The organism is Streptomyces sp. NPDC041135, assembly GCF_055592085.1.
Genome location: NZ_JBVIYZ010000005.1, coordinates 386872 through 442227 on the forward strand (window position 1 = coordinate 386872; position 55356 = coordinate 442227).

General features: G+C 74.7%; 53 protein-coding genes (2 of these 53 cut by a window edge). 33 read left to right on the plus strand and 20 right to left on the minus strand.

The window, feature by feature from the left end; all coding sequences use genetic code 11:
* On the minus strand, positions 1–383 hold the 5' end (the start) of the coding sequence (locus tag ACZ6CZ_RS15320; protein WP_469020106.1) for an 8-amino-7-oxononanoate synthase. Its footprint begins 745 nt before the window's first position; 383 of the gene's 1128 nt are visible here — the first part of the coding sequence; its start codon is at positions 381–383; its stop codon lies off the left edge, out of view.
* 147 nt (positions 384–530) lie between these two features.
* Between ACZ6CZ_RS15320 and bioB the strand changes: the two genes are divergently transcribed.
* The 11 genes from bioB to mug all read left to right on the plus strand — a co-directional run bounded on the left by bioB (position 531) and on the right by mug (position 11904).
* Positions 531–1748 (plus strand): biotin synthase BioB, encoded by a 1218-nt coding sequence (gene bioB, locus ACZ6CZ_RS15325; protein WP_469020108.1) that lies wholly within the window; start codon positions 531–533, stop codon positions 1746–1748.
* The gene (locus ACZ6CZ_RS15330) at positions 1741–3021 is read left to right on the plus strand and encodes an adenosylmethionine--8-amino-7-oxononanoate transaminase (protein ID WP_469020113.1); all 1281 of its coding nucleotides are present in this window, start codon (positions 1741–1743) and stop codon (positions 3019–3021) included. Before bioB ends, ACZ6CZ_RS15330 begins: the two co-directional genes overlap by 8 nt.
* A gap of 1 nt (position 3022) precedes the next feature.
* On the plus strand, positions 3023–3739 hold the full coding sequence (bioD, locus tag ACZ6CZ_RS15335; protein WP_469020117.1) for a dethiobiotin synthase: 717 nt from the start codon (positions 3023–3025) through the stop codon (positions 3737–3739).
* 77 nt (positions 3740–3816) lie between these two features.
* Positions 3817–4518: a class I SAM-dependent methyltransferase gene (locus ACZ6CZ_RS15340; protein ID WP_469020123.1), complete on the plus strand. Its 702-nt coding sequence runs from the start codon at positions 3817–3819 to the stop codon at positions 4516–4518.
* A gap of 345 nt (positions 4519–4863) precedes the next feature.
* Positions 4864–5724 (plus strand): ABC transporter ATP-binding protein, encoded by an 861-nt coding sequence (locus ACZ6CZ_RS15345; RefSeq protein ID WP_469020126.1) that lies wholly within the window; start codon positions 4864–4866, stop codon positions 5722–5724.
* Between the two features lie 106 nt (positions 5725–5830).
* Positions 5831–6256: a GNAT family N-acetyltransferase gene (locus tag ACZ6CZ_RS15350; RefSeq protein WP_469020129.1), complete on the plus strand. Its 426-nt coding sequence runs from the start codon at positions 5831–5833 to the stop codon at positions 6254–6256.
* Positions 6257–6445: 189 nt separating this feature from the next.
* Complete coding sequence (locus ACZ6CZ_RS15355; RefSeq protein WP_469020132.1) at positions 6446–7822, plus strand: hemolysin family protein; 1377 nt, start codon at positions 6446–6448, stop codon at positions 7820–7822.
* On the plus strand, positions 7819–8832 hold the full coding sequence (locus ACZ6CZ_RS15360; RefSeq protein ID WP_469020135.1) for a hemolysin family protein: 1014 nt from the start codon (positions 7819–7821) through the stop codon (positions 8830–8832). Before ACZ6CZ_RS15355 ends, ACZ6CZ_RS15360 begins: the two co-directional genes overlap by 4 nt.
* Before the next feature lie 91 nt (positions 8833–8923).
* Positions 8924–9778 (plus strand): SGNH/GDSL hydrolase family protein, encoded by an 855-nt coding sequence (locus ACZ6CZ_RS15365; protein ID WP_469020139.1) that lies wholly within the window; start codon positions 8924–8926, stop codon positions 9776–9778.
* Between the two features lie 96 nt (positions 9779–9874).
* The gene (gene purB / locus ACZ6CZ_RS15370) at positions 9875–11317 is read left to right on the plus strand and encodes an adenylosuccinate lyase (protein WP_469020142.1); all 1443 of its coding nucleotides are present in this window, start codon (positions 9875–9877) and stop codon (positions 11315–11317) included.
* Between the two features lie 38 nt (positions 11318–11355).
* Complete coding sequence (gene mug / locus ACZ6CZ_RS15375; RefSeq protein WP_469020551.1) at positions 11356–11904, plus strand: G/U mismatch-specific DNA glycosylase; 549 nt, start codon at positions 11356–11358, stop codon at positions 11902–11904.
* Here mug and ACZ6CZ_RS15380 read toward each other — a convergent pair.
* A complete protein-coding gene (locus tag ACZ6CZ_RS15380) occupies positions 11882–12319 on the minus strand; it encodes a hypothetical protein (RefSeq protein ID WP_469020145.1) in 438 nt (145 codons plus the stop codon). The two genes, mug and ACZ6CZ_RS15380, sit on opposite strands and share 23 nt — an antisense overlap.
* A 247-nt stretch (positions 12320–12566) precedes the next feature.
* On the opposite strand from ACZ6CZ_RS15380, the gene ACZ6CZ_RS15385 reads away from it, so the two are divergent.
* Entirely contained in the window at positions 12567–13724 is a 1158-nt protein-coding gene (locus ACZ6CZ_RS15385; RefSeq protein ID WP_469020147.1) for an ROK family transcriptional regulator, read from the plus strand.
* Between the two features lie 100 nt (positions 13725–13824).
* Here ACZ6CZ_RS15385 and ACZ6CZ_RS15390 read toward each other — a convergent pair whose 3' ends face one another.
* Entirely contained in the window at positions 13825–14586 is a 762-nt protein-coding gene (locus ACZ6CZ_RS15390) for a GntR family transcriptional regulator (protein WP_469020155.1), read from the minus strand.
* A 294-nt stretch (positions 14587–14880) separates the two neighbouring features.
* On the opposite strand from ACZ6CZ_RS15390, the gene ACZ6CZ_RS15395 reads away from it, so the two are divergent.
* The 3 genes from ACZ6CZ_RS15395 (at position 14881) to ACZ6CZ_RS15405 (ending at position 19132) form a co-directional block, all read left to right on the plus strand.
* On the plus strand, positions 14881–15711 hold the full coding sequence (locus tag ACZ6CZ_RS15395; RefSeq protein ID WP_469020158.1) for an alpha/beta fold hydrolase: 831 nt from the start codon (positions 14881–14883) through the stop codon (positions 15709–15711).
* 102 nt (positions 15712–15813) lie between these two features.
* A complete protein-coding gene (locus tag ACZ6CZ_RS15400; protein ID WP_469020160.1) occupies positions 15814–17400 on the plus strand; it encodes an alkaline phosphatase D family protein in 1587 nt (528 codons plus the stop codon).
* A 295-nt stretch (positions 17401–17695) separates the two neighbouring features.
* Positions 17696–19132, plus strand: coding sequence for a GNAT family N-acetyltransferase (locus ACZ6CZ_RS15405; RefSeq protein ID WP_469020163.1), 1437 nt, complete (start codon positions 17696–17698; stop codon positions 19130–19132).
* Between the two features lie 208 nt (positions 19133–19340).
* Here ACZ6CZ_RS15405 and ACZ6CZ_RS15410 read toward each other — a convergent pair whose 3' ends face one another.
* Positions 19341–20585 carry a trans-sulfuration enzyme family protein gene (locus ACZ6CZ_RS15410; RefSeq protein WP_469020166.1) on the minus strand — a complete coding sequence of 415 codons (1245 nt, stop codon included), beginning with the start codon at positions 20583–20585 and terminating at the stop codon, positions 19341–19343.
* A gap of 59 nt (positions 20586–20644) precedes the next feature.
* On the opposite strand from ACZ6CZ_RS15410, the gene ACZ6CZ_RS15415 reads away from it, so the two are divergent.
* The 6 genes from ACZ6CZ_RS15415 (at position 20645) to ACZ6CZ_RS15440 (ending at position 26971) form a co-directional block, all read left to right on the plus strand.
* The gene (locus tag ACZ6CZ_RS15415; protein WP_469020171.1) at positions 20645–21160 is read left to right on the plus strand and encodes an Lrp/AsnC family transcriptional regulator; all 516 of its coding nucleotides are present in this window, start codon (positions 20645–20647) and stop codon (positions 21158–21160) included.
* Positions 21161–21193: 33 nt separating this feature from the next.
* The gene (locus ACZ6CZ_RS15420) at positions 21194–22885 is read left to right on the plus strand and encodes a DUF885 domain-containing protein (protein WP_469020176.1); all 1692 of its coding nucleotides are present in this window, start codon (positions 21194–21196) and stop codon (positions 22883–22885) included.
* Positions 22886–23124: 239 nt separating this feature from the next.
* Positions 23125–23802, plus strand: a complete 678-nt coding sequence (locus ACZ6CZ_RS15425; RefSeq protein ID WP_469020181.1) for a hypothetical protein — start codon at positions 23125–23127, stop codon at positions 23800–23802.
* 199 nt (positions 23803–24001) lie between these two features.
* The gene (locus tag ACZ6CZ_RS15430) at positions 24002–24247 is read left to right on the plus strand and encodes a ferredoxin (RefSeq protein ID WP_469020185.1); all 246 of its coding nucleotides are present in this window, start codon (positions 24002–24004) and stop codon (positions 24245–24247) included.
* Positions 24237–25628 (plus strand): NAD(P)/FAD-dependent oxidoreductase, encoded by a 1392-nt coding sequence (locus ACZ6CZ_RS15435; RefSeq protein WP_469020187.1) that lies wholly within the window; start codon positions 24237–24239, stop codon positions 25626–25628. Before ACZ6CZ_RS15430 ends, ACZ6CZ_RS15435 begins: the two co-directional genes overlap by 11 nt.
* A gap of 107 nt (positions 25629–25735) precedes the next feature.
* Positions 25736–26971, plus strand: coding sequence for a cytochrome P450 (locus ACZ6CZ_RS15440; RefSeq protein WP_469020191.1), 1236 nt, complete (start codon positions 25736–25738; stop codon positions 26969–26971).
* 87 nt (positions 26972–27058) lie between these two features.
* Here the strand turns inward: ACZ6CZ_RS15440 and ACZ6CZ_RS15445 are convergent, their stop codons facing one another.
* Positions 27059–27574: a rhodanese-like domain-containing protein gene (locus tag ACZ6CZ_RS15445; protein ID WP_469020196.1), complete on the minus strand. Its 516-nt coding sequence runs from the start codon at positions 27572–27574 to the stop codon at positions 27059–27061.
* Between the two features lie 143 nt (positions 27575–27717).
* Between ACZ6CZ_RS15445 and ACZ6CZ_RS15450 the strand changes: the two genes are divergently transcribed.
* Positions 27718–28164: an Lrp/AsnC family transcriptional regulator gene (locus ACZ6CZ_RS15450; protein ID WP_469020201.1), complete on the plus strand. Its 447-nt coding sequence runs from the start codon at positions 27718–27720 to the stop codon at positions 28162–28164.
* Positions 28165–28213: 49 nt separating this feature from the next.
* On the opposite strand, the gene ACZ6CZ_RS15455 is transcribed toward ACZ6CZ_RS15450, so the two are convergent.
* The 5 genes from ACZ6CZ_RS15455 to ACZ6CZ_RS15475 form a co-directional block, all read right to left on the minus strand.
* Positions 28214–31204, minus strand: a complete 2991-nt coding sequence (locus ACZ6CZ_RS15455; protein ID WP_469020206.1) for an AAA family ATPase — start codon at positions 31202–31204, stop codon at positions 28214–28216.
* Positions 31205–31244: 40 nt separating this feature from the next.
* On the minus strand, positions 31245–32408 hold the full coding sequence (locus tag ACZ6CZ_RS15460) for an exonuclease SbcCD subunit D (protein ID WP_469020209.1): 1164 nt from the start codon (positions 32406–32408) through the stop codon (positions 31245–31247).
* Between the two features lie 442 nt (positions 32409–32850).
* Positions 32851–33477, minus strand: coding sequence for a YigZ family protein (locus ACZ6CZ_RS15465; protein WP_469020212.1), 627 nt, complete (start codon positions 33475–33477; stop codon positions 32851–32853).
* A gap of 9 nt (positions 33478–33486) precedes the next feature.
* Positions 33487–34062 (minus strand): SixA phosphatase family protein, encoded by a 576-nt coding sequence (locus tag ACZ6CZ_RS15470; protein WP_469020219.1) that lies wholly within the window; start codon positions 34060–34062, stop codon positions 33487–33489.
* Positions 34059–34892 carry a hypothetical protein gene (locus ACZ6CZ_RS15475; protein ID WP_469020224.1) on the minus strand — a complete coding sequence of 278 codons (834 nt, stop codon included), beginning with the start codon at positions 34890–34892 and terminating at the stop codon, positions 34059–34061. Before ACZ6CZ_RS15475 ends, ACZ6CZ_RS15470 begins: the two co-directional genes overlap by 4 nt.
* Before the next feature lie 143 nt (positions 34893–35035).
* On the opposite strand from ACZ6CZ_RS15475, the gene ACZ6CZ_RS15480 reads away from it, so the two are divergent.
* Together ACZ6CZ_RS15480 and ACZ6CZ_RS15485 are read left to right on the plus strand one after the other, a co-directional pair.
* Complete coding sequence (locus tag ACZ6CZ_RS15480) at positions 35036–35443, plus strand: CoA-binding protein (protein WP_469020229.1); 408 nt, start codon at positions 35036–35038, stop codon at positions 35441–35443.
* Positions 35444–35646: 203 nt separating this feature from the next.
* Complete coding sequence (locus tag ACZ6CZ_RS15485; protein ID WP_469020235.1) at positions 35647–37281, plus strand: APC family permease; 1635 nt, start codon at positions 35647–35649, stop codon at positions 37279–37281.
* 112 nt (positions 37282–37393) lie between these two features.
* Here the strand turns inward: ACZ6CZ_RS15485 and ACZ6CZ_RS15490 are convergent, their stop codons facing one another.
* Positions 37394–37966, minus strand: coding sequence for a helix-turn-helix domain-containing protein (locus ACZ6CZ_RS15490; RefSeq protein WP_469020241.1), 573 nt, complete (start codon positions 37964–37966; stop codon positions 37394–37396).
* A 109-nt stretch (positions 37967–38075) separates the two neighbouring features.
* Here ACZ6CZ_RS15490 and ACZ6CZ_RS15495 point away from each other — a divergent pair, with 109 nt between their 5' ends.
* A complete protein-coding gene (locus tag ACZ6CZ_RS15495; RefSeq protein ID WP_469020246.1) occupies positions 38076–38933 on the plus strand; it encodes an EamA family transporter in 858 nt (285 codons plus the stop codon).
* Between the two features lie 14 nt (positions 38934–38947).
* Here ACZ6CZ_RS15495 and ACZ6CZ_RS15500 read toward each other — a convergent pair whose 3' ends face one another.
* Positions 38948–39712: an acyltransferase gene (locus ACZ6CZ_RS15500; RefSeq protein WP_469020250.1), complete on the minus strand. Its 765-nt coding sequence runs from the start codon at positions 39710–39712 to the stop codon at positions 38948–38950.
* A gap of 117 nt (positions 39713–39829) precedes the next feature.
* On the opposite strand from ACZ6CZ_RS15500, the gene ACZ6CZ_RS15505 reads away from it, so the two are divergent.
* Complete coding sequence (locus tag ACZ6CZ_RS15505; RefSeq protein WP_469020254.1) at positions 39830–40381, plus strand: gamma carbonic anhydrase family protein; 552 nt, start codon at positions 39830–39832, stop codon at positions 40379–40381.
* 81 nt (positions 40382–40462) lie between these two features.
* Here ACZ6CZ_RS15505 and ACZ6CZ_RS15510 read toward each other — a convergent pair whose 3' ends face one another.
* From ACZ6CZ_RS15510 to ACZ6CZ_RS15520, 3 genes are all read right to left on the minus strand, one after another.
* Positions 40463–41134: a DedA family protein gene (locus tag ACZ6CZ_RS15510; RefSeq protein ID WP_469020261.1), complete on the minus strand. Its 672-nt coding sequence runs from the start codon at positions 41132–41134 to the stop codon at positions 40463–40465.
* A gap of 85 nt (positions 41135–41219) precedes the next feature.
* The gene (locus ACZ6CZ_RS15515) at positions 41220–43151 is read right to left on the minus strand and encodes an RICIN domain-containing protein (protein ID WP_469020267.1); all 1932 of its coding nucleotides are present in this window, start codon (positions 43149–43151) and stop codon (positions 41220–41222) included.
* Positions 43152–43711: 560 nt separating this feature from the next.
* Positions 43712–44149, minus strand: a complete 438-nt coding sequence (locus ACZ6CZ_RS15520; RefSeq protein ID WP_469020554.1) for a DUF4442 domain-containing protein — start codon at positions 44147–44149, stop codon at positions 43712–43714.
* Positions 44150–44337: 188 nt separating this feature from the next.
* Here ACZ6CZ_RS15520 and ACZ6CZ_RS15525 point away from each other — a divergent pair, with 188 nt between their 5' ends.
* Positions 44338–45360 carry a DUF8017 domain-containing protein gene (locus ACZ6CZ_RS15525; RefSeq protein WP_469020273.1) on the plus strand — a complete coding sequence of 341 codons (1023 nt, stop codon included), beginning with the start codon at positions 44338–44340 and terminating at the stop codon, positions 45358–45360.
* Between the two features lie 11 nt (positions 45361–45371).
* Here the strand turns inward: ACZ6CZ_RS15525 and ACZ6CZ_RS15530 are convergent, their stop codons facing one another.
* Both ACZ6CZ_RS15530 and tuf read right to left on the minus strand, forming a co-directional pair.
* Positions 45372–46217 (minus strand): spermidine synthase, encoded by an 846-nt coding sequence (locus ACZ6CZ_RS15530; RefSeq protein WP_469020279.1) that lies wholly within the window; start codon positions 46215–46217, stop codon positions 45372–45374.
* Positions 46218–46334: 117 nt separating this feature from the next.
* The gene (gene tuf / locus ACZ6CZ_RS15535; protein WP_469020283.1) at positions 46335–47504 is read right to left on the minus strand and encodes an elongation factor Tu; all 1170 of its coding nucleotides are present in this window, start codon (positions 47502–47504) and stop codon (positions 46335–46337) included.
* Between the two features lie 323 nt (positions 47505–47827).
* Here tuf and ACZ6CZ_RS15540 point away from each other — a divergent pair, with 323 nt between their 5' ends.
* Positions 47828–48622 (plus strand): TVP38/TMEM64 family protein, encoded by a 795-nt coding sequence (locus ACZ6CZ_RS15540; RefSeq protein ID WP_469020287.1) that lies wholly within the window; start codon positions 47828–47830, stop codon positions 48620–48622.
* 7 nt (positions 48623–48629) lie between these two features.
* On the opposite strand, the gene ACZ6CZ_RS15545 is transcribed toward ACZ6CZ_RS15540, so the two are convergent.
* A complete protein-coding gene (locus ACZ6CZ_RS15545; protein ID WP_469020292.1) occupies positions 48630–49799 on the minus strand; it encodes a thiolase family protein in 1170 nt (389 codons plus the stop codon).
* A gap of 106 nt (positions 49800–49905) precedes the next feature.
* Between ACZ6CZ_RS15545 and ACZ6CZ_RS15550 the strand changes: the two genes are divergently transcribed.
* Together ACZ6CZ_RS15550 and ACZ6CZ_RS15555 are read left to right on the plus strand one after the other, a co-directional pair.
* Positions 49906–50376, plus strand: coding sequence for a winged helix-turn-helix transcriptional regulator (locus ACZ6CZ_RS15550; RefSeq protein ID WP_469020295.1), 471 nt, complete (start codon positions 49906–49908; stop codon positions 50374–50376).
* A gap of 424 nt (positions 50377–50800) precedes the next feature.
* Positions 50801–50980 carry a hypothetical protein gene (locus ACZ6CZ_RS15555; RefSeq protein ID WP_469020300.1) on the plus strand — a complete coding sequence of 60 codons (180 nt, stop codon included), beginning with the start codon at positions 50801–50803 and terminating at the stop codon, positions 50978–50980.
* Between the two features lie 44 nt (positions 50981–51024).
* On the opposite strand, the gene ACZ6CZ_RS15560 is transcribed toward ACZ6CZ_RS15555, so the two are convergent.
* Positions 51025–51645 carry a DUF4291 domain-containing protein gene (locus tag ACZ6CZ_RS15560; protein WP_469020304.1) on the minus strand — a complete coding sequence of 207 codons (621 nt, stop codon included), beginning with the start codon at positions 51643–51645 and terminating at the stop codon, positions 51025–51027.
* Between the two features lie 146 nt (positions 51646–51791).
* Here ACZ6CZ_RS15560 and ACZ6CZ_RS15565 point away from each other — a divergent pair, with 146 nt between their 5' ends.
* Positions 51792–52283, plus strand: coding sequence for a nuclear transport factor 2 family protein (locus tag ACZ6CZ_RS15565; RefSeq protein ID WP_469020308.1), 492 nt, complete (start codon positions 51792–51794; stop codon positions 52281–52283).
* A 65-nt stretch (positions 52284–52348) separates the two neighbouring features.
* Positions 52349–53938: an apolipoprotein N-acyltransferase gene (gene lnt, locus ACZ6CZ_RS15570; RefSeq protein WP_469020313.1), complete on the plus strand. Its 1590-nt coding sequence runs from the start codon at positions 52349–52351 to the stop codon at positions 53936–53938.
* Here the strand turns inward: lnt and ACZ6CZ_RS15575 are convergent.
* Entirely contained in the window at positions 53856–54767 is a 912-nt protein-coding gene (locus tag ACZ6CZ_RS15575) for a Gfo/Idh/MocA family protein (RefSeq protein ID WP_469020319.1), read from the minus strand. The two genes, lnt and ACZ6CZ_RS15575, sit on opposite strands and share 83 nt — an antisense overlap.
* A gap of 197 nt (positions 54768–54964) precedes the next feature.
* Here ACZ6CZ_RS15575 and ACZ6CZ_RS15580 point away from each other — a divergent pair, with 197 nt between their 5' ends.
* Positions 54965–55356 carry the 5' portion of a DinB family protein gene (locus ACZ6CZ_RS15580; RefSeq protein ID WP_469020322.1) on the plus strand. 124 nt of this gene lie beyond the right edge of the window, so only the first 392 of its 516 coding nucleotides appear in the window; its start codon is at positions 54965–54967; its stop codon lies beyond the right edge, outside the window.

The window sequence follows — 55356 nt, forward strand, 5'->3', positions numbered from 1 at the left end:
TCGATGAGGGAGGCGTGGTTGCCCGCGTCGGAGACGATGAGCGAGCCGTGCGGGCCCAGCGCGGTGACCGCGGCGAGGTTCGCGGCGTACCCGGAGGAGAACACCAGGGCCGCTTCGAAGCCGCAGAAGCCGGCCAGCTCGCGTTCCAGTTCGGTGTGCAGTTCGGTGGTGCCGGTGACCAGCCGGGAGCCGGTCGAGCCGCCGCCCCAGGTCCGGGCTGCCGCGGCGGCGCCCTCGGTGACCTCGGGGTGGTGGGCGAGGCCCAGGTAGTCGTTGCTCGCCAGGTCCAGCAGCGCCGAGACGGCCGGGCGGGGGCGCAGCGTCCGCAGGAGTCCGGCCCGGCGGCGCAGCTCCGCCTGCTCGTCGATCCAGCCGAACGCCATGGCTCCTCCGGGACTTTTGTAGGCAGTGGACAGACACTAGCGGGACGACCAGCCGCCCAGGGTGTGGCAATACCCACACGACGAACCGCGTCCGTTGTGCGAACTCTCCTTGGCCCGGGGCGGTCCCGTAGGACAGGATCGGACCTCATGGACCTGCTGAACACGCTGGTGGACAAGGGGCTTCGGCGCGAGCTGCCGACCCGCGAGGAAGCTCTCGCCGTACTCGCCACCTCAGACGACGACGTGCTCGACGTGGTGGCCGCGGCCGGCAAGGTGCGCCGGCACTGGTTCGGCCGTCGCGTGAAACTGAATTACCTGGTGAACCTCAAGTCCGGCTTGTGCCCGGAGGACTGCTCCTACTGCTCCCAGCGGCTGGGCTCCACGGCCGGCATCCTGAAGTACACCTGGCTCAAGCCGGACGAGGCCTCCCAGGCAGCCGCCGCGGGGCTGGCCGGCGGGGCCAAGCGGGTGTGCCTGGTGGCCAGCGGGCGCGGTCCGACGGACCGGGACGTGGACCGGGTCTCCGAGACCATCAAGACGATCAAGGAGCAGAACGAGGGCGTCGAGGTGTGCGCCTGCCTCGGCCTGCTCTCCGACGGCCAGGCCGAGCGGCTGCGCCAGGCGGGCGCGGACGCCTACAACCACAACCTGAACACCTCCGAGGGTACGTACGGGGACATCACGACCACCCACACGTACGCCGATCGGGTGGAAACGGTGCAGAAGGCGCACGCGGCGGGGCTGTCGGCGTGCTCGGGCCTGATCGCGGGCATGGGCGAGAGCGACGAGGACCTGGTCGACGTCGTCTACGCGCTGCGCGAACTGGACCCGGACTCGGTGCCGGTGAACTTCCTGATCCCGTTCGAGGGCACGCCGCTGGCCAAGGAGTGGAACCTCACCCCGCAGCGCTGCCTGCGCATCCTGGCGATGGTGCGGTTCGTCTGCCCGGACGTGGAGGTCCGCATCGCGGGCGGCCGCGAGGTGCACCTGCGCACGCTGCAGCCCCTCGCCCTGCACCTGGCCAACTCCATCTTCCTCGGCGACTACCTGACCAGTGAGGGCCAGGCGGGCAAGGCCGACCTGGACATGATCGCGGACGCGGGGTTCGAGGTGGAGGGCGCCGACCGGATCACCCTCCCCGAGCACCGGACATCCGGCGGCGGCTGCGGTTCCCACGGCGCCGCGGGCTGCGGCTCGCACGGTGACGCCGAGGCCGGCTGCGGTTCGCACGAGGGCGGCGGCGTCTGCGGTACGGCGCCCGCGGCGGCAGCGACAGCGGCCGTACCGGCGGCCGGTGAGGCGCGGACCGACCTGGTCGCCGTGCGCCGCCGGGGGGCGGGAACGGACCTCGCGCCCAATGCCTGACCTGAGCGTGCCCGAACTGCTGGAGCTGGACCGGCGGCACGTGTGGCATCCGTACGGCCCGATGCCCGGCCGCGCCGAACCGCTCGTCGTGGAGTCGGCGAGCGGGGTCCGGCTGCGGCCGGCGGACGGTTCGGGCGACCTGGTCGACGGGATGGCGTCGTGGTGGTCGGCGATCCACGGCTACAACCACCCGGTGCTCAACGAGGCGGCGCGGGAGCAGCTCGGGCGGATGAGCCACGTCATGTTCGGCGGGCTCACCCACGAGCCCGCCGTCCGGCTCGCCAAGCTCCTTGTCGACATGTCGCCTGACGGTCTGGAGCACGTCTTCCTCGCCGACTCCGGCTCGGTGTCGGTGGAGGTGGCGGTGAAGATGTGCCTGCAGTACTGGCGCTCGCTCGGCCGCCCGGAGAAGCACCGGCTGCTGACCTGGCGGGGCGGCTACCACGGGGACACCTGGCAGCCGATGTCGGTGTGCGACCCCGAGGGCGGGATGCACGGGCTGTGGTCCGGCGTGCTGCCGCGCCAGATCTTCGCGGACGCGCCGCCCGCCGGGTACGAGGAGTCGTACGCCGCATCCCTGCGCGAGCTGATCGAGCGGCACGCGCACGAGCTGGCCGCGGTGATCGTGGAGCCGGTGGTGCAGGGCGCGGGCGGGATGCGGTTCCACTCCCCGGCGTACCTGCGGGTGCTGCGCGAGGCGTGCGACGCGCACGGCGTGCTGCTGGTGTTCGACGAGATCGCGACCGGCTTCGGCCGCACCGGCGCGCTGTTCGCGGCCGGCCACGCCGCGGTCACGCCGGACGTGATGTGCGTCGGCAAGGCGCTGACCGGCGGCTATCTGACGATGGCGGCCACGCTGTGCACCCCGCGGGTAGCCGACGGCATCTCGCGGGGCGAGGTGCCGGTGCTCGCGCACGGGCCGACGTTCATGGGCAACCCGCTGGCGGCGGCGGTCGCCTGCGCCTCGATCGAGCTGCTGCTCGGGCAGGACTGGCTCGCCGAGGTGAAGCGGATCGAGTCCGGCCTGCGCGACGGGCTCGCCCCGGCCGGCGAGCTGCCGGGCGTGCGGGACGTACGGGTGCTGGGCGCGATCGGGGTCGTCCAGCTGGACCACGACGTGGACATGGCGGCGGCCACCCGGGCGGCCGTACGCGAGGGCGTGTGGCTGCGGCCGTTCCGCGACCTGATCTACACGATGCCGCCCTACGTCACCCCGGACGCGGACGTGGCACGGATCGCCCGCGCCGTGTGCGCGGCAGCACGGGAGGGATGACATGCCGGTACTGGTGATCACGGGAACGGGCACGGAGGTCGGCAAGACGGTCACGACCGCCGCCGTCGCGGCGGCCGCGCTCGCGGCCGGGCAGTCGGTGGCCGTGCTGAAGGCCGCGCAGACGGGCGTACGGCCCGGTGAGCGCGGCGACGCCGACGAGGTGGCGCGGCTCGCGGGTGGCGTGACGGCCACCGAACTGGCCCGCTACCCGGAGCCGCTGGCGCCCGGGACGGCGGCCCGGCGGGCCGGGGCGGCGCCGGTGCACCCGGGGGACGTGGCCGAGGCGGCCGCCAAGCTGGCCACCGAGCACGACCTGGTGCTGGTCGAGGGGGCGGGCGGGCTGCTCGTGCGCTTCGACGCGGCGGGCGGCACGCTGGCCGACGCGGCCCGGCTGCTGGACGCACCGGTGCTGGTCGTCACCCAGGCCGGACTCGGCACCCTCAACACCACCGAGCTGACCGCCCGCGAACTGCGGGCCCGCGAGCTGGAGTTGCTCGGCGTGGTGATCGGCAGCTGGCCCGGTTCCCCCGACCTCGCCGCGCGCTGCAACGTCGCCGACCTGCCGGAGGTGGCCGCAGCCCCGCTGCTGGGCGCCCTGCCCGCCGGTGCCGGTGCCCTGTCCCCCGGGGACTTCCGCGCGGCGGCACCCGGCTGGCTGGCACCGCGCCTGTCGGGGACGTGGGACGCGGAGGTGTTCCGCATCCGGCAGTCGGCGTAGGCATGCGGGCGGGCAGGGGTGCGGCGGCGGCATACGGGGGAGACTGACCGCAGGACCGTCCAGTCCGGGAGGTTGCCATGCGGCTGTCCGCCCACTCCGGCGCGGTGGCGCGGGGTCCCGTCCACCACCCGGTGTTCGCCCGCTGCTACGCCCGGCTCAGCGTGGGCGCCGAGACCCGGCTCGGGATGGCCGGGGTCCGGCGGCGGCTGCTGGAGGGGCTGTCCGGGCGGGTGCTCGAGATCGGCGCGGGCAACGGGCTGAACTTCGCGCACTACCCGGGCACCGTCTCGGAGGTCGTGGCGATCGAACCGGAGCCGCACCTGCGGGCGTTGGCGCTCGACGCGGCCCTGCGCGCCCAGGTGCCGGTGGACGTGGCACCGGGGTCGGCGGAGGCGCTGCCCGTCAAGAGCGAGGCGTTCGACGCGGTGGTGCTCTCGCTCGTGCTGTGCAGTGTGCGGGACGTGCCCCGGGCCCTGTCCGAGGTGCGGCGCGTGCTGCGGCCGGGCGGCGAGGTGCGCCTTTTCGAGCACGGCAGGGGCGGCGGCCGGGCGATGCGCTTCACCCAGCGGGCCCTGGACCGCACCCTGTGGCCGGCCGTCAGCGGCGGCTGCCGGCTGTCCCGCGACCCGGTCGCCGCGCTGCGGACGGCCGGGTTCGAGCTGGGCCCGCAGCAGCGGCTGATGATGCCGGAGAAGGGCCCCGCCCTGCCCACCTCGTACTGCGTCCTGGGCACCGCCCGACGACCGCCCCTGGACGACACCGGATCACCCGGGACCTGAGCACCGGCTCCTGCCGTCGGAGCGGGGGCGTCACCCGTAGTGGCGCATTTCGGGCCACATCTCGCCCCAGGGGCGGCGGGGGCCGGTACAGACGTAGACGTGGCCCCCCATTCGGCGTTGTGCACGCCGTAGGGGTTGGACAGGGTGGCGGCCACGCGGACGTGCCGGAAGTACCGGCGCAGCCGGGCGGTGTACCCGCGGGCGGAGCCTGCCCCCTACACCGGTGTGCGGAGCACGACCTGCGGTGGAGGGTGTCTCGGCCGCTGGGGGGATACCGGGGTGCGGCCGGTCGCCCTACGCTCGGCCGGGACCGGGAGCGCACGTCGAGGTGAGCAGGAGGCGGCCTTGTCCACTACCGCTGCGGAACAGGCGCCGGGCCGGGCGCCGGGCGAGGGGACCGCGGCCCGCGCCCGCGGGCTGACCAAGGCCTACGGCGCGGGCGAGACGGCGGTGGTCGCCCTGGACGCGGTGGACGTGGACATCGTGCGCGGCCGCTTCACCGCCGTGATGGGACCCTCGGGATCGGGCAAGTCCACGCTGATGCACTGCCTGGCCGGGCTGGACTCCGTGTCGGCCGGCCGGGTGTGGCTCGGGGACACCGAGATCACGGGGCTGAAGGACCGGGAGCTGACCCGGCTGCGGCGGGACCGGATCGGGTTCATGTTCCAGTCGTTCAACCTGATCCCGACGCTGACCGCGGCCGAGAACATCACCCTGCCCATGAACATCGCGGGCCGGCGACCCGACGAGAAGTGGCTGGACCAGGTGATCGACACGCTCGGTCTGCGGGACCGGCTCTCGCACCGGCCCGCACAGCTGTCCGGCGGCCAGCAGCAGCGGGTCGCCTGCGCGCGGGCGCTGGCCTCCCGGCCCGAGCTGATCTTCGCCGACGAGCCGACCGGCAACCTCGACTCCCGCGCCGGTCTCGAGGTGCTGGGCTTCCTCCGCGACGCGGTCGACCAGCTCGGGCAGACCGTCGTCATGGTCACCCATGACCCGGGGGCCGCCGCCCACTCCGACCTGGTGCTCTTCCTCGCCGACGGGCGGATCGTGGACCGGATGGAGCGGCCCACGGCGGAGGCGGTGCTGGAGCGGATGAAACGGTTCGACCTGGTCCGCGCCCAGTCCGCCGGCCCGGACGGCGCCCCCGGCGGCCCGGGCGGCCCGGGCGCGGGAACGGCCGGCGGCGGATCCGGGGAGGCCTGAGCCGGGTCCGCGGGTCCGGGCGGGGCCGATGGGGCCGGGTGGGGCCGTGGTGGTCCACATGACGGAATTCCGGGACGCGCCGGGCGGCGGGTGGTGTGCTCACCGCATGACCGACGTGCGTGTACGACCCGCCGACCTCGCCGACCTCGACCCCGTGCTCGCCTTCTGGCGGACGGCCGCCGAGGGCACCAGCATCAGCGACGACCGCGACGGGGTGGAGCGGCTGATCACCCGGGACCCGGAGGCGCTGCTCCTGGCCGAACAGGACGGCGAGCTGGTGGGCACGGTCGTCGCGGGCTTCGACGGCTGGCGCTGCCATCTGTACCGGCTCGCGGTGCACCCCGGCCGGCGGCGGCAGGGCATCGGCTCGGCGCTGCTGGCCGCCGCCGGGGAACGGTTCGTCCGGCTCGGGGGGCGGCGGGCGGACGCGATGGTGCTGGTCCGCAACGAAAGTGCCCAGCATGCCTGGCGGGCGGCCGGGTACGCGCCGCAGGAGCAGTGGCGGCGCTGGGTGAGACCGCTCACCGGCTGACCCCGACGGGCGCCCCGACCGCCGGCGGGCCGCTGCGACCGCGACGGGCCGCCGCGCCCGTCCTCGACCTGGGAGGTCGGTCGTTCTGGCCGTGCGAGATGCCGGGCGGCCGCCCGCGGGCGGGCCCACGGGCCGGCGACACCGCGCGCTCCCGTCCCCCCTGTCGGACCATGGGACAGAGGTGAGCCGATGACCGAAGTGCTCCTGCTGCTGGTGGCGATCCTGCTCTCGTTCGCCTGCGGCGCCTTCGTCGCCGCCGAGTTCTCGCTGACCACGGTCGAGCGCGGCGAACTCGAACGGGCCGTGGAGCGCGGCGAGCGCGGGGCCTCGGGCGCCCTGGACGCCGTACGGAACCTGACCTTCCAGCTGTCCGGCGCGCAGCTGGGCATCACCGTCACCAACCTGGTGGTCGGCATGCTCGCCGAGCCGTCGATCGCCGCGCTGCTCACCGGGCCCTTCGAGGCGATGGGCCTGTCCGGCGGCGCCGCCGGCACGGTCGCGCTGGTGCTGGGTACGGCGCTGTCGACGGTGTTCCTGATGGTCGTGGGCGAGCTGGTGCCCAAGAACTGGGCGATCTCCTCGCCGCTGACCGTGGCCCTGCGGGTGGGCACGGCCCAGCGCTGGTTCAGTGCCGCCTTCCGGCCCTTCATCACCCATCTGAACAACACGGCCAACCGCGTGGTGCGGCGCATCGGCGTCGAGCCCGCCGAGGAACTGGCCTCCGCGCGCGGCCCGCAGGAACTCGCGGCGCTCGCCCGGCACTCCGCGAGACAGGGCGCCCTGGAGCCGGACACCGCCGAGCTGTTCGTGCGCACGCTTAACCTCGCCGACCTGACCGCCGAGAACGTGATGACGCCACGCGTGCAGGTCGTCGCCCTGGACGTCCAGGCGACCTGCGAGGACGTCGCGAACGCCACCCGGGCGACCGGCCTGTCCCGGTTCCCCGTGTACCGCGACACCCTGGACGCGGTCGTCGGGATCGCCCACATCAAGGACGTCCTGGTGCTGCCGGCCGTGCAGCGGCCGCGCCGCCTCGTCGCCGAGGTGATGCGCGAGCCGCTGCTGGTGCCGGAGTCCCTCACCGTCGACCGGCTGCTGGACCGGCTGTCCGGCAAGCGGACCATGGCCGTCGTCATCGACGAGTACGGCGGGACGGCGGGCGTGGTGACGTTGGAGGACATCGTCGAGGAGGTCGTCGGCGAGGTCCGCGACGAGCACGATCCGCACGAGACGCCCGACCTCGCCCCCGCCGGGGCCGACGAGGCGGGCCGGACGCTGTACTCGGCGGACGGCGCCGCCCGCGTCGACCAGCTCGGCCGGGTGGGACTGATCCCGCCGGAGGGACCGTACGAGACGCTGGCCGGGCTGGTCGCCGCCGAGCTGGGGCGCATCCCGCGGACCGGGGACCGCGTCGAGGTCGGCGGGTGGCGGCTGGACGTGGTGGACGCCGCCGGGCGCCGGGCGGCCCGGGTACTGCTGCACGCGCCGCCCGACGGCGGTCCCGGACGGGGTCACGCCGGGAAGGGCGGCGTGGGTGACGAGGCGAGGGAAGAGGGGGCGCGGTGACCGCCGTACAGCTGCTGATCGGTCTGGCGACGCTCGTCGTCAACGCCTTCTTCGTGGGGGCGGAGTTCGCCCTGATCTCCGTGCGCCGCTCGCAGATCGAACCGCACGCCGAGGCGGGCGACCGGCGGGCCCGGAGCGTGCTGTGGGGCCTGGAGCACGTCTCCGCGCTGCTGGCCGCCGCCCAGCTCGGCATCACGCTGTGCACCCTGGTCCTCGGCGTGGTCGCGGAACCGGCGATCGCGCATCTGCTGGAGCCGGTGTTCCACGCCCTCGGCGTGCCCGCGGGCGCGGGCCACGTGGTGTCCTTCGTGATCGCCCTGACGCTGGCCACGTATCTGCACATGCTGCTGGGCGAGATGGTCCCGAAGAACATCGCGCTCGCCGAACCGGTGCGCAGCGCGCTGTTCCTCGGCCCGCCGCTCGTCACGCTGTCCCGGGCGCTGCGCCCGGTGATCTTCTCGGTGAACGCCTTCGCCGACGCGCTGCTGACACTGCTGCGGGTGGAGACCAGGGACGAGGTCGCGGCGACGTTCTCGGACGCGGAACTGGCGGAGATCGTCAAGGACGCCGGTGAGGCGGGTCTGATCGACGAGCGGGCGCGGGAGCGGCTGCACGACGCCCTGGAGCTGGGCAGCCGGCCGGTCCGGGACGTGGTGGTGCCGCTGGAGCGGGTGGTGTACACCCGCGTCGGCGTGACCGCCGAGCAGTTGGAGGGGCTGTCGGCGCAGTCCGGCTACTCGCGGTTCCCGGTGGTCGACGAGGGCCGCCGGATCGTCGGCTATCTGCACGTCAAGGACGCGCTGGACGCCGTGCCCCGGGACCTGCCGTTCCGGCTGCGCGACATCCGCCCCGTCGCCCGCGTGCGGGAGAGCACTCCGCTGGACGACGTGCTGACCGCGATGCGGGGCAGCCGGACGCACCTGGCCGCGGTGGTCGGGGAGGACGGGCGGCTGGCGGGGCTGGTGACCATGGAGGACGTGCTGCGGGAGCTGTTCGGGCAGCACGCCTGAGCGGACGGGACACCGGGAGGTCTGTCAGCGCCGGGGGCGGGTGAGGGCGACCGACCAGCGGGTATGCCGCCGGGTTACGATCGCTGTCGCCATGCAGACGAATTCCCCTTACACCAGCCTGGTCGCGGTCGGCGACTCCTTCACCGAGGGCATGTCGGACCTGCTGCCCGACGGCTCCTACCGGGGCTGGGCCGACCTCCTCGCCGCGCGGATGGCCGCCCGCACGCCCGGGTTCCGGTACGCCAACCTCGCGGTGCGCGGCAAGCTGATCGGACAGATCGTCGACGAGCAGGTGGACGTGGCGGCGGCCATGGGCGCCGATGTGATCACCCTCGTCGGCGGACTCAACGACACCCTGCGGCCCACGTGCGACATGGGCCGGGTGCGCGGGCTGCTGACCGAGGCCGTGGAACGGCTCGCCCCGGCCTGCGAGCAGCTGGTGCTCATGCGCAGCCCCGGCCGCCAGGGCCCGGTCCTGGAGCGGTTCCGGCCGCGCATGGAGGAGCTGTTCGCCCACATCGACGACCTGGCCGGCCGGCACGGCGCGCTGGTGGTCGACCTGTACGGGGCGCCGTCGCTGGCCGACCCGCGGCTGTGGGACGTCGACCGGCTGCACCTGACCCCCGAGGGCCACCGGCGGGTGGCGGAGGCGGTCTGGCAGTCGCTCGGCCACGAGGCCGAGGACCCCGACTGGCACACCCCGATGCCCGCCACCCTGCCGCCCGGTTGGGTGCTGCGGCGCGCCGCGGACCTGCGGTTCGCCCGGCAGCACCTGCTGCCCTGGATAGGACGCCGGCTCACCGGCCGCTCCTCCGGCGACGGCCTCCCGCCCAAGCGGCCCCAGCTGCTGCCGTACGAGGGCCCGGCGTGGACGGCAGGCGAGGAGCCGGCGCGGCGGGCTGGCGGGGACCCGGTGGCGCTGCCGCACGAGGACTCGGTGGGCTGACCCCGGCGCGGCCCGCGGCGTCCCCCGGGTCTCGTAGGTTCCGACGAAGGACCCGGTGGCGGCGGCCTGCACGAACCGCCAGTAGAATCCGTACACGTGACTTCAGCGCCCGCCAAGCCCCGCATCCCGAACGTCCTCGCCGGACGCTACGCCTCCGCCGAGCTCGCCACGCTCTGGTCGCCCGAGCAGAAGGTGAAGCTCGAGCGGCAGCTCTGGCTCGCCGTGCTGCGGGCGCAGAAGGACCTCGGGATCGAGGTGCCGGACGAGGCGATCGCCGCCTACGAGCGCGTCCTCGACACCGTCGACCTCGCCTCCGTCGCCGAGCGCGAGAAGGTCACCCGGCACGACGTCAAGGCGCGGATCGAGGAGTTCAACGCCCTCGCCGGGCACGAGCACGTGCACAAGGGCATGACCTCCCGGGACCTGACGGAGAACGTGGAGCAGCTGCAGATCCGGCTCTCCCTCGAGCTGATGCGCGACCGCACGGTCGCCGTCCTCGCGCGCCTGGGCAAGCTGGCCGGCGAGTACGCCGAGCTGGTCATGGCCGGCCGCTCGCACAACGTCGCCGCGCAGGCCACCACCCTCGGCAAGCGCTTCGCGACCGTCGCCGACGAGCTGCTCGTCGCCCTCGGCCGCGTCGAGGAGCTGCTCGGCCGCTACCCGCTGCGCGGGATCAAGGGCCCGGTCGGCACGGCCCAGGACATGCTGGACCTGCTGGGCGGGGACGCCGCGAAACTCGCCGAGCTGGAGCAGCGCATCGCCGGGCACCTCGGCTTCGGGCAGGCGTTCACCTCCGTCGGCCAGGTCTACCCGCGCTCGCTGGACTACGAGGTCGTCACCGCGCTGGTGCAGCTGGCGGCGGCGCCGTCCTCACTGGCCAAGACGATCCGGCTGATGGCCGGCCACGAGTTGGTCACCGAGGGCTTCAAGCCCGGCCAGGTCGGCTCGTCGGCGATGCCGCACAAGATGAACACCCGCTCCTGCGAGCGCGTCAACGGCCTCATGGTCATCCTGCGCGGTTACGCCTCGATGACCGGTGAGCTGGCCGGTGACCAGTGGAACGAGGGGGACGTGTCCTGCTCGGTGGTACGCCGGGTGGCGCTGCCCGACGCGTTCTTCGCCCTGGACGGGCTGCTGGAGACCTTCCTGACCGTCCTCGACGAGTTCGGGGCCTTCCCCGCCGTCGTCGCCCGCGAGCTGGACCGCTACCTGCCGTTCCTGGCCACCACCAAGGTGCTGATGGGCGCCGTGCGCGCCGGGGTCGGCCGGGAGGTGGCGCACGAGGCCATCAAGGAGAACGCGGTCGCGACCGCGCTGGCCATGCGCGAGCAGGGCGCCGAGCGCAACGACCTGCTCGACAAGCTGGCCGCCGACGAGCGGCTGCCGCTGGACCGGGCGCGGCTCGAGGCGCTGATGGCCGACAAGCTGTCCTTCACCGGCGCCGCGGCCGACCAGGTCGGTGTCGTCGTCGGCCGGATCGAGGAGATCGTCAAGCAGCACCCGGCGGCCGCGGGCTACACCCCCGGAGCGATCCTCTGACCGGCACGCCCCGCTCGCCCCGCTTCAGCCGGGCGGACCTGGAGGCCGCCCGCGACCGGCTCGTCCCGGACGTGGTCGCGGACGGCCTCCATGTGCTGTTCTGCGGTATCAACCCCGGGCTCATGACCGCCGCGACGGGCCACCACTTCGCCCGCCCCGGCAACCGGTTCTGGCCGGTGCTGCACCTGTCCGGGTTCACCCCGCGGCTGCTGGCGCCCGCCGAGCAGCGGGAGCTGCTGTCGTACGGGCTCGGGATCACCAACGTGGTGGCGCGGGCGACGGCCCGCGCCGACGAGCTGACGGCCGCGGAGTACGCCGAGGGCGGACGGCTGCTCACCGAGAAGGTGACGCGGCTGCGCCCGAGGTGGCTCGCGGTGGTCGGGGTGACCGCGTACCGGGCCGCGTTCGCCGACCCCAAGGCGCGGGTCGGGCCGCAGGAGCGGCTGATCGGCGGCACTCGCGTGTGGGTGCTGCCCAATCCCAGCGGGCTGAACGCGCACTGGACGACGGCGACCATGGCCGAGGAGTTCGCGCGGCTGCGGGCAGCGGCGTGGGCCGGGCCGGTCACGGAGGATCGGTCTCCGTGACCACCGCCAGCAGCTGACAGGGCAGCTCCGCGCCCCACTGGGACACGCCCAGGGCGACCCAGCGGCCGGCCGGTGACCTCCACAGCTGCATGTCGGGCACGCAGGCCCCGAGCGACCCCCACGGTTCCCCGAACTCCTCCCCCTGCACGCTCCGGTGCAGGACGCTGAACAGGCTGAACCTGTGCGGCGGCCCCCAGCGCTCGGCGAGCCGCTCCCCCAGCGCGTCGCGGTCGGCGTCGTACTGCTCCCTCGTCTCCTCCCGCGCGGCGTGGTCCTCGTGGAAGTCATCGCTGGTCTGTAACTCGGCTATGAGGTAACCGGGTCCGCCCGTGCCGACGTCCGTCCTGCCGTGCTCCGCGGGGAAGTCCCGGGTGCACAGCCGGTCGATCACGGCGAGGTACTTCGCGATGTCCATGGAAGCCAGTAAAGCGGCGGCCACTGACAATTGGCGTGGCGTCAGCCGAGCGGTGGTGGGCCGCGCCCTGCGGCGCACGGGCCCGATGATGGCGACTTGTCGCCATGTCGTCCCGGCCGGGCGCCCGCGTGCCGTCCCCGGAGGGCCGGGCCGCCGTCGGCGGGCGGTCGGGGTGCCCGGCACTCGCCGGGGCGACTCCCGCCGAGTACGATCCGCCCAACACGCGCACGAGCTGGGAGGACGGACGTTGGGGCAGCTGACCGGCGGCGATCCCTCGCTGCTGCGCAGGATCAACTCCGCGGTGGTGCTGCACGCGCTGCGGGCCACGGACTGCGCGACGCTCACCGAGATCACCCGGGTCACCGGGCTGTCCCGGCCGACCGTCGAGGGCGTCGTCGAGGGGCTCATCGAGGCCGGGCTGGTGGTGGAGACGGCGGCCGAGGAGGGCACCGCACGGCGGCAGGGGCGGCCCGCGCGCCGGTTCCGGTTCCGGGCCGAGGCGGGACACCTGCTGGGCCTGGAGATCGGCGCGCACCGCGTGGCCGCCCTGCTGTCCGACCTCGACGGGCGGGTCCTGGGCGCCCAGGCCAAGGAGGTCGGTGAGACGGCCGACCCGGACGAGCGGCTTGAACGCCTGCGCGGCGCGGTCGCCGAGCTGCTGCGGCGGGCCGGGGTCGCCCGCGGCTCGCTGCGCGCGGTCGGCGTCGGCACGCCGGGGATCGTCGAGGCCGACGGCACGGTGCGGCTGGGCACCGCGCTGCCCCAGTGGACGGGGCTGCGGCTCGGCGAACGGCTCGGCCGCTCCTTCAAGTGCCCGGTGCTGGTGGAGAACGACGCCAACGCGGCCGCCGTCGCCGAGCACTGGAAGGGCGCCGCGACCGAGACGGACGACGTGGTGTTCGTGCTGGCCGGGCTGAGTCCGGGCGCCGGTGCGCTGATCGGCGGGCGCCTGCACCGGGGGTACGGCGGCGCGGCCGGCGAGATCGGCGCGCTGCACCTGCTGGGCCGGGAGGTGACTCCGGAGACCCTGCTCTCGACCACCGACGAGCCGCTGCACCCGCTGGACGAGCAGGCGGTGGCCGAGGTCTTCGCGCTGGCCCGCAAGGGTGACCTGCGGGCGCGCGCGGCGGAGGAGCGGTTCATCCAGCGGCTCGTGCACGACGTGGCCGCGCTGGTGCTGGCGCTCGACCCGGAGCTGGTCGTGGTCGGCGGCTGGGCGGCCGGTCTCGACGGCGTGCTGGAGCCGCTGCGCCGCGAGCTGGAGCGCTACTGCCTGCGCCCGCCCAGGGTGGCGCTGTCCGTGCTGGGCGAGGCGGCGGTGGCCACGGGCGCGTTGCGGCTCGCCCTCGACCACGTGGAGAAGCAGCTGTTCGCGGTGGAGGGGACGGTCACGGCCCGGGGCTGACGGCCCGGTGCGCACGGCACGGCCGTGGGCCGGGTGCCGGCCTCGGTGGGCGACGAGCCGCCCGCCCCGGCGAGGCGGGACGGGCGGGGTGCCGTACGGGCTACGAGGCCTGGCGTTCGGGGCCGTGGTGTATCTCCACGCCCCCCGAGTCGCCGAAGGTCAGCCGGCAGGTGTCGGCGCGGTAGGTGGCCACGGAGACCGCGGCGGTGCGGCCCTCGGCGAAGAAGCGGGTGGTGACGACGAGGACCGGCGCCCCGGGCAGCCGGTCGAGTTCCTTGGCGTCGTCGGCGCGGGCGGAGCCCAGCTCCACGGCGCGGTCCTCCCCCTCCAGCTCCAGGCGCTGCAGTTCGCGCAGCACCGCACGCGCGCGTGCCGGGCCGGACGGGGCGTCTATCCCGGAGAGGTCGGGGACCGAGGCCACCGGGATGTACAGCAGCTCGGCCGCGACCTGCTGCCCGTGCGACGTCCGGGAGCGGCGCACGGTGTGCACGGTCTCCTCCGGGCCGGTCTCCAGGGCCGCGGCCACGGCGGCGGGCGGCACGGAGCGGGCGCAGTCGGCGGGCTGCCAGGCGTCACCGGCGGCGCCCGGCCAGATGTGCTGTTCGGTGCCGACGGCGACTCCCACGCGCGGGGGCGCGACGGTCGTGCCGACGCCGCGGCGGCGCTGGAGGCGGCCTTCGAGTTCCAGCTGCTCCAGAGCCTGGCGGAGGGTGGCGCGGGCCACCCCGAAGCGGGCGGCGAGATCGCGCTCGTTGGGCAGGATCTCGCCGACCGAGAACTCGGAGTCCAGTGCCTCACTGAGCACGGTCCTGAGATGCCAGTACTTCGGTTCCGGCACCGTTTCCAGCTGCGTGGTCCCCACCCTGTCCTCCGCAATCGCCGTCGTCCGGCGGTTTTTAGCGCCCTTGTTTATTAAAGGTTGTTGCACTTCTCTGCGACCATAGGGCGGCCCACACCCTTGGTCAAGACCAATCGTCGGACCCTTGGGGAAGCCATGGGGAGGCCGCCGCACAGCGTTCACGAAGGGTTCGCGCGGGGCCGCGTGCGTGACATCGCGGCAAAGCCCCGTTCGGGAGTCACCGGGAACTACCCGCCAGTAGTGTTTGCTGACAAGCCGTCTACGGCGTCCGTCAGCAGTCACAGCCGAGGAGCACCCATGTCCGCCACCGTCTCCTTCCCGGTCCCGACCCCGCACGGCCCGCAGGAGGTGACCGTCTCCTACGCGCGCGTGGGCCGCGGCGAACCGCTGGTGCTGCTGCACGGCATCGGCCATCACCGCCAGGCCTGGGACCCGGTCGTGGAGATCCTCGCCACCGAGCGCGACGTGATCGCGGTGGACCTGCCGGGGTTCGGCGCCTCCCCGGCCCTGCCGGACCGCCTCGCCTACGACCTGCTGTCGACGAACGCCGTGCTCACCGGCCTGTTCGCCGCGCTGGAGCTGGACCGCCCGCACGTCGCGGGCAACTCGCTGGGCGGTCTGCTGGCCCTGGAGCTGGGCCGCGGCAGGGCCGTACGGTCCGTCACCGCCCTCTCCCCCGCCGGGTTCTGGACCCAGGCCGAGCGGCGCTACGCCTTCGGTGTCCTGCTCACGATGCGCAGGATCGCCCAGCGGCTGCCGGTGCCCCTGATCGAACGGCTGGCCCGGTCCGCGGCCGGCCGTACCGCCCTGACGAGCACCATCTACGCCCGGCCCGCGCGCCGTTCGCCGCAGGACGTGGTCGCCGAGACGCTGGCGATGGCACGGGCCACCGGCTTCGACGCCACGCTCGCCGCGGGCACCTCCGTGCGGTTCACGGACGACCTCGCCGGGGTGCCCGTCACCGTGGGCTGGGGCACCAGGGACCGGCTGCTGGTACGCCGCCAGGGCGTGCGGGCCAAGCAGATCGTCCCCCACGCCCGGCTGGTGCGGCTGCCGGGCTGCGGACACGTGCCGATGCACGACGACCCGGCGCTGGTCGCCCGCGTCCTCCTCGACGGCAGCCGCTGACCGGCTGGGCGAGCTGTTCACCCGGGGTTCGCGCACGCGTCGCGGCGCCCCAGTAGGTGTGTGACCGCACACTTGGCCGGATCCCGCCCCGGAGGCGCAGTCATGTCACACCGTCCGTTCCCCGGCCGCCGCAGCGTGCTGCGCGGCTCGCTCGCCGCGTCGGCGGCCCTGACCGTGCCGGGCGCGCTCGGCGCCGCACCGGCGTTCGCCCTGTCCGGACGGCCGAGGGCCGACTGGGGCGTACAGGCGGGCGACGTGGGCACCGACTCCGGGCTGGTGTGGGTCCGCTCGGACCGGCCCGCCCGGATGATCGTGCAGACCGCGGCCACCGAGTCCTTCCGCGACCCGCACACCTGGCGGGGCCCGCTGCTGGGCGCCGGCACCGACTTCACCGGCACCACCCGGCTGCACGGCCTGCCGTCCGGCGAACAGATCCACTACCGCGTGCTGCTCGCCGACCCCGACGACCCGCGCCGCACGGGCGAGCCGGTGACGGGCACCTTCCGTACGGTGTCCCGGCGCCGGCGCGACGGCGTGCGGTTCCTCTGGTCCGGCGACCTGGCAGGCCAGGGCTGGGGCATCAACCCCGACCTGGGCGGGTACCGCATCTACCGGGCGATGGGCCGGCTGGACCCGGACTTCTTCCTGTGCAGCGGTGACAGCGTCTACGCCGACGGCCCCGTCGGCGCCACCCAGGCGCTGCCCGACGGCGGCACCTGGCGCAACCTCGTCACCGAGGAGAAGTCCAAGGTCGCCGAGACGCTGGCCGAGTACCGGGGCAACTTCCGCTACAACCTGCTCGACGACAACCTCCGCCGGTTCAACGCCCAGGTCCCGTCGGTCGTGCAGTGGGACGACCACGAGGTGCGCAACAACTGGTACCCGGGCGAGGTCGTCGCCGCCTCGGACACCCGCTACACCGAGAAGAGCGTCGACGTGCTGGCGGCCCGCGCCCGGCGGGCGTTCAGCGAGTACGCCCCGGTCCCGACCCTGCGCCCCGGCGCCCGGGAGGGCCGCGTCCAGCGTGTGCTGCGCCACGGCCCGCTGCTGGACGTGTTCGTGCTCGACATGCGGACCTACCGCAACGCCAACTCCCCCGACGACCAGCGGACCGACCCGCAGGGCATCCTGGGCCGGGAGCAACTGGAGTGGCTGAAGGGCGAGCTGTCCCGGTCGCGCGCGGTGTGGAAGGTGATCGCCGCGGACATGCCGCTGGGGCTGGTGGTGCCGGACGCGACGGAGAACCGGCCGAACTTCGAGGCCGTCGCCCAGGGCGACCCCGGCGCCCCGCTCGGCCGGGAGCTTCAGATCGCCGAGCTGCTGCGGTTCATCAAGCACCGGCGGATCACCGGCACGCTGTGGCTGACGGCCGACGTGCACCACACCTCCGCCCAGCACTACCGGCCCGAGCGGGCGGCGTTCACCGACTTCGAGCCGTTCTGGGAGTTCGTCTCCGGCCCGCTCAACGCGGGCGCCTTCCCGGCCAGCGCGCTGGACGGCACCTTCGGTCCGGAACGGGTCTTCGTGAAGGCGCCGACCGAGTCGAACGTCTCCCCGGCCGGGGGGTACCAGTTCTTCGGCGAGGTCGACATCGACGGTGACAGCGGCGAGCTGACCGTGCGGCTGCGCGAGCAGGACGGCACGGTGCTGTTCACCCGGACGCTCCAGCCGGGCCGGGTCGGCCAGTAGCCACGCCGGGAGCCTTGCCGCGAGCGGACGGGCGGGCGGCTCCCGTACGCTTCACCTCTGTGCCGCGCACCGGCGTCATCCCCCGGCGCGCGGCACACCCCGTCCGGCCCCGACCGCGCCCCGCGGCACGGGTGTTCGCGGGCCGCCAGGGCCGCCGACCAGGTACGCACGATGCCGGTCGGCGAAGAACTGGAAAGAGCAACAAAAAGGGGCGTTTGCGCGCTTAACCCATCAGTCACATCTCGTTCGTGATCACGCAACACCGTTCCTCCACAGTGGCTGTATGACTCCGGACATGTCTGATGTGACGCGCACGAAGCACGGCCGCCCCGCCCACCATTGGCGGCGGGACGTCGTCGAACTCGCCGCCCTGTTCACGGCCGTCGCCGTGGCGGACGCGGTGGCCAATCTGGTCGGGCACGGGCCCGACGGCCCGGCGCTGCTGGTGATCTCGGCGATCGTGCTGGCCGCGACGGCGGGCTTCCACACCTGGTGGGCACGGCGCCACGGCCACGCACCCCCGGCCGGTGATACCGGTGCCCGGCCGCCCGCCGAGGGGCGGCAGGCCGGGCCGTCCGCCGACCCCGCCGCGACCCTGGAGGAGGCGGCCGGGACGAGCGCGCTGTGGCGGATGCGGACCACCGTGAAGGACGAACCGGGCTCGCTGGCGGCACTGTGCACGGCGCTGGCCGGGCGGCGCGTCGACATCCTGAGCCTGCAGACGCACCCCTTGGGCGACGGCACGGTGGACGAGTTCCTGCTGCGGGCCCCGGGCGACCTGGCGGCGGCCGAGGTGACCCGGGTGGTCGCGCGGGCCGGGGGCACGTCCACCTGGATCGAGCGGGCCGACGCGCACGACCTGGTGGACGCCCCCACCCGCGTCCTCGGCCTGGCGGCGCGCACCGCGCTGGACGCGGCGGAACTGCCGTTGGCGCTGAGGCAGCTGCTCGGGCGGTGCACGATCCGTTCGCTGCCCGCCAAGCCGGTCGGCGGTGGCCGCGGCCCCGAGGCGGTGCCCGTCGAAGGGGTGCTGGAGGACACCGTGCTGCGGCTGCGGGCCCCGGAGGGCGGGGTGATCACGGTGGAGCGGCCGTACCTGCCCTTCACGCCCACCGAGTTCGCCCGCGCCCGGGCGCTGGTGGACCTGGACAGCCGGCTCGGCCCGCGCATCCCGCGCGGCAAGGACGTGCTGACGCTGCCGGAGGGCAACTCCATCACGGTGCGCCGCGCCGACACGCGCGACGTCGAGGCGGCGAAGGCGATGCACGAGCGCTGCTCCACGCGCACCCTCGGTATGCGCTACCACGGCCCGGTCGGTGACGCGGACCGCTATCTGAACCACCTGCTCAGCCCCCGCTTCGGGCGGACACTCGCGGTGCAGACCGCCTCCGGCCGCATCGTCGGCCTCGGTCATCTGCTCTGGGACGGCGACGAGACGGAGGTCGCGCTGCTCGTCGAGGACGACTGGCAGCGGCGCGGCATCGGCGCCGAACTGCTGGGCCGGCTGGTGGCGATGGCGGGCGAGGCGGGCTGCGAGAGCGTGTACGCCGTGACGCAGGCCTCCAACACCGGCATGGTCGCCGCGATGCGCGGTCTCGGGCTGCCCCTCGACTACCAGATCGAGGAAGGCACCCTGGTCATCACCGCCCGGCTGGAAGCCGCGCCGGGCGGGTCCCGGCCGGCCCACGACAGCGACCGGCGCTCACTCGGCGGAGCGGCCCGGCGCGACTGAGCACGCGGGTCCCGGCCGGTCTGCCCGACTCGGCCGAGGTGTGCGGCTCGCCGCCGGGCACGGGGGGGCGGGCAGGACAGTGACGGCCCGGCGGATCACCGCCGGGCCGTCCGCGTTCCCCCTCACCCGGCCGCCCCGCTCACCCGGCCGCCCCCGTCACCCGGCCGCGCGCGTGCCGCTCACGCGGCCGCCCACCCGCCTGCCTGCCTCAGGCGTCCACCCGGCCGGCCGTCTCCTGACGACGGGCCGGCGTCCGCGAGGACTCCCGCTCGCCCAGGGCGGCGTCCAGGTCCGCCCAGAGGTCGTCGACGTCCTCCAGGCCGACCGACATCCGCAGCAGCCGGTCGCTCACCCCGGCTCCGCGCCGCTCCTCGGCGCCGACGATGCGGTGACTGATCGACGCCGGGTGCTGGATCAGCGTGTCGACGCTGCCCAGGCTCACCGCGGGGGTGATCAGCCGGACCCGGGAGATGACCTCGTGCGGGTCACCGTGCACCTCGAACGCGACCATCGCGCCGCCCAGCCGGGGATAGCGGACGCGGGCGACCCGGGGGTCGGCGGTGAGCCTGCGGGCCAGTTCGGCGGCGGTCGCGGAGGCGGCCCGTACCCGGACCGGCAGCGTGGACAGCCCCCTGAGCAGCAGATAGCCCGCCAGCGGATGCAGCACGCCGCCGGTCGCGAACCGTATCTGCCGCAGCCGCCCGGCGAGTTCCTCGTCGCAGGCCACCACACCGGCGAGCACGTCGCCGTGGCCGCCGAGGTACTTGGTCGCGCTGTGCAGCACCAGCCGCGCGCCCTGCTCGGCCGGACGCTGCAGCACCGGGGTGGCGAAGGTGTTGTCCGCGAGCAGGGGCACCGAGCCGCAGGAGTGGGCGACGGCCCGCAGGTCGAGTTCGGCGAGGGTGGGGTTGGCCGGCGTCTCGACCATCACCAGGCCGGTGTCCGGGCGCAGCGCGTCCGCGATGCCGGCGGGGTCGGTCCAGGTCACCTCGGTGCCGAGCAGCCCGGCGGTGAGCAGGTGGTCGCTGCAGCCGTACAGGGGCCGTACGGCGACGACATGGCGCAGCCCGACCGAGGCGCGGGCCAGCAGGACCGCGCTCAGCGCGGCCATGCCGCTGGCGAAGGCGACGGCCGACGCGGTGCCCTCGAGGCGGGCCAGGGCGGTCTCGAAGCGCGCGACCGTCGGGTTGCCCAGGCGCCCGTAGACCGGCGGTCCGTCCGGGTCGGCGCCGTCGGCGGCGAAGGCGTCGATGCGGGCGGCCTCGGCGCGGCTGTCGTAGGAGGGGTAGGTGGTGGACAGGTCGATCGGCGGGGCGTGCAGGCCCTGCCGGGCGAGGTCGTCGCGGCCGGCGTGCACGGCCTCGGTGGCCAGGGCGCGCCGTGCGGCGGGCGGTGCGGTGCGCACGGCACCGCAGGAACGGGAGTCGTCTGCGCGGGTGCTCGCTGAGTCCATGGCGGAAGGGTGAACACCGAACGGGTCATCGGGGTGCGGGCCCGTGTTACGTTCGGAGCATGCCCGAATCTGTCGTACTGGATCCGGTGGACCTGCATCTGCTGCGGCTGCTGCAGAACGACGCCCGGACCACCTACCGCGACCTCGCCGCCCAGGTGGGCGTGGCGCCGTCGACCTGTCTCGACCGGGTGGCCCGGCTGCGCCGCAGCGGTGTGATCCTCGGGCACCGGCTGCGGCTGGACCCGGCCCGGCTCGGGCGGGGTCTGCAGGCGCTGCTGTCGGTGCAGGTGCGGCCGCACCGGCGGGAGCTGGTGGGGCCGTTCGTGGAGCGGATCAGGGTGCTGCCGGAGTCGCTGACGGTGTTCCATCTGACCGGGCCCGACGACTACCTGGTGCACGTCGCCGTCGCGGACATGGCCGACCTTCAGCGGCTGGTGCTCGACGAGTTCACCTCGCAACGCGAGGTGGCCCGGGTGGAGACCCGGCTGATCTTCCAGCAGTGGGAGTGCGGTCCCCTGCTGCCACCGGCCGCCCGCCCGGCGCCCGCGCCCACGCCGACAGCTGAATCGGGGTGACGCGCGCCGGGTCGCCGTATGAGGATGGGCGGCATGTCTGAGACCCAGAGCCCCCTGCCCCGTGCGGTCGCCGACGCATACGTCGACGATCTCATCGCCCTCGACCCGGTCACCGGTACCTATCTCGGCGTGCAGGAGAGTTCCAGCAGGCTGCCCGACTACTCCCCGGCGGGCCAGCGGGCCCAGGCCGAGCTGGCGCGGACCACGCTCGCCAAGCTGGACGAGGCCGAGCGCCGGCCCGGCGCGGACAGTGACGTGGAGCGCCGCTGCGGGCGGCTGCTGCGGGAGCGGCTGACCGCCGAACTCGCGGTCATCGAGTCCGGTGAACACCTGCGCGCGATCGGAAACATGGCCACGCCGGGCCACGCGGTGCGCGACGTGTTCAGCGTGACGCCGACGCGGACGGACGAGGACTGGGCGGCGGTCGCCGAGCGGCTGCGGGCGGTGCCGGGCGCCCTCGCGGGCTACCGCGAGTCCCTGGCGCTCGGCCTGGAGCGCAAGCTGTACGCGGCGCCCCGGCCGACGGCCGCCTACATCGGCCAGCTCACCGAGTGGTCGGACACGGACGGCAAGGGCCGCGGCTGGTACGAGGACTTCGCCGCCGCCGGTCCGCAGTCGCTGCGCGCGGAGCTGGACAACGCCGCCCGGGCGGCGACCGCGGCGCTGGTGGAGCTGCGGGACTGGCTGCGGGACGTGTACGCGCCGGCCATCGAGGGCGCCCCCAACACGGTGGGCCGGGATCGGTACGCGCGCTGGGCCCGCTACTTCAACGGCATCGACCTGGACCTGGACGAGGCGTACGCCTACGGCTGGGCGGAGTTCCACCGCATCCTCGGTGAGATGCGGCAGGAGGCGGAGAAGATCCTGCCCGGCGCCGGGACACCGTGGGTGGCGCTGGCGCACCTGGACGAGCACGGCACCCACATCGAGGGCGTCGAGGAGGTCCGCGAGTGGCTCCAGGGCCTGATGGACCAGGCGATCGCGGAGCTGGACGGCACGCACTTCGAACTCGCCGAGCGGGTGCGGACGGTGGAGGCGCACATCGCGCCGCCCGGCGGCGCCGCGGCCCCGTACTACACGCCTCCGTCGGAGGACTTCTCCCGGCCGGGCCGCACCTGGCTGCCGACCATGGGCCAGACCCGTTTCCCCGTCTACGACCTGGTGTCGACCTGGTACCACGAGGGCGTGCCGGGCCACCACCTCCAGCTCGCGCAGTGGGCGCACGTGGCCGAGAACCTCTCGCGCTACCAGGCGACGGTCGGCGGGGTGAGCGCCAACGCGGAGGGCTGGGCGCTGTACGCCGAGCGGCTGATGGACGAGCTGGGCTATCTCACGGACCCGGAGCAGCGCCTCGGCTACCTCGACGCGCAGATGATGCGGGCGGCCCGGGTGATCGTCGACATCGGCATGCACCTGGAGCTGGAGATCCCGGCCGACTCGCCGTTCCACCCGGGTGAGCGCTGGACGCCCGAGCTGGCGCAGGAGTTCTTCGCCTCGCACAGCAGCCGGCCGGCGGACTTCGTGGAGAGCGAGCTGACCCGGTACCTGACCATCCCCGGCCAGGCGATCGGCTACAAGCTCGGTGAGCGGGCGTGGCTGCTGGGCCGGGAGAACGCCCGCAAGCGGCACGGCGACGCGTTCGACCTCAAGGCCTGGCACATGGCGGCCCTGTCCCAGGGGTCGCTGGGCCTGGACGACCTGGTGGACGAGCTGTCCCAGCTGTGACGGCCGCGCCGGCCCCGCGGTGAGCCGGGAGACCGCTGAGCCGGGAGGCGGATGAGCCCGTCCGGCGCGTCGCGCGAGCGGTCGTGCGACGCGCCGGACGGGACCGTTGCCGTGCCCCGCCCCCGGTCACCGGGGCCGGGGCGCCGCCCGTGTCTGCCGTTCGGCCGTCTCCCGGTGGCGGCGGGGTCCGGCGGACGGCTTGCTGGTGCGGGGGCCGCCGCAGAGGAAGCGAGCCGCGTATGCAGGGCACGGACCCGGGGCAGCAGCCACTGCGGACCCCGCGCGCCGCCGGGCCGGCCGGGGTCGTCTTCGCGCTGCTGCTGGCGGCGGCCATCGTCCTGGTCCGGCTGGGCATCCCGGAGGGGGCGGACGCGGTCTCCGCGCGGGCCTTCACCGACCCCGCTCAGCGCGGCGCGGTGCGGACGGCGCCGGCGCTGGTGCCGTTCGCCGGCATCTTCTTCCTGTGGTTCCTCGGTGCCGTGCGCGCCCATGTCGGAGAGGCCGAGGACCGGTTCCTCGCCACCGTCCTGCTGGGCAGCGGACTGGTCTTCACCGCCTGCATGTTCGCGGCGGCCGCCGCGGCCGGTGCCGTCCTGGACGTCGCGCATCCCGAGGGCGCCGCTCCGGCCCTGTCCGCCTGGGACTTCGGCAGGCACTACGCCTACCTGCTGATGAACGGGTTCGGGATGCGGATGGCGGCCGTCTTCGTGTGCTCCATGTCGGTGATCGGACACCGGCTCGGCGTCCTGCCGCGCCGGCTGACGGTCCTGGGGTTCCTCACCGCGCTGTGCCTGCTCCTGCTGGCGTCGAACGTGCCCTGGAGCGAGCTGGTCTTCCCGGCGTGGTCACTGGTCCTGAGCATCCACATCCTCCTGGCCGGCCGCCGCGCCCGGCGGGGCGCCGCCGCTCCCGGGTGAGCGGCGGGCGTACCTGCCCCCGGCGACGCCGACCCGCGCGGGCCGCGCCGCGCGCGGCGACCGCTCACCCGATCGGCACGTCCCGGCGCGCCGGGGTCCGCCGCGGCTTACATGCTGGCGGGCGGGAGATGACCGCCGTCCGGGGATGCCCGCGCGAGGGCCGGCGCACCGGACCTGGCACCGAAAGGGCGGAGCGCCGATGAGACTCGTCGTCGACCTCAACAAGTGTCAGGGGTACGCGCAGTGTGCGTTCCTCGCCCCGGACGTCTTCGCCATGCACGGTGAGGAGTCGCTGCTGTACAGCCCCCGGGCCGACGACATCCAGCGGGAGCGGGTGGCCCGCGCCGTGGCCGCCTGCCCCGTGCAGGCGATCACCGCCGACGGACCGCGCGGCGCGGACGCGGCGCCGGACGCCCCACCGCGGGAGCCGTCCGATGCCCGCTGACTACCTGGAGTGGCTCAGGCGCGAGGGCCGGATCGTCATCGTGGGCGCCTCGCTGGCCGGGCTGCGGGCCGCCGAGACGCTGCGCGCGGAGGGGTTCGCCGGATCGCTCACCCTGATCGGCGACGAGCCCTACGAGCCGTACGACCGGCCGCCGCTGTCCAAGGCGGTCCTGCTGGGCAGGGCGTCCCCGCACCACACCGAGCTGCCCCGGCGCCGGGAGATCGACGCCGAGTGGCGCCTGGGCGTCGCCGCGAGCGGACTCGACATGACCCGCAGACGGGTGCTGCTGGCCGACGGGGACGAGGTGGAGTACGACCGGCTGCTGATCGCCACCGGTGTGCGGGCCAGGCCCTGGCCGAAGGAGACGGAGGCCCAGCTGGACGGTGTGTTCCTGCTGCGGACCCGGGACGACGCGGCCGGGCTGTACCACCGGCTGAAGTCCGGGGCGCGCCGGGTGTTCGTCATCGGCGCCGGGTTCGCCGGCTCCGAGGTCGCCTCGGCCTGCCGGGAGCTGGGCGTCGCGGTCACCGTGGCCGAGCGGGCCGGCGCGCCGCTGGTGGGCGCCCTCGGCGGCGTCATCGGGGCGGTCGCGGCGGAGCTGCACCGGGACAAGGGCGTGGATCTGCGCACCCGGGTCACGGTGACGTCGCTGGAGGGCGACGCCGTGGGCCGGGTGCGGGCCGTCCACCTGTCCGACGAGAGCGTCGTCGAGGCGGACGTGGTGGTGGTCTCGCTGGGGTCGCTGCGCAACACCGAGTGGCTGACCGGTTCCGGGCTCGGCGCCGGCCCGCGGGGCATCGCCTGTGACGCGGGCTGCCGGGCCTTCGACTTCCGCGGCATCGTCACCGACGACGTCTTCGTCGCCGGTGACGTCGCCCGGTCCCCGCACGCGCTGTTCGGCTACCAGTTCCTGTCCCTGGAGCACTGGGGCAACGCCGTCGCGCAGGCGGAGACGGCCGCGCACAACATGATCAGCCCCAGCGCCGAGCGGCGCCCGCACCTGTGGACGCCGGCCTTCTGGTCCGCGCAGTTCGGGGTGAACATCAAGTCGGTCGGCGTTCCGCCGATGGGCGACCAGATCATGATCACTCAAGGGTCGCTCGCCGAGCGCCGGTTCGTCGGCGTCTACGGCCACCAGGGCCGGATGGTGGCCGCCGTGAGCTTCGACAACACGCGGTGGCTGGAGTTCTACCAGCAGCAGATCGAGCGCGGCGCGCCCTTCCCGGTGGAATTCCCGACGATGGACCGCCGTCCCGAGGGCCGCCGCGCGGTGCCGGCCGACTTCCCCGACCCGTCGCTGCCCACGCACGGGCCGATGGTGACGCTCAGCGGCTACTCGCCGGCTGACCGCCGCCTCGTCTTCACACCGGCCCGGCACTGACCGCCGCCCGGCCGCCCCCGCCCCACCGCCCTCCTTCCCGTCCCGCTCCGCCGGCCGTGCCCCGCCCGCCCGGCGCTCCGGCGGACCCACGCCCCCGAGGACCGCTCATGACGCACGCCTCGCTCCTGCGCCGGATCACCGACTTCGCCCACCGCGCCGACCCGTATCCGCTGTACGAGGAGCTCCGCAGGACGCCGGTGCTGCACGAGGAGGAGGGCGGCCCGTACGTCATCAGCTCCTACTGGGACATCAAGAGCCTGCTGCACGACCCGCGGATCAGCTCGGACGCCGCCAACCTCGCGGCCGCCGGCGACGACGAGGCCTCCCAGGCCGGGCAGACCGGGCTGCCGCCGTCCTTCCTGCGGCTGGACCCGCCCGAGCACGACCGGTTGCGCCGCATCGCCAACAGCGCCTTCGGGCCCCCGCACCGGCCGCGCCGCATCGACTCCCTGCGCGGCGGGATGGCGGAGATCGTCACCGGACTGATCGACGGCTTCGGGGACGCCCGGCAGGTGGACCTGGTCGACCAGTTCGCCTATCCGTTCCCGGTGACGGTCATCTGCCGGCTGCTGGGGGTGCCGCGTGAGGACGAGCCGCGCTTCCGCGCCTGGGTGGACCCGCTGGTCGCCGGCCTGGACCCGGAGATGCGCGAGGGGGCGGACGCGGAGTCCCGCAAGGCCGCGCAGGAGGCCCGGATGCAGCTCGGCATGTACCTGGCCGGGCTGGTGGAGGAGCGCGCCAGGGAACCCCGCGACGACATGCTCTCGGACCTGGTGGACAGCCGCGGCCCGGAGGGCGCGATGTCGATGATGGAGGTGCTGTCCACCTCGGTGCTGCTGCTGATCGCGGGGCACGAGACGACGGTCAACCTCATCACCAACGGGATGCTCACCCTGCTGCGCCACCCCGAGGTCCTGGGACGGCTGCGCGAGGACCCGGGGCTGGCGGTGAACATCGTGGAGGAACTGCTGCGCTACGAGCCACCCGTGCAACTGGTGCCGCAGCGCACCTGCATCGCCGACATCGAGGTGCGCGGCGTGACCATCCCGAAGGGCTCGCGCATCTGGCTGGTCCTCGCCGCGGGGAACCGGGACCCGGAGCGCTTCACCGACCCCGACCGGTTCGACCCGGACCGCGGGGACATCCAGCACCTCGGCCTCGGCAGCGGCATCCACAGCTGCTTCGGCGCTCCGCTGGCCCGGCTGGAGACCCAGATCGCCCTGGCCGAACTGGCCCGGCGGCTGGTCAACCCCCAGCTGGTCGAGGACCCGCCGCCCTACCGCCGCAACGCGGTCCTGCGCGGCCCGCGCCATCTGGAGATCGCCTTCGACGGCGTGCGCTGACGCGTCCGACGGGGCACGTGTGGGGCGCGGTCCCCGGGGTGCCCGGGCTGCGCGCACCGGGCCGACGGCGGCACCGGCACCGGGTGGTCAGCAGCCGCAGTCGCCCGCCGCCGGCGCGGTCAGCGGGTCGGCGGCGCGGCTCTCGGTGCCCTGCCACGTCTCGTGGGCGAAACCCTCGCGCACCCAGTACTCGAAGCCGCCGAGCATCTCCTTGACCTGATAGCCGAGTTCGGCGAGGGCGAGCGCCGCGCGGGTGGCGCCGTTGCAGCCGGGGCCCCAGCAGTACGTGACCACGGGCACGGACCGGTCCAGGAGGTGTTCCGCCTGCTCGCGGACCAGCGCGGTGGGCAGGTGGACCGCGCCGGGGATGTGCCCCTGGTCCCAGGAGGCGGTGGAGCGGGAGTCCACCACGACGAAGCCGGGGTCGCCGCCGGCGGCGAGCGCGGCGGCCACGTCGGAGACGTCGGCGTGGAAGGCCAGGGCGGCCCGGAAGTGGGCGGCGGCCTCGGCGGGAGCGGCCGGCGCGACGCGCAGGACGGCGTTGCCGACGGTCGCGGCAGTGGCAGTGGCAGTGGTGGTGGCGGCAGTGCTGTCGGCGGTCATGTCCGGCCTCTCCGTAGGCCGCCGCGCCCGGGGTGCGGCGGATCTCCATGACCAGAAATCTACGGCCGGTGATCGGGCTGCCTGAAGAGGGATTCCACGGCCCGGGCCTTGCCCGGCCGGTGATTCCCTGCTATCCCTCGCACATGACCGCGTTTTCCCCCGATGCCACCGACTGGCGCATCCTCGACGTCCTCCAGCGGGAGGGCCGGGCCAGTTTCGCCGAGCTGGCCCGGGCCGTCTCCATGTCCCCCAGCGCGGTCACCGACCGGGTGCGCCGCCTGGAGGAGGCGGGCGTCATCCAGGGCTACGCGGCCGTGGTCGACCCCGAGCGGCTGGGTCTGCCGATCCTGGCGTTCGTGCGGCTGCGCTACCCCAACGGCCACTACAAGCCCTTCCACGACCTGGTCGCCGTGACCCCGGAGATCCTGGAGGCGCATCACGTCACCGGCGACGACTGCTTCGTCATCAAGGTCGCCGCGCGCTCGATGCCGCACCTGGAGGAGATCTCCGGCCGGATCGCCACCCTGGGTTCGGTGACCACCAGCGTCGTCTACTCCTCCCCGCTCCCCCGGCGCCCCCTGGGCCGCTGACCGCCCGCCGCCGCCGGACCCCGCGACGCCGTCGGACCCCAGGCTGCCGTCAGACCCCGCGCTGCCGCAGCGCCGACCCCGTCCGTGCCTTGACGACCTCCAGCTGGGCGTGGACGCGGCGCCGCAGGTCGGGGACGTGGCTGACGATGCCGACGCTGCGGTCGCGTTCGCGCAGCGAGTCGAGCACGTCGAGGACCTCGTCCAGGGTCTGGTCGTCGAGGCTGCCGAAGCCCTCGTCGATGAAGAGGGTGTCCAGCCGGACCCCGCCGGCCTCGTCGGTGACGACGTCCGCGAGACCGAGGGCGAGGGCGAGGGAGGCGAAGAACGTCTCGCCGCCGGAGAGCGTCGAGGTGTCCCGTTCCCGGCCCGTCCAGGCGTCGACGACGTGCAGGCCGAGTCCGCTGCGGCCGCGGCCGGAGCGGTCGTCGGAGTGGACGAGGGTGTAGCGGCCGGAGGACATGCGCCGCAGGCGGGCGGTCGCGGCGGCGGCGACCTGTTCCAGGCGGGCCGCCAGCACGTAGGACTCCAGGCGCATCCGGCGTTCGTTGTCGGCGGAGGTGCCGGAGGTGAGCGAGGCCAGGCGGGCCACGCGGTCGTACTCCTCGCGCACGGGTGCCAGCCGCCGTACGCCGTCGCTGGCGCGGGCGGAGAGGCGGTCGAGTTCGGCGCAGCAGCGGGCGGCGGCGTCCCGTGCGGAGGCGGCCGCGCGCAGCCGTCCGGCCGCCTCGGCGGCGTCGCGTTCGGCGGCGCCGAGGTCGGCCGGCGGCTGCTGGGCGGCGGCCGCGGTGTCGGGTTCGGTGAGGACGGCGCGGACGGCGGCCTCCTCCGACTGCCAGGCGTCCAAACGGCGTTGCAGCTCACGGTGGGCGCTGTCGTCGAGGAGGGCGGCGGCCGCGGCCTGCGGGGTGTCGAAACCGGCGCGGTAGGCGGCGTCGGCGAGCCGGGCGTCGGCGTCCTTGAGCCGCTGGGCGGTGTCCTCGGCGGCGCGGGCGGCGTCGGCGGCGTCGGTGAGCAGCGCCACCTGCCGCTCCAGCTGCGCTGCCCGGGCGGCCACGCTGTCCGCGGCGCCCCTGGCCCGGGTCAGCTCCTGTTCCAGCGCGGCCCGTTCCTGCTCCAGGGCCTCGCGCCGGGTCTGCCGGGAGGCGGCCCGTACGGCGGCCTGCTGACGGTCGGCCAGGCGGCGCTCCCGCTCGTGCTCGGCCCGCCGCAGCTCCTCCTGGGCGGCGTGCAGGGCGGAGGCGTCCCGGCGGGCACGCGTGTACTGCGCCTCCAGTTCCTCCGCTTCCTCGGCGAGCCGGTGGGTCGGGGCGTCCCCCGCCTCGGCGGTGGCGGCGGCCAGCGCCTCCCGTACGCCGGCGAGCCGCCGTTCGTCCTCGGCGCGCCGCTCCTCGGCCCGCTGGTGCTCGGCGAGGGCGTGTTCCTCCGCGGCGCGGTCGACGTGCCCGGCGGTCCTGCGCGCGGGCGCGGGGTGTTCGGTGGCCCCGCAGACGGCGCACGGCTCGCCCGCGGTCAGGTGCGCGGCCAGTTCGGCGGCGATGCCGTTCAGCCGCTGTTCCTTGAGGTCCAGCCAGTGGGCGCGGCTGCGCACGGCGTCCTCCCCGGAGGCGAGGGCCCGCTGCCGTGCCGCGTCGGTGTCGGCGGTGAGCCGGTCGCGCAGCCGGGCCGCGTCGAGCCGCCGCCGTGCGGGTTCGCGGCGCACGGCCAGCTGTTCGGCGCGGGTGGCGGCCTCCTGCGCGCCGTCGACACGGGCCTGGAGCGCGGTGCGCGTGGTGTCCCAGTCGGCGAGCCAGGCGTCGGCGTCCCGCAGCACCTCGTCGTCGGCGCGTTCCTGCCGGTCCAGGCCGGCCCGCTCCTCGACGAGCGCGGCGAGCCGCCGTTCGGCGCGGCGGGCGGACTCCAGGCCGCCCAGTTCCTCGGCGGCCCGCCGGGCGGCGGCCGCGAGCCCCGCGGGTCCGTCGTCGGTGAACCGCTCGGGCAGCGTCCGGCGCGCGCGTGCCTCGGCGGCGGCCGCCGTCCGGTGCTCGGCCTCGGCGCCCGCCCGCAGCTCCAGCGCGGGTGCCACGCCCTCCGCCTTGCGGGCGCGCTCCATCCGGGCCTGGTCCTCCCGGTGCGCGCCGGCCCGCTCCTCGAGGGCGGCGGCCCGCTGCCGCGCCTGCGCCATCCGGCTCTGCGCCCGGGCCAGTTCACGCGTCTCGGCGAGGGCGTGTGCGGCGGCGGTGTGGGCGGCCTCGGCGGCGGTGAGGCGGCTGTGGGCCAGGGTGAGGCGTTCGCGGGCGGTGCTGCGGGCGACGGCGGCGGCCGCCAGGACGGCCTGCGCGAGCCCCGGGTCACCGGGTGCCAGCTCGGGCAGTTCCATGGCGTCACCCGCCTCCTGCTGCATGCGGTGCGCGTCCGCCAGCAGCGCGGCGTCGCCCTCGCGCACCCGGGCCTCGGTCACCCGCCGGCGTTCCGCGAGGCGCTTCTCGACCTCGGCGAAGCGCCGGGTGTCGAAGAGGCGGCCCAGCAGCCTGCCGCGGGCCTCGGCGTCGGCGCGCAGGAAGCGCGCGAAGTCGCCCTGGGGCAACAGCACGACCTGGCAGAACTGCTCCCGGCTCATGCCGAGCAGCTGGGTGATCTCCTCGCCGATCTCCTGGTGCGAGCGGCTGAGGTCCCGCCAGGTGCCGGACGCGGCGTCGTGGGCGCGCAGCAGGCTCTGGGCCTTGTCGAGGGTGGTGCCCGAGCCGCGCTTCTTGGGGCGCTCCCAGGGCGGCTGCCGGGTGATCTCCAGGCGCCGGCCGGCGACGGTCAGGTCGAGGCGGACCTCGGTGCGCACGCCGGGGTCGGCGTGGTCGCTGCGCAGGGTCGTGCCCTGGCCGTTCTGCCGGGCGCCCGGCACCGAGCCGTAGAGGGCGTAGCAGACCGCGTCCAGGACGGAGGTCTTGCCGGCGCCGGTGGGGCCGTGCAGCAGGTACAGGCCGGCGGCGGACAGCGCGTCGAAGTCGACCGACTGGGAGCCGCCGAACGGCCCGAAGGCGGTGATGTCGAGCCGGTGCAGCCTCACAGCGCCTCCCGCGGGTGCGTGCCGGTGCGGACGGGTGCCGTCACCGGGCCGGTTCCCGCTCGGCGTCGTCGGCGCGCACCGCGTCGAAGGCGTCCCGCAGCACCGCCGTCTCGTGCGGGTCCGGGCCCGCGCCGCGCACATGGGCGACGAAGTCCTCGGCGATCTGCTGGTCGGTGCGGTCCGCGAGCCGGGTGGCGTACGACACCGCGGGGTCGTCCGGGGCGCGTTCGGGGGCGAAGACCAGGCTGAGGGTGTGCGGGAAGCGCTCGGTGAGGCGGGCCATGGGGTCGGCCGGGCGGACGGGGTCGGTGAGGGTGGCCTCGACCCAGGCGTCCTCGTGGCGGGCGAGCCCCGGGTCGGCGAGCAGGTCCTCCAGGGTGCCCCGGAGGCGGGCCAGCGGGCGCGGCACCGGGCAGTCGAGGCGCTCGGCGGTGACCGAGCCGTCGGCGCCGAGGTCGACCAGCCACATGCTCTTGCGGTGCTCGGCCTCCGAGAAGGAGTAGGCCAGCGGGGAGCCGGAGTAGCGCACGCGCTCGGTGATCGTCTGGCAGCCGTGGAGATGGCCCAGCGCGACGTAGTCCACGCCGTGGAACACCCCGGCCGGCACGGCGGCCACCCCGCCGACGGTGATGTCCCGTTCGCTGTCGCTGGCCTCGCCGCCGGTGACGAAGGCGTGGGCGAGGACGACGGAGCGGGTGCCGGGCGCGCGGCCGGCGAGGTCGGCGCGGACCCGGTCCATGGCGGCGGCCAGCACGCTCTCGTGTCCAGCCTTCTCCACTCCGAACTCGTCCTTCATCAGGGCTGGTTCGAGGTACGGCAGTCCGTAGAGGGCGACGTCGCCGTGGGCGTCCGGCAGCACGACCGGGGTGCCGCAGGCGGACGGTTCGGTGCGCAGGTGGATGCCGGCGCGGTCGATGAGCCCGGCGCCGACGCCGAGGCGGCGGGCCGAGTCGTGGTTGCCGGAGATCATCACGGTGGGCACGCCCTGCTCGGCGAGCCGGTGCAGGGCGTCGTCGAACAGCTCGACCGCCGCGAGCGGGGGCACCGCGCGGTCGTACACGTCCCCGGCCACCACCACGGCGTCGACGGCGTGCTCGCGCACGGTCGTGACGAGGTGGGTGATGAACTCGGCCTGCGCGTCGAGCATGCCGACCCGGTGGAAGGCGCGGCCGAGATGCCAGTCGGAGGTGTGCAGCAGTCTCACGCCACCGCTCCGCCCCGCACGCTGTCCCCCACGACGCCTCCCGACCCGTACCGACCCTCACGCACCGGCACCGCCCGCGCTGAGCACCCACCACGCTAACGCCTCGTGGCACCCGTTCCCTCACGGATGCCCGTCCGTCACCGGAGCAGCTTGGCGAAAGGTCCGAAATGGAGGTTATGTCGGCTGAGTTGTGGGACACGGCTCCGGGCCGGTCCGGCCGCCGCGGATGCTGCGGCTGAGGCTGCGAGCGCTGCCGCGACTGCCGCGGGCGACGGACCCTAATGCTGTGACCGGAAAGGTGCGCCGGAAAGCTCGCGGCGTCCGGTGCGGTGCATCGCAAGGCGGAGCATGGCCCGCGTACTGGATGTACTCGGGTGATGCGACAACGCGGCGAGGTGCCGTGCCGGGCGTCGCGAGCCGGTGAACCTTTCCGGTCGCAGCACTAGGCGTCCCCGTAGGCCTCTCCGCCGAGGTCGAAGCGGGCCGTGCCGGCGGTCGCGTCGGCCAGCCAGGCGCGGAAGCCGGGCACGTCGGCGTCCGGCAGACCGATCTCCAGGGTGACGGCCTCGCCGTAGCGGACGTCCCGCACCTCGCGGCCGGCGCTGCGCAGGTCGTTCTCGATCCGGCCCGCGCGCTGGTGGTCGACGGTGACCGTGGCCAGCCGGAAGCGGCGGCGGGTGAGCGTGCCCAGGGCGTCCAGCGCCTCGCCGACGGCCCCGCCGTAGGCCCGGATGAGGCCGCCCGCGCCCAGCTTGACCCCGCCGTAGTAGCGGGTGACGACGGCGACGACGTACCGCATGTCGCGGCGCAGCAGCATCTGGAGCATGGGGACGCCTGCGGTGCCGCCCGGTTCGCCGTCGTCGCCGGCCCGCTGCACGCCGGCGTCGGCGCCGACGACGTACGCGAAGCAGTGGTGACTGGCGTCGGCGTGCTCCCGGCGGACGGCGGCGATGAACTCCTGGGCCTCCCGCTCGGTGGCCGCGGGGGCGAGGGCGCACAGGAAGCGGGAGCGGTTGACCTCGGTCTCGTGCACACCCGCGCGGGCCACGGTGCGGTACTCGTCCTGCATCCGGCCAGCCTACGGGGCCGCGCGGACCCCCGGCTCCTGCCCTTTGCCGCCACGCGGCACGGTGACCGAGGTCAGCAGGGCGGTGCCGGTGCGCAGGGCCGGCCAGCCGGTGCCGCGCCAGGACAGGAAGGCGAGCGCGCATGTCGGGAACCTGGTCCGCACCGTGTCGAGGGCGGCGTCGTCCGCGGCGTCCCCGGCGAGGTCGAGGACGAGGTCCTGCAGACCGGGGTTGTGCCCGACCAGCAGCAGGACCTCCACCCCCGGCGGCACCTCGTGCACCACCTCCAGCAGCTGCCGGGCACCGGCGGCGTACAGCCGGGGTTCGTGGCGCACCGGGGGCGGGGTGGGCCACTGGGCCGACGCCAGCTCCCAGGTGCGGCGGGCGCGTACGGCCGTGGAGCACAGGGCGAGACCGGGGAGGCAGCCGGCCTCCGCGAGGGCGCGTCCGGCGGCCGGGGCGTCCCGCAGGCCCCGCGGCGAGAGCGGCCGCAGCCGGTCGGGGACACCCTCGGGCCAGGCGGACTTGGCGTGCCGCAGGACGACCAGGCGGCGCAGCGGTCCCGCGCCGCCGGCCCGCCCGGTCACGCGCCGCTGCCCAGGTCGCGCAGGAGGTCGAGGGCCAGCAGGCGGTCGGCGTAGGCGTAGGTCTCGAAGCGGGCGCCGTCGGGCAGGCCGGGAGCGCCCGCCGCCGTGTGCAGCACGTCCAGCACCCCGGCCATGTCGAGGTCGTCCTCCCAGGCGGCCCGCAGCCGCGCCCGGACCTCCTCCGGCACCGGCCGCGACGGTTCCCGGGCCCACGCGGCCACGCCCCGCCGCCACCCCGCGAGCTGCCGCCCGGCCTCCCGCAGGACGTCCGGCCCCAGGGCGACCGGCTCGGTCCGGGGGACGCGGAGCAGCGCCAGGCGCAGGACGGCGGGGTCGGCGAGCGCCGCCGTGAGGGCGGGCGGGGCGTCGGCATCCGGTCCGGCACCGGTCGCGGGCGGTACGTCGGCATCCGGTGCGGCCCCGGTCGCGCCCGGCTCACCGGCACTCGGTCCGGTCCCGTCCGCCTCCGCCCAGGTCACCGGCGCGACTCCCACCAGCACTCCCGCGCCGGGTGCGCTCCGGGCCGCCGCGACATGGATCACCTGCGCCTCGCCCAGGCCGGAGGCCAGACCGGCGCCGTCCTCGAAGGGGCGGATGCCGAGCGTGGTGGCGGCGCCGCGCAGTTCGGCCTGCTGGCGGGTGGCGGAGAGGGTGGTCCATACGGGGGTGCCGCCGAGTTCCAGGGCGCGGACGAGGAGGTCGGTGACCAGCAGGACCCGCAGGGCCGTGAGGTCGAGGCCGGCGGCGTGCGCCTCGATCCGGGTCAGGCCGCGGCGGGCGGGGGCGGCTTCGGCGGGGTGGCCGGTTCTGGTGTCGAGGATGCGCAGCACGGGGCGAGCGTAGGCGGACGGACCGCCGCACGCGGGCACCTTGCGCCGATTCCGGACACCGCGCCGCATGCGGGGCAGGGAATCAGCCGTCGGTGGGTGCTGTTGCCCCGACGTCCGTTCCCCGCACCCCGAGGAGGCCCGCCGTGTACGGCGACGAAGCGACGACCCGCAGGATCCTGACCGAGCTGGGCGACACCTGGGCGGTGGTCGGCCTCTCCGCCAACCAGCGGCGCGCGGCCTACGGGGTCGCGGCGGTCCTTCAGCGGTTCGGCAAGCGGATCGTGCCCGTGCACCCGAAGGCGGAGACGGTGCACGGCGAGCCCGGTTACGCCTCCCTCGCCGACATCCCCTTCCCGGTGGACGTGGTCGACGTGTTCGTCAACAGCGAGCTGGCCGGAGCGGTCGCCGACGAGGCCGTGGCGAAGGGCGCGCGGGCGGTGTGGTTCCAGCTCGGCGTGGTCGACGAGGAGGCGTACGCCCGTACCCGGGCGGCCGGGCTCGAGATGGTCATGGACCGCTGCCCGGCCATCGAAATTCCTCGCCTCGGCTAGCTTGTCTCACCTTCTTCTCACAATTCAACGCTGAATATTGACATTCCGACTGGCCGCCTGACCTGTGTGAAGCCCGTCACCCAAGGCGAGCAAGATCCTGGGTCAAGATTTGTAAAACAGTCTTTTGCTTAAGCGGAATGCCTTCCTAGCCTGTGGCGTCCTTGCCCATTGATTCAGCGTTCCGAAGTGAGAGGCCACAAGACATGGCGAAAGTCGACGCCTTGCCACAGGCCCAGACGGAGTCCGGCGGCCTGCGCCGGGACGTCGGGCTGATCGGTCTGATGTGGGCCTCGGTGGGGTCCATCATCGGTTCCGGCTGGCTGTACGGCGCCGAGAAGGCGGTCGTGGTGGCCGGCCCCGCGGCGATCATCTCGTGGGTGATCGGCGCGGTGGCCATCGTCCTGCTCGCCCTGGTGCACGCCGAACTCGGCGGCATGTTCCCGGTGGCGGGCGGAACCGCCCGCTACCCGCACTACGCGTTCGGCGGCCTGGCCGGCATGTCCTTCGGCTGGTTCGCCTGGCTGCAGGCCGCCACCGTGGCACCGATCGAGGTCGAGGCCATGATCGGTTACGCCGGTCACTGGCAGTGGGCCCAGGGTCTGCAGCACGCCGACGGAACCCTGACGGTCAGCGGCCTCGCCACCGCCGTCGGCCTCATGGCCGTCTTCGTCGGTGTGAACTTCTTCGGCGTCCGGGCCCTGGCGCACACCAACAGCGCCGCCACCTGGTGGAAGATCGCCGTCCCGCTCGCCGCGATCTTCATCATCGCCGTCGGCAACTTCCACGTCGGCAACTTCACCTCGGAGGGCTTCGCCCCGTTCGGCGCCAAGGGCGTCCTGGGCGCCATCAGCTCCAGCGGCATCATCTTCGCGCTGCTCGGCTTCGAGCAGGCGATCCAGCTGGCCGGCGAGAGCCGCAACCCCCGGCGCGACCTGCCGCGGGCGACCCTCGGCTCGGTGGCGATCGGCGCCGTGATCTACATCCTCCTGCAGGTCGTGTTCATCGCCGCGCTGCCGCACAGCGCCTTCGCGCACGGCTGGGCCAAGCTCGACTTCCCCGGCATCAGCGGCCCGTGGGCGGGCCTGGCGACCGTGGTGGGCCTGGGCTGGCTGGGCGTGGTGCTCTACATCGACGCCATCATCTCCCCCGGCGGCACCGGTCTGATCTACACCACCGCCACCTCCCGCGTCTCCTTCGGCCTGGCCAAGAACGGCTACGCGCCCAAGGTGTTCGCCCGGACCGACGCCCGCGGCGTGCCGTGGTTCGGCCTCGTCATGTCCTTCGTGACCGGCGTGGTCTGCTTCCTGCCCTTCCCCAGCTGGCAGGAGCTGGTCGGCTTCATCACCTCGGCCAGCGTGCTGATGTACGCGGGCGCGCCCCTGGCCTACGGCGTCTTCGCCGACCGCCTGCCCCACCACGACCGCCCCTACCGGCTGCCCGCCGGCAAGGTCGTCGCCCCGCTGTCGTTCGTGGTGGCCAACCTGATCATCTACTGGGCCGGCTGGGACACCCTGTGGCGGCTGGGCTTCGCGATCCTGCTCGGCTACGTGCTGCTGGGCTCCTACGCCTGGTACGCCACCGCCAGGCGCAGGCCCGGCGCGCCCCGGCTGGACTTCCGGGCCGCGCAGTGGCTGCCCGGCTACCTGATCGGCATGGGCCTGATCTCCTGGCAGGGCAGCTTCGGCGGCCAGGGCCACATCGCCCTGTGGTGGGACATCCTCGTCGTCGCCGCGTTCTCCGTCGGCATCTACTACTGGGCCAGGGCCACCGCCTCCGCGCCCGAGACGATCGAGCGCAGCATCGAGGAGGTCGTGGTCACGGACGCACCGGCCCACTGACCCCCGCATGCCCCTACGCCCGCACGCCCCGGCCGCGCCGACACACCGGCGCGGCCGGGGCGTCGCGGCGTGCGGCGCCCGGCGTCCGGGGCACCCCGGGCCGGGTGGCGGCTCAGGACACGGGCGGTACGGCCACCGCCATCACCATCTCCATCGGCACGTCACCGGTGTTGCCGTACCGGTGCGGGATGTTGGCCTCGAAGGAGGCGCTGGCGCCCGCCGGGACGCGGTACTCCGTGCCGTCCACGGTGAGGGTGAGTTCGCCGGCGGTGACGTGGACCAGCTCGACGGTGCCGGCGGGGTGCGGTTCGGAGGTGCTGCCCTCCCCCGGCATCAGCCGCCAGTCCCACATCTCCAGCGGCCCGGGCGCCTCGGTGCCGGCGAGGAGGCGGTTGTAGCTGCCGGCGTCGGTGTGCCACAGCCGTACGGCGCGCTCGGCGGGGACGATGCGGACCTTCGGGCCCTGCTCGTAGTCGAGGAGGGTGGTGACGCTGACGCCGAGCGCGTCGCCGATCTTGACGACCGTGCCGATGCTCGGGTTGGTGCGGGCCTGCTCGATCTGGATGAGCATCCCGCGGCTGACGGCGGCCCGGGCGGCGAGCACGTCCAGGGTGAAGCCGCGCACCGCGCGCCAGTGCCTGACGTTGCGCGCCAGGGACTGGGTCAGGAGTTCGAGGTCCGACACGTTCCGTCCATCATCCGGGAAGTTCACTCTGCTGAATGGCTTAGTTCATTGCACTTAACTATGGTGGGGTGCACCCGATCGTGCACCGAACTGTACTGCGAGGCTGACCGTGACAGCATTCTTCGCCCTCATCACCAGCCTCCTGTGGGGGCTGGCGGACTTCGGCGGCGGACTGCTGACCAGACGTGCGCCCGCGCTGACGGTGGTGGTGCTCTCCCAGACGATCGCCGCGGCCGTGCTGGGTGTGATCGTCCTGGGCACGGGCGGCTGGAGCGAGACGGGGCCGCGGTTGTGGTTCGCGGTCGCGGCGGGCCTGGTGGGGCCGGTCGCCCTGTTCGCGTTCTACCAGGCGCTCGCCCTGGGACCGATGGGCGTGGTCTCCCCGCTGGCCACGCTCAGCGTCGCGGTGCCGGTCGGCGTGGGTCTCTTCCTCGGCGAACGCCCCGGGATCATGCAGTTCGCGGGCATCGCGGTCGCCGTCACCGGCGTCGTCCTGGCCGGCGGTCCGCAGCTGCGGGGCGCGCCCGTGCAGCGGCGCACCGTCCTGCTGACGCTGGTCTCGGCGGCCGGCTTCGGCACCGTGTTCGCTCTGATCACCGAGGCGTCCACCACGGTCACCGGCCTCTTCCTCGCCCTCTTCGTGCAGCGGCTGACCAGCGTCGTGGCGGGCGGCGCGGCGCTGTACGCGTCGGCGCGGCGCGGCACGGCCGTGTGGCCGGAGGGCGGTCTGCCCCTCGCCTCGCTCGTCCCGCTGGGGCTCGTCGGCCTGGCCGACGTGGCGGCCAACGGCACCTACTCGGTGGCCTCCCAGCACGGCCCGGTCACCGTGGCGGCCGTGCTCGCCTCGCTGTACCCGGTGGTGACCGCGCTGGCCGCACGCGGTTTCCTCAGCGAGCGGCTGCGGGCCGTGCAGGCGGCGGGCGCGGGCCTGGCCCTGCTCGGCACGCTGCTGCTGGCGACCGGCTAGCGGTCACCGCGGGGTCAGCCCTCGGTCTCCAGCTCGGCGAGCCGGGCCACGTCCGCCTCGTCGAGGTCGGCCAGCGCCAGCAGCTGCTCGGGCGTGACGCCGTCCGGTATCGGCACCGGCGCCGGGGTCCGCAGCGGCGGCTGCCAGCCGTCGGCGGGTGTCCAGCGCCGGACGACCCGGGCGGGCGCCCCGGCCACCACGGCGTGGTCGGGCACCACCCCGCGCACCACGGCACCGGCCGCCACCACCACGTTCCGGCCGATCCGGGCGCCCGGCAGGATCACCGCGCCGGTGCCGATCCAGCAGCCCGGGCCGATCTCCACCGGCTCCATCCGCGGCCACTGCTTGCCGATGGGCTGGTGCGGGTCGTCGTAGGAGTGGTTGGTGGACGTGACGTAGACGTACGGGCCGAAGTAGCAGTCGCTGCCGATGGTGACCGTCGTGTCCGCGATCACGTGGCTGCCGCGGCCGAGGACGACACCGTCACCGATGCGCAGGATCGGTTCGGGGCCGAGGTCGAGGTCGGGCATCAGGCCCGCGGTGAGCGTGACCTGCTCGCCGATGATGCAGTGGGCGCCCAGCTGGATCCAGGGCTCGCCGAACACCGTGCCGAGCGGGAAGGCCAGCCTGGTGCCCGTGCCCAGCGCGCGGAAGCGCAGGCGTCCCGGGCGGTCGGCGGTGACGGAACCGGTGCGCTGCGCCCAGGCCCAGACCGCGTGGACGGCGCGCTGGGACACGCGCTGCCGCCAGGACGAGAACGGGTTCTTGGGCTTCGGCACCCGCTCACGGTACTCAGCCCGGCGGCGCCCCGGAGGCCGGCCCGCTGTGATCTTCGCCCCACGGTTGACGTACGGTGCCGTCCACCAGGGACATGAGCGGCGGGCGAGGAGACGGTGATGACGCACAGGGCGCTGATCGTGGGCATCGGCGGCAGGGAACCCCGGATCGACGCGGAGGCCTTCGTGGCCCCCTCGGCCTCGGTGATCGGGGACGTGACGCTGCACCCGGGCGCGAGTGTCTGGTACGGGGCGGTGGTGCGCGGCGACGTGGAACGCATCACCGTCGGGGCCCGTGCCAACGTGCAGGACAACGTCACGCTGCACGCCGACCCGGGGTTCCCCGTCACCGTCGGGGAGCGGGTGTCCATCGGCCACAACGCCGTGGTCCACGGGGCGACCGTGGAGGACGACTGCCTGATCGGCATGGGGGCGACCGTGCTGAACGGGGCGGTCGTCGGGGCGGGATCACTGGTCGCCGCGCAGGCCCTGGTGCCGCAGGGGATGGTGGTCCCTCCGGGCTCACTGGTCGCCGGGGTCCCGGCGAAGGTCAGGCGGGAGCTGACGGAGGAGGAACGCCAGGGGATCTCGCTGAACGGCACCATGTACGCGGAGCTGGCGAAGGCGCACGGCGAGGTGCACGCGCAGGGCCCTTCCGCGTCGCGCGGTTAGGCGAGGAGGCGGCGGGTTCCCGCCCTCCGGCGGCGTCGGACCCGAGGGCGTCGGACCCGCCGGTGTCCCTCCCTGCCGGGCTCAGTCCCCGGCGGGCTCAGCCCCGGCGGAGACCGGCTCGGCCTCCCGCTGGGACTCCTGCGCCGCGCCGGCGGCCCGGCTCGCCTTGCGCCGCAGGACCAGCAGGGAGGTCAGGCCGATGAGGACGGCGACGACCAGACCGAGCCACGAGAACCGCTTCAGCCAGGACTCCGCGACGACACCCACGTAGTAGATGACCGCGGTGGTGCCGCCCGCCCAGCAGATGCCGCCGAGGACGTTGGCGATGAGGAACTTCCAGTACGGCATGCGCAGCACGCCCGCGAGGGGCCCGGCGAAGATGCGCAGCAGGGCGATGAAGCGGCCGAAGAAGACCGCCCACATCCCCCACTTCTCGAAGGACCGCTCGGCGGTGGCGATGTGGGCCTCGCCGAAGTGCCGGGGGAATCTCGCCCCCAGCCAGGCCAGCAGCGGCCGTCCGCCCTTGCGGCCGATGGCGTATCCGATGGAGTCGCCGACGACTGCACCGGCCGTGGCGCACAGGCCGAGCACCACCGGGTCGATGCCGGAGTGCTGCGAGGACATCAGCGCCGCCGACACGAGGACTATCTCGCCCGGCAGCGGGATGCCCAGGCTCTCCACGCCGATCACGAGGGCCACCAGCCCGTAGACGGCGGCCGCGGGCACCGTGTCGAGCCACTCCTGCACGTGCACCGCGGTTCCTCCCCTGTCGGGTCCGTCGTCGTGTCGCCGGTGTTTAGGGTCCGGACGGCACCCGAAAGGTGCGCCCATGGGAAGGCTACCCGGTCGGCCCCGCCCGGCGGCTTCCGAGCACCACCCGGTGCACCGGCCCGTGCGACGCCCCGCGCACCGGCCCGCCTGCCGCGCCGTCGGTGGCCGGGGGCAGCGACACCGGCAGGGGTGCCCGGGGCACGGACCGGGCGACCTCGCCGAGCGCGTCGGTGAGGACGCCGGTGAGGGCACCGGTCGCCCGGGCGGCGGCGGGGAGCGGGGGCGCGGTGGGACGCCGGGGGGAGCCGGCGCGGCCGAGGCGGGTGCGGTACGTGTCGCCGGTCTCCCGGCGGGGCGCCGCGTCCGGGTCGTCCGGGCCGGGCGCGGACTCCTCCCCGGCGCGCGGGGCCGGCGCCGTCGGCGAGGGTGCCGGTCCGCCGGAGCGCGGGGTGTCGTCCGGGGCCGCGCGGGGCGGGCGGGACGCCGCCACCTCCGTCTCCAGGGTCCAGCGCTGCCTGCCGGAGTCGTCGCGGGCCGCCACCACGACCCGGGCCGGAACGGCGCCGGCGTCCGGGGCGAGCGCCAGGCCCTGGTGTCCGCGCGGCAGGAGTTCACCGCGGACGGTGAGGTCGTAGGACACCTCGCCGGTGTGGGCCGCACAGCCGGACACCAGCACACTCCGGGAGACGGGCTCGGCGGTCAGGCAGAGCGTGGGGTCGGCGGCGCTGCGCAGCAGTCCGTCGGCCCGGTACGACCACTGCTGGGACCCGGCGGACGAGCACGCCGCGAGCCGCACCTGCGCGCCCGCCCGGACCCGGCCCGCGCCCTCGTCCGCGTCGAGGCAGCGCCCGGCGCTGAGGCTGCGCAGCCTGCCGCGGGCCACCTCGGCGGGCGAGGCCGCCGACGCGGCGGAGGGCTGCCCGCCGGCGGCACCGGGGTGCGCGGGGCTGCCGGCCGGGGCGCCCCAGGTGGCCGTGCCGGGCGCGGGGACACCGTTGTCATCGCACCAGCCACGGGCCACCAGGACCGCCGCGAGCAGGACGAGCGAGGTCAGTCCGGCGCCCACCAGCACGGCCGTACGGCGTCTGCCCGGGGGCTCGGTGCGGTGGCGGCCCCCCAAGGCCGCGAGGGCGGCCGGTGGCGGGGGCGGCCCCGCCGGGCCGGCGGCGCGTCCCGGGCGTGAGTCGAGGTAGCGCAGGGCGCCCCAGCCGAGCACGGTCTCGGCGAGCAGCACGTCCAGGGCGCGCTCGAAGCGGCCGAGCTGTTCGGCGGCGTGCCGGCAGTAGGGGCATGCCGCGAGGTGCCGGCGGACGTCCGGGAGCAGGGTGCCGCCACGGCGCATGGGGATGTCGAGGAGGCGGTTGTAGAAACGGCATTCGCGGGAAGGCGCGAGTTCGAGGTGGGCGCGTACGCAGCCCGCCCGGAATTGCTCGCGGGCCTGTTCCAGGGCGGCCTGCGCGGTGCGGCTGTCCACGCCCAGCAGAGCGGCGGGGACGCTTATCGGTTCCGCCTCGGCCTGCGTGTGCCACAGCAGGCATTGCGAGGCGGCGGGCAGGGCCTGGAAAGCGCGTGCGGCGAGTTGCCTTCTTTCGGGGATGCCGGGGCTCGCGGCGCGCAGCCCCCGGGCGCCGGTGGGTTTGCGCAATTCCGGCAGCACCGAGCATATTCCGTCGTCGCCGGCCCACTCGCGGACGGTCTCGCGTACCGCTTCGAGGAGTTGCGGGCGCAGGGCCGCGGCGGCCGTCCGGCCCGCCGGGCGGCCCAGCACCCGGCGGAAGGCGGCGGTGGCCACGAACTGGGCCGTGGTGGTGGCGGAGGCGAGGCACACGATCGCGTAGTCGCAGGTGGCCCGCCAGTGCCGGGCCAGCAGCAGGGCGACGGCGAGATGCCGTTCCTCGCCCGCGGTGGCGAGCCGGGCGAGGAGGTCGCGGTCGGACTCGCCGGTGTGCGAGCCGGGACCGGGCGGATAAGGCGGGCGTGGGGGGTGAGGGGACTGCACGGAACCATTTCCTTCCCAGTCTCAACACGGGCAGGACGAAAGACACCCGCCGCAGGCGCAGCCGGATTGGTGCGTACCTTTAGCGGGAGCGTTTTTCCTGCCGAATGCTTGTTGACTGACTGTCCAACGGGCCGGCCCGCTCGTCGCGTTCTGGCCTTTGCCCTCCCGTGGGGTGGCTCACCTTCGCACACGCGCCGCACAGAGAACAAGGAGTTCGAGAGGCAGCGGCATCAACGCACGGAATGCGCACATCAGTTACCAGCGGTATCCGCACCGGTATTCGAAAAGCGGTTCACGCAGCGGCGAGTTGAGTGCGTGGAAGCGCACGGAAATGCGGAGGGCGCACCCGATACCCCCCCCCCGGCCCCTCGCGCCGGTCCGTCACCGCCGCCGGACCGTATGCCGCCCCGGACACCGCCCCGCCCCGGGCCGCGCCCAGGCGGCGACCGCGCCCCGCCCGCACCGCCCGGCAGGTTCGCGGCCGGGCACGCGTGAGGGGCCCGGCCGGAAACCGGCCGGGCCCCTCACGGGCGATACGTCAGCACTGCATCAGCGGCGCGTCAGCTGTTCGGGCGGAGCGTCCACACCACCGTCATCTCGCTGGTGACGGCGCCGTCCTCGCGCTGGATGGCGACGGCCACCGGGAACTCGGGGCGCCGGCCCGCGTCGAGTTCGGCGACCACCTCGGCGATCGGGCGGCCGAGGGTCGCGGTGGCCTTCACCGGGCCGAGGGCGATCTTCTTGAACGCGATCTCCGCGGTGACCGGGAGCGGCACGGCACGGGACAGCTGGTCGCCGAAGGCCGCCAGGACGATCGCGCCGCTGGCCGACTCGCCGAGGGTGAACATCGCCCCGGCGTGCGGGCCGCCGACGTGGTTGCGGTACTCGCCCTGGTCCGGCAGGGACAGCACGGCCCGCTCCGGAGTGGTCTCCAGGTACTCCAGGTTCAGGGTCCGGACCATCGGGACCGTGGCGGCGAGCAACTCGCCGATCGACATCTGGTCTGCGCTCATGACCGGCATGTTACTCACGAGTAGCAGCCCCTGGCCAGAGCCCTGCCAGGATCTCGGTGCCGCCCCGGCACCCGCGCCGCGCGTGCCCCGGAGGGCCGTGTCGCCATTTCGGTACGTCCCTGACAAGGGGCGGTGACCCGACCGTGTCCGGGGCGGCACTAGGGTTACTCGCCATGTGGCCAGGACAGCAGCCGCCCGGGGGCGAGCAGAACCCGCAGAACAACCCGTACCAGCAGCCGGGTTACCAGCAGCCGAATCCGTACCAGCAGCCCGGCTTCCAGCAGTACCCGCAGCCCGGCCCGCCGCAGCCGCAGCCGCAGTGGGGCCCGGGCGCGCCCGCCGGTCCGCCGCAGCCGCCGCAGGGCCCGGGCGGGGGCAACCGGACCAAGCTGATCGCGATCATCGCCGCCACGGCGGTCGTGGTGGCGGCCGGTGTCACGGGGGCGCTGGTCCTCGGCGGCGACAAGGGCGAGCACGACGAGGCGGACGGCGGCGGGAAGGGCCGCACGAGCCAGTCGCCGTCACCGTCGCCCGATCCGACCGCCACGCAGTCCGCCCCGGACGACAACCCGCGCGGCGACGAGACGGAGAAGCCGACCGTCCCGGGGTGGAAGGTCGTCGTGAACCCGCGCTGGGGCACGGCCTTCGACGTCCCCGCGGACTGGGAGGTCGAGACGCCCGGCACCAACATCGGCTTCGAGGACGACAAGTCCGACGACGTGAAGCCGCTGATCACCATGTCGGCACCGGCCCAGTACAAGTCCAAGTGGTGCAGCACCGACAGCGACAAGGACGGCAGGACCGAGGACACGGCGCTGGCCGCGGTCGGCACCAAGGGCGAGAGCGGCGCCAAGAGCCCCGGTGACGCGGCGGTCCGGGAAGTCCCCTGGTGGGTGTACGGCGGCTACACCCAGCCGGACAAGAAGAGCCTCAGCTGGGACAAGAAGGCCACGGCGTACACCACCAAGGCCGGCGTCGCGGGCGCGTACGCCTGGGCGCGTTCCGCCGGCACCCCGCAGAAGGGCAAGTGCGCCAGCGACGGCAAGGCCCTCACCTTCGGCTTCAAGAACTCGGCCGGGGACATCGTGTCGTTCAACTTCTACGGCGCCAAGGGCGTGACCGGAGAGGTCGGCACCGCGACCGTCATGAAGATCCTGAGCACGGTCCGGCTGCACGGCAAGCCGACGGCGACCTGACCTTCCCGGGCTCAGCCGATACCGAACGCCCCGTCCGGGGGCTCGGGCGACGGTACGGCGTCCTCGTCCCGCACCGGGCGGGCGGCGCCGGTGAAGTCCCGCAGGTCCGCGCCGTGCCGCACCCGGGCCGGGAAGGCGTCGGAGGCGGTGCGGCGGGCCAGGGCGGTGGTGTCGAGGGGGCGGTGGGAGGCGGCGAGCACCGCGTTGCCGAACCGCCGGCCGCGCAGCACCCCCGGCTCGGCGATCAGCACCAGCTCCTCGAACACCTCGCCCAGGGTGGCGAGTTGGGAGCGCAGGAAGGAAAAGGGCGCGGCGTCGGCCAGGTTGGCCAGGTACACGCCGTCCGGGCGCAGGACGCGTCCGGCCGCGCGGGCGTAGGCGAGCGTGGTGAGGTGCGCGGGGATGCGCGAACCGCCGAAGACGTCCGCGACCAGCACGTCGGCCGAGTCGTCCGCGGCGCTCTCCAGCCAGGCCCGCGCGTCGGCCGGATGCAGGGTGATGCCGGCGCCGTCCGGCAGCGGCAGATGCTCGGCGACCAGCTCCAGCAGCCCCCGGTCGGCCTCCACGACGTCCTGCCTCGAACCCGGCCGGGTCGCTGCCAGGTAGCGGGGCAGCGTGAGCGCGCCGCCGCCGAGGTGCACGGCGTCCAGCGGGCGCCCCGGCTCGGCGGCGGTGTCCAGGACGTGTCCGAGCCGCCGGGCGTACTCGAACTCCAGATGCGTGGGCGCGTCCAGGTCGACGTACGACTGGGGCGCCCCGTCGACGGTCAGCAGCCAGGCCCGCTCCCGGTCGACGTCGGGCATCAGTTTGGCGGTGCCGTGGTCGACGGCCCGGCTGACCGGTATGGACTCGCTCACCCCTCCATTGTGCGCCGCGGCGCGGCCGCCGGAGCGCGGGGCCGTGCTGCGGCGGCCGGCCGGGCGGACCCGGCCGGCCGCCGCGCCCGCGAAGTCCCGCGCGCGCGGGGGCGGCTGTCACCCGACGGTGGTGACCGTCCCCGCCGCGACGGTCCGGCCGCCCTCCCGGACCGCGAAGCCGAGCCCCGGCTCCAGCGGCACCTCGCGCCCCAGCTCCACGGTCACCGTGACCGTGTCCCCGGGCCTGGCCACCGCCGCCTCCCCCAGGTCGACGTCGCCCACCACGTCCGCCGTACGGATGTAGAACTGCGGCCGGTAGCCCGTGGAGACGGGCGTCGTGCGGCCGCCCTCGCGGGCCGCCAGGACGTGGACCCGTGCGGTGAAGCGGCGGCTGGGCACGACGCTGCCGGGCGCCGCGACGACGTGCCCGCGCCGGACGGCGTCCCGCGCCACCCCGCGCAGCAGCAGCGCCACGTTGTCCCCGGCCTGCGCCTCCGCCATCGGCCTGCCGAAGGTCTCCAGCCCGGTGACGACCGTCTCCAGGCCGGCGCCGAGCACCTCGACCCGGTCCCCGACCCGGACCGTGCCGCGCTCGACGGCACCGGTGACGACGGTTCCCCGGCCGGTGATGGTGAGCACGTTCTCCACCGGCAGCAGGAACGGCGCGTCGAGGTACCGCTCCGGCATGGGCACGTACGTGTCCACGGCGTCCAGCAGCGCCTCCACGGACTCCGTCCACCGCGGGTCGCCCTCCAGGGCGCGCAGCCCGGAGACCCGTACCACGGGTACGGAGTCGCCCGGGTAGCCCTGGGAGGTGAGCAGGTCGCGGACCTCCAGCTCGACCAGGTCGGTCAGCTCCTCGTCGCCCGCGTCGGCCTTGTTGAGGGCGACGACGATGTGGTCGACGCCCACCTGCCGGGCGAGCAGCACGTGTTCGGCGGTCTGCGGCATGATCCCGTCGAGCGCGGAGACGACGAGGATCGCCCCGTCGAGCTGCGCGGCACCGGTGACCATGTTCTTGACGTAGTCGGCGTGGCCGGGCATGTCGACGTGGGCGTAGTGCCGGGTGTCGGTCTCGTACTCGATGTGCGCGAGGTTGATGGTGATGCCCCGCGCGGCCTCCTCGGGGGCGCGGTCGATGCGGTCGAACGGCACGAAGGTGCCGGTGCCGCGCCCGGCCAGCACCTTGGTGATGGCGGCGGTCAGGGTGGTCTTGCCGTGGTCGACGTGGCCCATCGTGCCGATGTTGAGATGCGGTTTGGTGCGCACGTACGCCGTCTTGGGCATGGCTGTACCTCGAAGCCTGGTGTGTCCTGGGGAACGCGGGACCCCGTGAGAAGCGCCGACCCTCCCCCTGCGGGGTCCGCCGGACGATCCGGAGAGGGTCAGCTTCGGGCGCCGCCGGCGGTGGCCGGGGCGGGCGGGACGGCAGCCTTCGGGGCATCCGCGACCGCGGATGCTGCGAGGGGGAAGGCGTGCCGGAACATGTCGTCGAGCATCGCCGACGCGGCGTCCGGCGTCGAACGGTTTTCCCGGCAACGGCCCCGCGCGGCGCCGGAGGTGAGACGGACCATACGGCGATCACACACGTTGTCGGTTAGGGTCGCCGGATGCTCGACGATGCCACCAACCGCTCTGGGGGCACCGCAACGGTCGCTCCCCCGGCCACCGCCCTTGAGTTCGCCGCCGTCGTCCCCACGGCCGCGGGCGTCCCCTCCGCTGCGCGCGCGAGATTCACCGGACGCTGCACGCGCGCGCTGCTGTCCCCCTGGTCCCGGCTGTCCCTGCTGCTGGTGCTCCTCGCGGGCGCGGCGACGGGCGTGCTGCTGTTCCAGCCGCAACGGCTGCTGACGCACGGCTGGCCGCCGCAGCTCGGCGGGGCGGCCGCGGCGGCCGTGTTCGCGGTGGCGTACGGCCTGTGCACCGTGGCGTTCGTGCCGCGGCCGCTGCTGAACCTGGCGGCGGGCGCGCTGTTCGGCTCCCAGCTGGGGCTGGGCACGGCGCTGGCGGGCACGGTGCTGGGCGCCGGGGTGGCGTTCGGGCTGGGCCGGCTGCTGGGACAGGACGCGCTGCGCCCGCTGCTGCGCGGGCGCTGGCTGCGGGCGGCCGACGGCCAGCTCAGCCGGCACGGCTTCCGGTCGATGCTGGCGGCGCGGCTGTTCCCCGGGGTGCCGTTCTGGGCCGCGAACTACTGCGCCGCCGTCTCCCGCATGGGCTGGCTGCCGTTCGTGCTGGCGACGGCGCTCGGCTCGATCCCGAACACCGCCGCGTACGCGGTCGCCGGGGCCCGCGCCTCGGCGCCGACGTCGCCCGCCTTCCTGATCGCCATGGCGGCCATCGCCCTGCCCGCGCTGGTGGGCGTGGTGGTGGCCTGGCGCAAGCGCCACCAGTTGCGGGCCGGCTGAGGACCGGTCAGACGGCCTCCAGGATCATTGCGTTGGCCAGGCCGCCCGCCTCGCACATGGTCTGCAGGGCGTAGCGGGCGCCGCGGGCGCGCATGGCGTGGACCAGGGTGGTGGTCAGGCGGGTGCCGCTGGCGCCCAGCGGGTGGCCGAGGGCCAGGGCGCCGCCGTGCACGTTGACCTTGTCGAGGTCGGCTCCGGTCTCCTGCTGCCAGGCCAGGACGACGGCGGCGAAGGCCTCGTTGACCTCGAACAGGTCGATGTCGTCGAGGGTCAGGGAGGCCCTGCGCAGCACCTTCTCGGTCGCGGGTATGACGCCGGTCAGCATCAGCAGCGGGTCGGAGCCGGTGACGGCGAAGCTGTGCAGGCGGGCCAGCGGGCGCAGGCCGAGGCGGGCCGCGGTCTCGCCGGAGGCGATCAGCACGGCCGAGGCGCCGTCGTTGACCGGGCTGGCGTTGCCCGCGGTGACGTTCCACTCGATCTGCGGGAAGCGCTCCGCGAGGGCCGCGTCGTAGTAGGCGGGCCTGAGTCCGGCGAGGATCTCCGGGGTGCTGTCCGGCCGGACGCACTCGTCGCGTGCGACCCCGTCCAGGGGCGCGACCTCGGCGTCGAACAGGCCGGCCCGCCAGGCGTCGGCGGCCCTGTGGTGCGAGGAGAGGGCGAAGGCGTCCATCCGCTCCCGGCCGAGGGACCACTTGGCGGCGATCAGCTCGGCGCTGATGCCCTGCGGGACCAGGCCCTCGGGGTAGCGCCGGGCGATCCCGGGGCCGAAGGGGTCGGCGCCCTCGGGCACGTTGGACCACATCGGCACCCGGCTCATCGACTCCACCCCGCAGGCGACGGCCAGGTCGTAGGCGCCGGAGACGACGCCCTGGGCGGCGAAGTGCACGGCCTGCTGGGAGGAGCCGCACTGCCGGTCCACGGTGGCCGCCGGGACCGTCTCGGGGAAGCCCGCGGAGAGCAGGGCGTACCGGGTGGTGTTCATGGCCTGCTCGCCGACCTGGTCGACGGTGCCGCCGATGACGTCGTCGATCAGGGCGGGGTCGACACCGGAGCGCTCCACCAGGGTGCGCAGGGTGTGGGCGAGGAGTTCCACGGGGTGGACGTGGGCGAGGGAGCCGTTCGGCCTGCCCTTGCCGATGGGGGTGCGTACGGCTTCGACGATGACTGCGTCTCGCATGGTGCGGGGCCTCCTTGGCCGCCGGGCGATTACCAGTGAGTAGGAAATCCGAACTCACCATAGCCCGGTCAGTTGGAAAAACAAACCCTCATCTAGACTGGGCGTCATGGCCGCCGTGAAGGATCCCCGCCCCTGCTCCATCGCCGACGCCCTGGCGCTCGTGGGCGAGAAGTACTCCCTGCTCGTCCTGCGGGAGGTGTGCCTCGGCAACGGCCGCTTCGACCAGCTGGTGCGCAACACCGGCGCCCCGCGCGACGTCCTGGCCACCCGGCTGCGCCGGCTCGTCGACGCCGGGATCCTGGCGAAGCTCGCCTACAGCGAGCGCCCGCGGCGCTTCGAGTACCGGCCCACACCGGCGGGCCTGGAGCTGGAGCCGGTCCTGATGACCCTCATGGCGTGGGGCGACCGGCATCTGCGCGGCGACGACGACCGCCCCATGGTGGTCGAGCACGCCTGCGGCAACGAACTGGTCCCGGTGGTGACCTGCTCGGCCTGCGCCGCCCCCGTCCGCCACGAGGACCTGCGGGCCCACCCGCAGGCCCCCGGCTGGACCCTCACCGGCCCGTCGGCGGCCTGAGACCGGGGCGCCCACCGGCGACGGCCTTCGCGTCCGGCTCCGCTCTCACGCGACCGGCTCCCGCACCCGGCCGGCTCGCGCTGCCGTTTCGGACATCTCCCGCGCCGTGGGCCGCGCAGTCCGGCAGCACCGCCGCGCCGCGGCCGTCCGCGGCGCCCCGCGAGGGCCGCGGCCTGCGGATTCGGTGAGCGTCCCGCGGCTGCGGAGCGCGGCACACCGCGGAGGCGGGCGACGCGGGGCACGAGGGACTCCGCCCGGCCGCCCGTCGGGCATATGCCCGCTGGGCTGGGCCGACCGGACCGCGCGGCTCTGCGGGCCCGGCCCCGCGGAGAAGTCCGGGAATTCCGCGGCAGTGACCGAGCCCATACGGTCTGCGTAGCCATCCGGTAGCGCAGTGTCAGTGCTTGCCCCTACGCTTGTCCGCATGTCCCCCGATTCCCTGGTCCATGGTTCCGTGCGGTCTGCTGCCGAGGTGAACGAGCAGATCCGGGCGCTGTGGCTGCGTGCGGGCGGTTCGCTGTCGGCCCAGGAGCGGACGGAGTACGAGCTGTTGGTGGTCGAGTGGGCCGCGGCGATCCGCGAGGAGATCATCGGGGCGGCATGAGCGCGCGCCCGGGCCGCGGGAGAGCCTGCGGTTCCTGACAGCCCCTAGTGCCGCAGGCGCGCGAGAACGTCCTCCGGCACCGGGAAGGGCCGTTCCTCGGGCAGCAGGGCGGTGGCGCGCTCCGTTTCACCGGCGCGGACCAGCGCGTGCACCTCGGCGGCCAGCGGCGTCACGTCCTCGATGCCGACGATCCACTCGTCGGCGTACCGGGCGGCCGCCTCCCCCGCGAGACCGAGCTGGAGCGAGCGGTGCGGCAGGGGGCCGAGGTGCAGGTCGCGTTCGGGGTCCCACTGCACCCGGGCCGGTGACCGCCTCAACTCCGCCTTCCAGGCGGCCTGGTCCCCGTGCAGAGCGGGCACGTGGTGCGACAGGCAGGCGTGGCGCAACGCCCAGATGAAGCCGGCGCGGTCGATCTCCACGGCGAGGACGGTCTCCTGGTCGGGCTTGGTGCCCCAGCCGCAGCGGTACATCATCCACAGGAAGGACGGCTTGATCCAGGTCATCCGGTCGCGTTTCCAGGTCGGCGGGAAGCGGCCGGTGCGGGCCGCCGGGGCTCCGATCGATGGCGGGTAGGCCTGGTAGACGGTGAGGGTGGACTCCGTGTGGCGGGCCCGGACGCGGAAGGCGGGCTCCGGGGCGGCCGGGTCGTTCGTGCGTTCGTTCACCGCATCAGGGTCGGCCCCGGCGCGGCCGCGCACCACCGGTTTTCCCGGGCGCCCCGGGGCTCCGCGCCGCCGCAACGGCCGTGACGGCGGCGAATACCGGCGCGCGCCCTCTTCTCTCCGCCGCCCCCGTGCCCAACACTGTGCCGATGACACAGCGTGTGGAGCTGGCGACCGTGATGGACCGGCTGGCCGTGGACGAGTTGGTCACCGAGTACGCGGTGGCGGTGGACGACGGCGACTGGGCGGCCTACCGGGGACTGTTCGCGGCGGACGGGCGGGCCGACTACCGTTCGGCCGGCGGGATCGAGGGCGACGCCGGCCAGGTCGCCGAGTGGCTCGCCGCGAGCCTGGAGCCCTTCTCGATGCGGCAGCATCTGATCCTCAACCGCCGGGTGCGGTTCCCGAACCTGGACCAGGACACCGGGGACACCGCCCGGGTCCGGGCCGACTACGTCAACCCGATGCGGGTCGCGACCGGCCGGGAGGCTGACGGCGACACCGCCCCGGACTTCGTGTGCGGCGGCCGGTACGCGTTCGGGCTGCTGCGCACGGCGGAGGGCTGGCGGCTGAGCGAGGTGGTCGTCCAGGAGAAGTGGCGCCGGCTGCCCGGCCGCGGCCCCGCGGCCGCGGACACCTGAGCCCGCTGCCGAAGATCCGTCACCGGGAGGCACACCGGGGCCGTCGCTGGGTAGGAAGGCGAGCTATGAGGACCTTCGCGCGCCCGCCCCTCGACCGCCTGCTCACCTCCCCCTGGAGGCGCTCCGGCGTGGTCGCCCTCGCGGGCGCGCTGCCCGTGCTCGCCTTCCCCGCGCCGTCGTTGTGGTGGTTCGCCCACGTCGCCCTGGTGCCGTGGCTGCTGCTGGTGCGCTCCGCCCCGACCGGGCGGCGGGCGGCGTACGACGGCTGGTGCGGCGGGTTCGGGTTCATGGTGGCCGTGCACCACTGGCTGCTGCCGAGCCTGCACGTGTTCATCTTCCTGATAGCCGGGCTGCTGAGCGCGCTGTGGGCACCGTGGGGGTGGCTGGTGCACCGCCTTCTCGGCGGGGCGCCGTCGGCGGGGCGGTGCGCGGCGGCGCTCCTGGTGCTGCCGTCGGGGTGGCTGGCGGTGGAGCTGGTGCGGTCCTGGCAGGGGCTCGGCGGGCCCTGGGGGATGCTCGGTGCCACGCAGTGGCAGGTGGCGCCGGCGCTGCGGCTGGCCTCGGTGGGCGGGGTGTGGCTGCTGAGCTTCCTGGTGGTGGCCGTGAACGTGAGCGCGGCCGTCCTGGTGTCGGTGCGCGCGTCGCGGATGCCCGCCGTGGCCTCGCTGCTGGCCACGGCGGCCGCCACCTCGGCGGCCTGGGTGTGGTCACCGCGCCCGGACGTGGACGGCCAGGTGCGGATCGCGGTCGTGCAGCCGGGCGTCGTCGACGGCCCCGGCAGCGATGCCCGGCGCTTCGACCGCGAGGAGCGGCTGACCCGGAGCCTGGCGGGCCGGGACGTCGACCTGGTCGTCTGGGGCGAGAGCAGCGTCGGCCACGACCTGGGGCGGCGCCCCGACCTGGCCCGGCGCCTCGCGGCGCTGTCCCGGGCGACCGGCGCCGACGTCCTGGTCAACGTGGACGCCCGCCGCTCCGACCGGCCCGGCATCTACAAGAGTTCGGTCCTGGTCGGGCCCGCCGGCCCCACCGGCGACCGGTACGACAAGATGCGGCTGATCCCGTTCGGCGAGTACATACCGGCCCGTTCGCTGCTGGGCTGGGCCACGTCGGTGGGCAAGGCGGCCGGCGAGGACCGGCGCAAGGGCACCGGGCAGGTGGTGATGACGGCGGGACACGGGCTGCGCGTCGGCCCCCTGGTCTGCTTCGAGACGGCGTTCCCCGACATGAGCCGGCGGCTCGCCGGGGACGGCGCGGACGTCCTGCTGGGCCAGTCCTCGACGTCGTCCTTCCAGCGCAGCTGGGCGCCCGCGCAGCACGCCTCGCTGGCCGCGCTGCGCGCCGCCGAGACCGGCCGGCCGATGGTGCACGCGACGCTCACCGGCGACTCCGCCGTCTACGGTCCGGGCGGCGGACGCGTGGGCCCCTGGCTCGCCACCGGCGCGGACACCGCCCGGGTCTACCGGGTGCCGCTGGCGCACGGCGTCACCCCGTACGTCCGCTACGGGGACTGGCCGGTGCACGGGGCGCTGCTGGTGCTGGCCGCGCTGTGCGCGACCGAGGGCGTGCGGGCGCTCAGACCGCGCCGGACCGGTCGAGAACCGCTCGTACCACCCGCTCGCACAGTTCGTGAGTCGCCAGCGCGTCCCGGGCGCTGAGCACCTCGCCCGCGCGGACGGCGCCGAGGAAGGCGAGCACCGCCTGTTCGATGCCGCGCTGCCGGGCGACCGGCACCCAGTCGCCGCGCCGGCGCACCGTCGGCTGCCCCTTGTGGTCGACGACCTCGGCGAGGTTGAGCACCTGGCGCTTGGTGTCCTGCCCGGACACCTCGAGGATCTCCTCCGCAGACCCGCTGAGCCGGTTCATCACGCCGAGCGCGGTGAAGCCGTCCCCGGCCAGCTGGAGCACCACGTGTTCCAGCAGCCCGCCGGCCGTGCGGGCCCGCACGGTCACGTCGTCGACCGGTCCGGGCGCCAGGAAGCGCAGGGTGTCGACGACATGGATGAAGTCGTCGAGGATCATCGTGCGGGGTTCCTCGGGCAGCCCGATCCGGTTCTTCTGCATGAGGATCAGTTCGCGCGGGTGGTCGGCGCACTGCGTGTAGCCGGGGGCGTGCCGGCGGTTGAAGCCGACGAAGAGGGAGACGCCGCGCCGCTCGGCCAGTGCCACCAGCCGTTCGGAGTCGGCGAGTTCGTAGGCGAGCGGCTTGTCGACGTACGTCGCCACCCCCGCCTCCAGCAGCCGGGTGACGATCTCGGGGTGGACGGCGGTGGGGGCGTGCACGAAGGCCGCGTCGAGGTCCTGGGCGAGCAGGTCGTCCAGGGTCGCGTGGCGCCGGTCGTCCGGGACGCGCAGGGAGTCGGCGACCTCGGTCAGGGTGGCGGGCGTACGGGTGTGCAGGTGCAGGTCGGTCCCCGGCAGCGTGGCCAGCACCGGCAGGTAGGCCTTCCGCGCGATGTCTCCGAGTCCGATGCAGCCGACCTTCACTGATGCTCCCCTGCCGCTCGCCTGTGCGTGCCCGTCCGGGCCTCCCGGGCAGCATACGGGGGCCGCCGGCCGGCGCACGGGCCCGGTCGCCGCCCCTGGCCGGGGCGGGCGCGGCGACTCAGGCAGGCGGCACGGCAGCCGGGGGCGTCGCGGAAAACGCCTGGCGGGTGGCGACCGGTGCGGGCGAGGATGCGGGCATGACACAGACAGAGCGCAGCGAACCCGCCACCGACGCCGGTGAACGCGCCATGCTGGAGGGCTGGCTGGACTACCACCGCCAGACCCTGATCCTGAAGTGCGCGGACCTCACCGACGAGCAGCTGCGCACGGCGTCCGTGCCGCCGTCCGGGATGTCCCTGCTCGGCCTGGTGCGGCACCTGGCGGAGGTCGAGGGGTACTGGTTCCACGAGGTGCTGCTGGGCGTCGACCCCGGACCGCTGTACTGCTCGGACGAGGACCCGGACGGCGACTTCCACCCCACCGACCGCGACACCTGGCAGGAGGCGTACGACACCTGGCGGGCGCAGACCGCGACCGCCCGGCGCCATGCCGCGGACCTGGCGCTCGACGACTTCTCCAAGGGGCTCAG

What these genes read in the sequence shown, in the direction of transcription:
- ACZ6CZ_RS15380 (WP_469020145.1), bottom strand. Translation starts at nt 12,319, where the DNA reads ATGGACATCGCGAAGTACCTCGCCGTGATCGACCGGCTGTGCACCCGG.
- ACZ6CZ_RS15340 (WP_469020123.1), top strand. Translation starts at nt 3,817, where the DNA reads ATGCGGCTGTCCGCCCACTCCGGCGCGGTGGCGCGGGGTCCCGTCCAC.
- ACZ6CZ_RS15395 (WP_469020158.1), top strand. Translation starts at nt 14,881, where the DNA reads ATGTCCGCCACCGTCTCCTTCCCGGTCCCGACCCCGCACGGCCCGCAG.
- ACZ6CZ_RS15485 (WP_469020235.1), top strand. Translation starts at nt 35,647, where the DNA reads ATGGCGAAAGTCGACGCCTTGCCACAGGCCCAGACGGAGTCCGGCGGC.
- ACZ6CZ_RS15550 (WP_469020295.1), top strand. Translation starts at nt 49,906, where the DNA reads ATGGCCGCCGTGAAGGATCCCCGCCCCTGCTCCATCGCCGACGCCCTG.
- ACZ6CZ_RS15420 (WP_469020176.1), top strand. Translation starts at nt 21,194, where the DNA reads ATGTCTGAGACCCAGAGCCCCCTGCCCCGTGCGGTCGCCGACGCATAC.
- ACZ6CZ_RS15415 (WP_469020171.1), top strand. Translation starts at nt 20,645, where the DNA reads ATGCCCGAATCTGTCGTACTGGATCCGGTGGACCTGCATCTGCTGCGG.
- ACZ6CZ_RS15400 (WP_469020160.1), top strand. Translation starts at nt 15,814, where the DNA reads ATGTCACACCGTCCGTTCCCCGGCCGCCGCAGCGTGCTGCGCGGCTCG.
- tuf (WP_469020283.1), bottom strand. Translation starts at nt 47,504, where the DNA reads ATGCCCAAGACGGCGTACGTGCGCACCAAACCGCATCTCAACATCGGC.
- ACZ6CZ_RS15445 (WP_469020196.1), bottom strand. Translation starts at nt 27,574, where the DNA reads ATGACCGCCGACAGCACTGCCGCCACCACCACTGCCACTGCCACTGCC.
- bioB (WP_469020108.1), top strand. Translation starts at nt 531, where the DNA reads ATGGACCTGCTGAACACGCTGGTGGACAAGGGGCTTCGGCGCGAGCTG.
- ACZ6CZ_RS15405 (WP_469020163.1), top strand. Translation starts at nt 17,696, where the DNA reads ATGTCTGATGTGACGCGCACGAAGCACGGCCGCCCCGCCCACCATTGG.
- bioD (WP_469020117.1), top strand. Translation starts at nt 3,023, where the DNA reads ATGCCGGTACTGGTGATCACGGGAACGGGCACGGAGGTCGGCAAGACG.
- ACZ6CZ_RS15330 (WP_469020113.1), top strand. Translation starts at nt 1,741, where the DNA reads ATGCCTGACCTGAGCGTGCCCGAACTGCTGGAGCTGGACCGGCGGCAC.
- ACZ6CZ_RS15435 (WP_469020187.1), top strand. Translation starts at nt 24,237, where the DNA reads ATGCCCGCTGACTACCTGGAGTGGCTCAGGCGCGAGGGCCGGATCGTC.
- ACZ6CZ_RS15425 (WP_469020181.1), top strand. Translation starts at nt 23,125, where the DNA reads ATGCAGGGCACGGACCCGGGGCAGCAGCCACTGCGGACCCCGCGCGCC.
- lnt (WP_469020313.1), top strand. Translation starts at nt 52,349, where the DNA reads ATGAGGACCTTCGCGCGCCCGCCCCTCGACCGCCTGCTCACCTCCCCC.
- ACZ6CZ_RS15440 (WP_469020191.1), top strand. Translation starts at nt 25,736, where the DNA reads ATGACGCACGCCTCGCTCCTGCGCCGGATCACCGACTTCGCCCACCGC.
- ACZ6CZ_RS15350 (WP_469020129.1), top strand. Translation starts at nt 5,831, where the DNA reads ATGACCGACGTGCGTGTACGACCCGCCGACCTCGCCGACCTCGACCCC.
- ACZ6CZ_RS15505 (WP_469020254.1), top strand. Translation starts at nt 39,830, where the DNA reads ATGACGCACAGGGCGCTGATCGTGGGCATCGGCGGCAGGGAACCCCGG.
- ACZ6CZ_RS15545 (WP_469020292.1), bottom strand. Translation starts at nt 49,799, where the DNA reads ATGCGAGACGCAGTCATCGTCGAAGCCGTACGCACCCCCATCGGCAAG.
- ACZ6CZ_RS15540 (WP_469020287.1), top strand. Translation starts at nt 47,828, where the DNA reads ATGCTCGACGATGCCACCAACCGCTCTGGGGGCACCGCAACGGTCGCT.
- ACZ6CZ_RS15410 (WP_469020166.1), bottom strand. Translation starts at nt 20,585, where the DNA reads ATGGACTCAGCGAGCACCCGCGCAGACGACTCCCGTTCCTGCGGTGCC.
- ACZ6CZ_RS15355 (WP_469020132.1), top strand. Translation starts at nt 6,446, where the DNA reads ATGACCGAAGTGCTCCTGCTGCTGGTGGCGATCCTGCTCTCGTTCGCC.
- ACZ6CZ_RS15450 (WP_469020201.1), top strand. Translation starts at nt 27,718, where the DNA reads ATGACCGCGTTTTCCCCCGATGCCACCGACTGGCGCATCCTCGACGTC.
- ACZ6CZ_RS15525 (WP_469020273.1), top strand. Translation starts at nt 44,338, where the DNA reads ATGTGGCCAGGACAGCAGCCGCCCGGGGGCGAGCAGAACCCGCAGAAC.
- ACZ6CZ_RS15365 (WP_469020139.1), top strand. Translation starts at nt 8,924, where the DNA reads ATGCAGACGAATTCCCCTTACACCAGCCTGGTCGCGGTCGGCGACTCC.
- ACZ6CZ_RS15555 (WP_469020300.1), top strand. Translation starts at nt 50,801, where the DNA reads ATGTCCCCCGATTCCCTGGTCCATGGTTCCGTGCGGTCTGCTGCCGAG.
- ACZ6CZ_RS15520 (WP_469020554.1), bottom strand. Translation starts at nt 44,149, where the DNA reads ATGTCGATCGGCGAGTTGCTCGCCGCCACGGTCCCGATGGTCCGGACC.
- ACZ6CZ_RS15565 (WP_469020308.1), top strand. Translation starts at nt 51,792, where the DNA reads ATGACACAGCGTGTGGAGCTGGCGACCGTGATGGACCGGCTGGCCGTG.
- ACZ6CZ_RS15430 (WP_469020185.1), top strand. Translation starts at nt 24,002, where the DNA reads ATGAGACTCGTCGTCGACCTCAACAAGTGTCAGGGGTACGCGCAGTGT.
- ACZ6CZ_RS15465 (WP_469020212.1), bottom strand. Translation starts at nt 33,477, where the DNA reads ATGCAGGACGAGTACCGCACCGTGGCCCGCGCGGGTGTGCACGAGACC.